The sequence below is a fragment of the Rhodococcus sp. MEB032 genome (assembly GCF_030208925.1).
Lineage (GTDB): Bacteria > Actinomycetota > Actinomycetes > Mycobacteriales > Mycobacteriaceae > Rhodococcus_F > Rhodococcus_F qingshengii.
In genome coordinates this window covers 1-57,671 of the sequence record NZ_JARVSY010000011.1, presented here as the reverse complement: position 1 = coordinate 57,671, position 57,671 = coordinate 1, and the positions used below count along the sequence as shown (strand labels likewise).

The window sequence follows — 57,671 nt, the reverse complement described above, 5'->3', positions numbered from 1 at the left end:
GCCGTCGAGCCGAAAATGGTGACCGCGAAACATCGAGGGCTTCCGTCGGCGGGCTGAATTGTTGTCGGCGTGGGGCAGGGATCAGGGTCTGTTGCCGAGTAACGACACGGCATCGATGCAGCGTCCACCGAGAGGCGTCCGACTGTTCCGTCCGGCAACTCTTCGGTCGTTCGGTGCCTCCGCACGCCTGGGGCGATCCGGCGCGGGCGGCTGCAGCACAGTGCGATGCGCCGTTTACCGCGAGGTGGTTCGGTCGGGTTCAACTCCCGAGACTTCGAGCCCTTCTGGTGGGGGGTAGGGGAGGGCTCATCTGGTTGCCACCTTTAAACTCGATAGCCCGCGGAAGGACAGCCCGGTACGCCAGCGAGGCTGTTCGACGAGCTGGAGACCGGGAAAACGAGCCACCAGGATCGGGAACAGTAGGGATCCTTCGAGCCGGGCCAGCGGCGCGCCGAGACAGAAGTGAATGCCGGCGCCGAACGACAACGGTGGGACTCCGGTTCGGGTGATGTCGAGCTTATCCGGGTCACAAAATCGGTCCGGATCTCTGTTGGCCGCCCCGAGCAAGGTCAATACGATCTGACCGGGATGTAGATCGACTCCTGCCAGCCGTGTCGGCTCGAGCACCGTGCGCCCGTTGGTCTGGACGGGGGAGTCGTAACGCAACAATTCTTCGACGGTATTGCTCGCCAAGTCGGGCCTGGCACCCAGTTCGCGCATTTGGTCGGGGTGAGCGAGCAGCGCGGCGACACCGTTGCCGATGAGGTTTGTGGTGGTTTCGAACCCTGCGGCGAACAACAGAATCGCGGTGCCGACGCATTCGTCGTCATCCAGGATGTCGTCGCCGTGCGCGACGGCGAGTCGGCTGAGTAGGTCATCGGCGGGGCGGGCGCGTTTGACCGCCAACAGGTCAGCGAAATACATGGCAAGTTGGTTCTCGGCTTCACAGGCGGCGGTCAGAGCCTCAACATTGGCTCCGGGTTCCAGTGAGGCGAGCAGGGCACGCACCAATGGCGCGGCAACTGCCCGATCGGCCGCGGGAACTCCCAGAAGTTCGCCTATCACATTCACAGGCAGCGGGAGCGCCAGATCGGTGATGATGTCGACGAAGACCTGTACCTCCATGACGTTAAGTAGGTGATGGATCTGTGTGATGATGCGGCTGCGCAACTCGTCAATGTGTCGAGGGGTGAACACGTCGGCCACCAGTCGACGCAGCCGGTGATGGTCAGGGGGGTTACGGAACAGCATGGTGCGCCGGAATCGATGCATGGCCCGACGTTGCAGCTCGTCAGGGATCTCGGACAAGCCGAAGCCCAGCGACTCGTCGGCCTTGCCGAGTCTGCGGTCGCGGAGCGCCGCCGCGCAATCGTCGTAGCGACTCAATACCAGCACCCCCGATCGCGTAACCAAGACGGGGCGCGTCTCTCGCAGCCGTCGGAACGCTTCGTAAGGTCCGGCTGCGCCGTGATCGGTGAGTAAGGCGTCCAGGAGCAGTTCCCTCTCGGTCGGTACATTCATGCTTGCCTCTTAGTATTCGCCTGTGACTGCAGGAAATGTTCGACGTCGACCAGGATGAACAGGGCGGTCGCCGTGGTGACCGATCGACCCTCTATATCCTCGATCCTGGCCGCGAGATTCAATTTCCGGCCATCGCGAGACCGTGTATCGGCGTGCAGGGTGTAAGGCGTGGCAAGCAGAACCGGCGCGAGGTAGTCGAGTTCGAGACGGCGCGTCACGCCGAGTTCTCCGACCGTGTAGAGCAGGAAACCGAAAAGATCGTCGATTACGGTCGCCACCGCGCCGCCGTGTGCTATCCTGGGCGCCCCTACGTGACGTTGGTCGAAGAGGTGGTGAGCAACGACGCCGTCTCGGCAACGCCGTACCGACAGGTAATGCCCGTGCGGGTTCGTCGGCCCGCACCCAAGACAGTTGGGGTGGTGGGGTGGCAACTCAGGCGAGCTAGATTCTTCCAGCGGCCGGAATGAGCGCACCCAGTCCTCCATGTCTGGGTCGACCGACCCCCCGACCGCATCCGAAGCTTTGCCCATGGTCCGACCTTCCTGTCGATGAAACCGCGCTTAATGCCGGTCTCGAGTGTGACCGTTATGCAAATACACCTGAGCGCACTCCGGAGAGTGCGGTGGCAGCCCTTCGCTCAACTCCACGTTGGTCAGGCGAGGTGTCCCGCCCAACGGGAGATCACGACCCCATCTCCTTCACCAGTGCCGTAGTCTGCGATGGACGCCGGTGTCGTGAAAAACTTCCCGCCCCGCGTTCCATCTGCCTCGTCCTATTCAGAACTCCGGTTGGAAAAAAATTTCCTAGATTTCGATGACAGCTAGCTCTCCTTCGGCGTGCAGGGAGCGTAGGCGCTTCTTGTCGAACTTGCCGACTGAGGTCTTGGGCACCTCGGAGATGAAGCACCAACGCTCGGGCAGCCACCACTTGGCGACCTTGCCGTCGAGGAAGTCGCGCAGATTAGCAGGTGTGGGCTCGTGGCCCTCACGTGGAACGATCACCGCGAGGGGGCGTTCTTGCCACTTCTCGTCCGGCACTCCGATCACAGATGCCTCGAGCACGTCTGGATGACCGGCAAGCAGCAGTTCGAGCTCGACCGAGGAGATCCACTCCCCGCCGGACTTGATCACGTCCTTGGCGCGGTCGGTCAGCGTCACGAAATTGCGTGCATCGATCCGCCCGACGTCGCCGGTGCGTAACCACCCTTCCTGAAACTTCTCACTGTCATGCTCCTCGCCGACGTACGAGCCGGTAATCCAGGGCCCGCGTGCTTGCAACTCACCGACCGCTTCGCCGTCGTGCGGGAGCTTATTGCCCTCGTCGTCGACAATCCTCAGCTCCACCCCTGCAACCGGGCGGCCTTGGGTGGCGCGCAGGCGCCAGCGCTCCTGCACATCGAGCGATACCGGTGGGCGTGCGATGGCGGCCAGCGGCGAGGTTTCGGTCATTCCCCATGCCTGGACGACCTGCACGCCGTACCTCTCCTCGAAGGCCTCCATCAGGTGAAGGGGTACTGCGGAACCACCGCAGGCGACCAGACCGAGAGAGGAGATGTCATAGCTGGAGTTTGCCTCCAAGAAGTTTAAGACGTCATTCCAGATCGTCGGAACTGCGCCCGCGACGGTCGGCCTCTGCGCGTCGATGAGCCGCACCAGCGGCTCAGCCTGCAGGAACCTGTCAGGCATGAGTAGGTCGGCGCCCGACATAAGGGCGGCATAGACTAGTCCCCAAGCGTTGGCGTGGAACATCGGCACGATGGCAAGGATCCGATCATCGCAGCTGACTCGCAGTCCGTCGGCGGCGCAGGCCGCCATCGAATGCAAGTACGTCGACCGGTGGCTGTAGGCGACCCCTTTGGGGTTGCCGGTGGTACCCGAGGTATAACACATAGCGGCTGCGGACTGCTCATCGAGATCAGGCCAGTCGAACGTATCGGACTGAGAGGCGAGGAACTCCTCGTACCCCACGACCCTGACCCCGTCACGGTGCAGCGGGGTAAGGTCCACTTCGCCGGTCACGACGACGGTGTGCACGCTGGTGAGCTGCAGCAGTACAGGGGCCAGCAAGGGCAGCAGGCTTCCATCGAGAATTACGACCTGATCCTCGGCGTGGTTGCCGATGTAGACAAGTTGATCAGGGGTGAGACGTAGGTTCAGGGTGTGCAGCACTGCGCCCATCGAGGGCACCGCACAGTAGGCCTCAACATGCTCCTGGTTGTTCCACATAAAGGTCGCAACACGCTCATCGCCTGTGATCCCGCAACCGCGCAATGCGTTGGCCAACTGTGCGGCTCTCCGTCCGACTTCGGCGAAAGTGCCGACCTTAACGCTCCCGTCGGACTGCAAGGTCCGTACGGTTGCCGAGCTATGCACACTCGAACCGTGGCGCAGAATCGCCGCAGTTGTCAAGGGAAAGTTCATCATCGTGCTCTGCATACCATTCCTTCATTCGATAGTGCCTGCGAACGAACAGCGATCCGCAGATCAATTCACCGGGCGTCCTGGTTAACAGCGGGCTGTCAGAGACCTGCAGCCGTAAGTGAGGTTGAAGCCAATTCCAGGGACTCGACCAGGTTCGACTCGAGTTCTGGTAGTCGGCTAGCCGCCGTGACCACCGCCGCTAAGCGAGCGCGCGCATCAATGTCGCGTTGGGTCCCGGCACGTGCAGTTTCGGTCCATGCCTGCGCACAACGGCTGGCGGCGACGGCGAGGTCGGCGGTGGCTAGATCACCGGTCAGGCGTGCGACATCCGCGCAGCCATCGGCGAGCAACCGGCGGAATAGGCCGCCGCCGGTGCCCGCCTTCTCGATGAAAGCGCCCAGACTGAACAGGAAGATCTCAAGATCTCTTGTCGGAAGGTCTGCCCAGGCTCGAAGGTCGGCCGCCAACTGCTCGACTGCAGCTAGCCCCTCGGCCCCGGCCTCCATGGTCGTGAGATCAACGATCCCCGGCTGTGACGGGTGGCGCATGTTGGCCGCGGATTGGCGAAATGCCTCTGCCGCCACTGTTGCCATGTCTGGCAGCGCGCTCGGCCAGGTGATGCGGTATGTACAGTGGCGCGTCGGTTGAGGGAAGGACGTCGAGGAACGCGCCCGAGCCAGCGAATCGAGCGGGACTTCCTGCACCTCGGCGCGATCATTGTCTACGACGAAGGCAATCCCCTTAGCTTCGTCGTAACCGATCACCACGATGTCGTGGCGACTCATCTGCAACTGGACCTGCAGGTACGGTAGCTCGGCTATGTCGCCCCACACCAGGCTGGGTCTGCCTGCGTCGATCTCGTCGAGAACCCAAGACCATCCCTCACTGGGATCGTCGGTGGTGAGAACGTGGACCTGTCCGCCTAGCCGGCGGGGTAGATCGATTTCGAAGTCGGCCCCTCGTCCCACCAAATACAATGGTGGAACCAGGTCATTCGATCGGAGGTACGCTAGCCCCAGCGAGCCGCCGAGTGCGAACACCAGACCTTCATCGGGTGGCCCTTCCCACCCCAGTCCATGCCAGTGCAGAAGATCCCGCATTGCGCCAGAACCACAGTGCCCCCCGATCTGATGGGGGTAGTCCTTGATCAGGATCTTGCGGGGCATGTATCTTCCTTTTTTGGGTGGTGGGTTCGAAGACCAGGTCAGTTGTTCCGAATTCTGTCCAGGTAGGCCTGACGTGCCCCCATGTCCACGTCGTCGAGGAATACAGAGTCTGTGTCCAGGGCCGATCCGAGCCTGGTGGCGAGCCGTTCGGGGACGAACTTCATCGCTGCGACCATGCTCCCTGCGAGGCGAGTGACGCGCACGAAGGGCCGCGGTTTCTCGATCAGTTCGGCTGTCACTCGAGCGATTTCCTCGGGCTCTGCATTGCGCAGTCCCTTGGCTCCTGCTGTCCCAGCAACGAGTTCGGTGTTGGTGAACGTGGGCCGCACTGTGGACAGCCGCACGCCTGACTTGCGGTATTCCAGTCGCGCCGCCTCCGTGAATCCGATGACCGCGAATTTGGTGCCGCAGTAGGTCGCCAGACCGGGGACGGCGAGCTCGCCGGCCAGTGATGCGGTGTTGATGATGTGTCCAGTACGACGAGGGAGCATCCGTTGAAGGGCGAGTTTGGTCCCAAAGATGACTCCCAGGACGTTGATCTCGACCTGCCGCCGGGTCACCGCGTCGTCTTCCTCGTGGGTGTGCCCGGTGGGCATGATGCCCGCGTTGTTGATCAGCACGTCGAGGGGGCCGAGGTCTCCCTCGACTAGGTCGAGAAAGTCTTTGAACGAGTCAGGGTCGGTGACATCGAGGCGGGTGACAACCTTAACCCCCAGTTCGGCGGCGGTCTCCTTAGCACGTGCCTCGTCGATGTCGCCGATGGCCACGCGGTGACCTCGTCGGATCAGCTCCTTCGCGGTCTGGTAGCCGATGCCGCGGGCTCCCCCGGTGATCGCCACTGTTTTCGCGGCGGTATGGGGATTGTGTGTCGTCACTTGCTGTGCTCCTTGTTCAGGCCGAGGCGTTGTCGTAGACCGCGACCGGCTGCTGCACGCAATACTTTTTCGGCGATGGCCGTACGTCGGGAGGTGTACGGGTACCACGTGAGTTCTCGTGTCAGGACAGGGATCCGCGGCTCGGTCACGGACTGGACCCGGCAGTATTTGTGAAGTCCGTAGGCGCCGCCTAGTCGCGCACCGATACCTGAGGCCTTCCATCCACTGTGCGGCAGTGTGGTGGCGAAGAGGTTGCTGAAGACGTCGTTGATGTTGACTGCACCCGCGTCCAGACGTTGTGCGATACGCCGCGCACGAGCATGGTCGCGGGTCCACACTGTGGCAGACAAGCCGAACGCCGAGTCGTTAGCCAGGTGGATGGCCTCGTCCTCGTCCGCGACACGCATCACAGGGATCGTGGGGCCGAAGGTCTCCTCGGTCATGCAGGCCATTGTGTGGTCGACGCCGACCACAACGGTTGGAGCGTAGTAGTTCCCGACCGCGCTTAGGGTTCCGCCGGCCAGTACCTGCGCACCTGCCGCCACTGCCTGGCTGACGTGGCGATCGGCTATCTCGACCTGTCTCGCCGTGACCATCGCACCTACGTCGTCACCTGCCGCGGCACCTTGGGTAAGTGACCGTACTCGTTGAGCCAGCCGGGCCACGAACTCGTCGTAGATCTCAGAGACCACATACACCCGCTCGACTGAGATGCAGACCTGCCCCGCGTTGAACAGACCGCCCCACGCGATCCCCTCCACAGCACGAGCAAGGTCGGCGTCCTCCAGCACGATCGCCGGATCTTTACCGCCTAACTCCAAGCTCACAGGCTTCAATTGCTCGGCACAGCGGATCGCGATTGTCCTCCCGGTGGCTGTCGAGCCCGTGAACTGAACGAAGTCAGCGGCGTCCACGACCGCAGCACCTGCTTCGCTAGCACCCACAACATGCGCCAAAACCGGTGGGGCGCCGATCTCGTGCCAGCCCTCGACGACTCGTGCACAGGTCAGTGGCGTCTCTTCCGAGGACTTCGCCAGGACTGCGCATCCGGCAGCCAGCGCAGGAGCTGCATCCATGAGGAAGAGGGTGATCGGGAAGTTCCACGGTGTGATGAGCCCGACAACCGGGTACGGGTGGTAGGTCTTGGACAACCGTTTCGGCAGACTTAGCAGACCTGCGGATCGGACTTGCTCGTCAGCGAGAAACTTCTCGGCATGGTTTGCGTAGTAGGTGATGAACTCGCACGATGCTGTCGTCTCAACCAGGGCGTCGGGGCGCACCTTGCCTGTTTCGGCTTGCAGCAGATCGGTGAGTTCGTCGGTGTGAGCCAGGATCCAGTCTCGCCAGCGATGCAACCATCGGGAGCGTTGCCGCGGGCTTGCCTGAGCCCACCCGAGCTGAGCGCGGCGGAGATCGGCCGCGATGCTGTTCACGGTCTCGCGGGTATCGATGGGGACGGTTGCGACCAGCCGGCCGTCGGCGGGGTTGCGTACGTCCAGGGCATCCGCTGTGGTCGCCGTGCTCATCGGGCCTCCGGGAGTGAGTGGAGCCCGCGGGCGATCCCGTCGGGCTGGGTGCATCTGTCGGGTGTGTCGGTGAAAGCGTCAGCGAGCACGGGGGTGCGCTCAAAGATTCGCTGTCCATAGGTATGCCGAAGCTCGGTCAAGATCGTGTTCAAAGGCAGGTCGTCGAAGACGCCGCGCTCGCGGACATACTCCATGTGCAGGGCTCCGTCGGCGGCGAAGGCGTGCAGGAGGGCGTCGTGCTCGCCGTCGAAATCCACCGGCGGCACCCCGAAACGGGCACACAACTCGGTGTTGAACGCCGGGGTCGCCTTCATCCACCGGCCGTTGACGTAGAGATGGCTGTAGCCGTGATAGACGAACAGGTCTGTGCCGCCCATGAGCGCTCGCAACGCTTCGGTCTGCAAATGATTTCGGACGTCGGCAAACCCCAGTAGCGCCGGAATCCCTGCCGCACGGCACACCGCGGTCAAGAGCACCGCCTTCGGGACGCAATAGGCGCGCCCGGTCTCGAGGACGAAGCTTGCTCGATAATGGGCGGGATCGTCCGACACCGTGTAGGGGTCGTACCGGATCTGGTCGCGGACGGCGGCGAAGAGGCGCTTCGCCTTGTCCCGGTCGGTGCCCGCATCCCCAACCGCGGCGGCGGTGAACGCCCGGACGGACTCGTGCTCGATGTCGAGGAAGTCGGTCGCCCACGAGTGCGCCAGCGGTGCCTTATTCATCTGCGCTCCAGAGTTATCGGCAACCCGTCGACCGGAATGGGGAGCGAGGTGTTGTCCCACCTCGCTTCATACTGATCGGGGACCGTCCAGGTGTAGGTGCGTAGCATGTGGTGCAGAATCGCCTTGACTTCGAGGGTGCCGAAGTGCAGACCGATGCACTTGTGTACCCCTCCTCCGAAGGGGATCCACCCGAGGCGGTGATTCTGGTCCTCACGCCGCGGTTCGCTGAAGCGGTCAGGGTCAAAGGTGTCGGGGTCGGTCCAGCACGACTCGTCGAAGTGGTTCACCGACGGAGCCACGGCCACCAGGGTGTCCGCCGGGATGTGGTGGCCGGCGATATCCACGTCTTCGACCGTCTTGCGCATCACGATGGGCACGGGCGCCACCAGACGGAGTGTCTCCTTGATCACCAGGTCGAGAGTCTCCAGTGAGTCCAGGTCGTCGATGTCCGGGCGGCGTCCACCGAGTCGGTCGGACTCGGCCCGCGCCCGTTCCTGCCAGGCCGGGTGCTTGGCGAGGAAGTAGGCGGCAGCGGTGGTGGTGATGGTCGATGTGTCGTGGGCCGCCATCATCAAGAAGATCATGTGGCTAACGACGTCCTCATCGGTGAACGCCTCACCGTCGGCCGTGCGCGCATGGCACAGCCCCGCAAAGAGGTCGCCTCCTTGGCCACTTCGAGCCGCCGGCAGGTGCCGGGTGAAGTAGTCCTCCAAGAGCGCGCGCCCACGGACTCCCGCTCGCCAACGAGTCCCCGGTAACGGGAAACGGATGATCGAGCTGGCCGCACGCACGGTGGCCACGAAGGCGTCGTTGATGGCATCGGTATCCTCGCTACCCCCCCGACCTGCCATGAAGACCTTCGTGGCGACGTCGAGAGTTAGTGCCTTCAGCAGCGGGTAGATGCGCGTGGTGGATTGTCCCGCTGTCCACCCTGGGATGCTGGCCTCCAGCGTCGGGCCGAGCTGGTCGACGTAGCCGGCGAGTCGGTCGCGGGTGAACGCCTCCTGCATGATCCGCCGATGCATCCTGTGTTCGTCGAAGCTCATCAACATCAGGCCCCGATGAAAAAAGGCATCGATGAGATAGGTCCACCCGTCCTGGGAGAACGACTTCGCCTTGGTGGTCAGCACCTCCTGTATGGCATCCGGTCCGGCAACCGCCACTATTTTCGTGCCGAAGGCGCCCATCCACGACACAGGTCCTAGCCGCTGGTACCTGGCCCGGGAGAAGTTAGATCCGAACCGGATGTAGTCCAGGGTGTGACCGAGCAGAGGCATGCCAGCGGTCCCTAAGACCGGTTTGAGGCCTGACCCCGCCGGGGGCGGGGCGAGCTCTCGGACAGGCCACCGGTCACTGGCCCCGAGCAGGGCCGCGTCGACCCGACTCGGCAGTGGCACCATGAGGACCGACGAGAGTCGCTCACGACCCTTCGCCAGCGGGAGATGGATAATGTTCGTCACTTGTGTTCCTTTCCGAAACGCAGCCCGCACTCACCATTTCGTACCCATCGCCCGAAGACCCGTCATCTCAGGCGGAGCTGGCAAGCGCCAGTTCAGTTCGGTCGATGGGGAGTTGCTGCGTGATTACCCGCTTGCTGAACATGAAGTCACGGGGGCGGTTGATGCAGTCGGCGCCAATAAGCTCTCCCTCACGGAGGTAGAAGCAGGTGAAGTCGCGGTCTCGGGTCGGGTCTCCGCTGAGGATGACTTCGTCGTAACCGGTGTTCAGACCGGCGATCTGGAGCTTGAGATCATATTGATCCGACCAGAACCATGGAAGCGCCGCTATCTTCTTGGACTTCCCACACACCGTCGCGGCAGCGACCTTGGCTTGCTCGTGCGCGCTCGGCACAGACTCCAGGCGTAGAGGGCGGCTGTAGCGAGCCATGCTGTGGCTTGCGCAATCCCCGGCGGCCACGATGTCGGGGTCGCTGGTCCGGGCCTGGTCGTCGATCACGACGCCGTTATCAATGACCAGACCTGCGGCGGCGGCAAGATCGGTGTTCGGCTCAACGCCGATGCCGACAATGACGAGGTCAGCGGGAATTGACTCGCCACCGGACAGAACTACTTCACGGACCCTGTCCTCGCCGGACAGAACCTCGACCAGCACACCCGTCCGGATTTTCACGCCCTCCTGCCGGTGAATACGGTCGAAGAACGCTGATACTTCGGGGGCAGTGACCCGCTCAAGGACGCGCCCAGTCGCCTCGAGCACGGTGACCTCCAGCCCCAGTGCACGCAACGAGGCAGCCGTCTCCAGTCCGATGTAACCGCCGCCGATGATCACTGCCCGACGTCCTGCGTGGGCGGCCACTCGGATCATCTCGACGTCTGCGACTGTGCGTAAGTAGTAGACTCCGGCCAAGTTGGCTCCCGGGGTGGGGAGTCGCCGAGGGCGGGCGCCAGTGCACAGCGCAAGCTGGTCGTAAGCTAGTGCGCCGCCGGTACTCAGTGAGAGATGACCACCCGAGCGGTCGATCGCCTCCACCGTCGCATTCAGGACTTGGATTCCCTGCTTGCTATAGAAATCGGCATTGCGGATCGCAAGCTCGTCGAGTGTGCTCTTCCCGGCCAGGTACGCCTTCGACAAAGGAGGGCGTTGGTAGGGCAACGTCGACTCATCGCCGATGAGAACGATCTCGCCGGTCCACCCTTCCTGTCGAAGACTGGCCGCGAGTTGGGCTCCGGCATGGCTGGCCCCGACGACGAGGGCCCGATGTAAGGTCATACGTCGGATTTCGGGGTGAGACGGACCATCATCTTGCTGATGCCCCTGACAAAGTTGGACTGCACATACTCGGGCTCGCCGACGACCTCGATCTTTTCGAAGCGAGAAAGCAACTCTTCCCAGAGAATCCGCAGCTGTAATTCCGCCAGTCGGTTGCCCATGCAGCGGTGGACACCGAAGCCGAAGGAGATGTGGTTGCGAGCGTTGGCCCGGTCGATGATGAAGTCGTCGGGCCGATCGAACATCCGCTCATCACGGTTGCCTGAGGCGTACCACATCACTACCTTGTCGCCCTTGCGGATGAACTGCCCGTTCAGCACGGTGTCGGCCTTGGCGATCCGGCGCATGTAGGCCAACGGTGTTTGCCACCGAATGATCTCCGAGACCATATTGGGGATCAGGTCAGGGTTCGCCTTCAGCTTCTCGAACTGGTCAGGGAACCGGTTCAACGCGAGAACACCGCCGCTCATCGAGTTCCGCGTCGTGTCGTTGCCTCCGACGATCAGCAACACAAGGTTGCCCAGGAACTCCATCGGTCGGTCGATCAGATCCTTGGTGTCTTCGTTGCTCTGCAACAGGGTGATCAAGTCGAATCCGGGTTCCTCCCCGGCAGCTGTCCGGGCAGCCTTGTCGCGCCAGAGAGTGCTGAGACCTCGCGCCATGTCGCGCATGCCGCGGAACACCTCGTCATTGTCCGAGGGGCCGCCGTTGGCTTGCTCCATCGAGGATGCGAGATCAGACCAGTAAGCGAGCTTGCGGCGCTGCTCGTAGGGAAAGTCCAGGAGGGTCGCAAGCATCCGAGCGGTCAACTCGACCGAGACGTTCTGGACCCAGTCGAACGGCTGATCCACGGGCAGGTTGTCCAGCACCTCCTGGACGCGCGATCGAATCAGACCCTCCATCTCACGCAGGTTCTTCGGTGCGACCACGCCTTGGACAGCGGCCCGCTGCGCGTCGTGTCGTGGCGGATCCATCGCTATGAACATCTCGATATCAAGAAAACGAGGTGGAACCCCGATGACGATCAACGGCTCGGCGGAGAAGACCTCGTGGTTCTTGTCGACGGCCATGATGTCGGCATGCCTTGTGACGGACCAGAACGGCCCGAACGGACTGTTAGGCTGGTAGTGGACCGGAGCCTCGTTGCGTACGCGCTCGAAGTACGACTGCCAGCGCCCCTGGCGATAGAGGAAAGGGTTGCTGAGGTCGATGTCGGCGAGTTCGACGTCCTCCACAGGAGGGATGGGGCTCTCGATGAAAAGCCTCTCTCCGTTCGCTCCGGTCACCCATCGCCGCGTCTTGTCGTACAGTTGTGCGCCCTGGATCTGCCGCTCCATCGGGATAGTCGACTGAACCTTAGCGGCGATTGCCTCAGAAAACTTCATTGCGTCTTATCGTCTCTCTCGTCGTCACATCTGAAACTCAGGCATTAGGACGGTCAGGCCGTCCCACGCCTCGGAGACCGGAATCTGGCAGGACAGTCGAGAGGTCGGTTGACGCTCAGGGTTCATCGCGAGCATCTCCTCCTCGTCGGAGCCGGAGAGGCCCACCTCCTCGGACCACTGCGGATCGACGATCACATGGCAGGTGCCGCACGCGGCCTCGCCTCCGCAGTCGCCGTCGATGCCGGGCACTGCATTGTTGGTCGCGACCTGCATCAGCGACTGTCCTTCTTGGAAAGGGACCTCGTGCTTCTTGCCGTCGTGTGAGACAAAGGTGACAACTGCCATAACCAACTCCTGATACGTTGTCCTCGCCTTGGGAACTTGATCAAAGTGTCGTCGGGGATGACCGCTACGGCTATGTTCTGCGGAGTCAAAAACTTGTGAATTCGGCTCAAAGGGATCTGGTGAACCAATGATCCTCGATGACGAGGGTGTGCCCCCGCTCCTGTTCGTGCAATTGCTCGAGCGCCAAGCATTCGACCCAGACGCCGTCGCGCGGCTTCGCAACATCATGTCTCGCGAAGGAACCGACGAGGCGACGCTGATTCAGCGCGACGTTCAGGCCCCCATACGGTGGTTTCGGGAGGTCTACCCCGAACTCGACGTCGACCAGGCAACACTGCTCGGCTTTGCGTTCGCTGAACAGGCCCAGTTGACGTCCTTCGGCCCGTTGAGTTCTCCGCTGGTCAGCGCAGGCTCGGTAGCCGAGATCGTGGAGTTGCTCACCTATCTGCCGTTGATCTCGACAGCTCTCAGTCCACAGTTCCATCCAAGTGACCACGGCCTCACCATCGGGTTCACCGCACACACAAGCGATCCGGCCCTGGACTGCCTGGTCGTCGCCTACTGCGGGTCGGCGCTACTGCGACTGCTTGACATGCTCGCCGGCGACATGCCTACCGTCACACTCCACTTGAGTTGGCCGGTGCCGCCCCTCCTGTCCAATCATGAGGACTTAATAGCCGGGCGCCTGTTTTTCGGCGCTCCGATGTCCTTCCTTCATGTTCCCGCGGACACGCTTAACGAGGTTTGCCGGTTCTCCGATCCCCTCACATACCGACTCGCCATCGGCGATCTGCAGCGAACTCTCGACCAGCGGGGCAGGACCACGTCGTTTTCGGAGAAGACGAGACGGCTGCTGGAGAAGGAGCCCGCACAGGGGAGTATCCACTGGGTCGCACGCGAGTTGTCGATATCCGTCAGCACACTCAAGCGGCGCCTCTCCGAAGAGGGGACCACTTTCCGCGAGTTGCGCCAGTCATTCCTGCGCGAGCGTGCGATGCTGCGGCTACTCGACCGATCAATGTCGGTGACTGAGGTCGCCACGGAGCTCGGATACAGTGACCTCACCAACTTCTCACACGCCTTCAAGCGATGGACCGGCCGTTCTCCGAACGAGTTCCGGCATCCATGACGCTGAGCCGCCCGGTCTCCGGCGGGTTGAGGGGGCTGGCGGATGCGGTAAATCAGTGTGGGGCCGTTCCCAGTGCATGAGATCAGTGGTACTCCAGGGGCCGACCAAGATTTCGGTCCGACAGGATCTTCCTGAGTCTCGGGGTCACCGCAACGGCGTGATCAGTGGTGGAATCCGCGTCGACGTGGGCACTTTGCAGCCAAAGCGAGGGGTTATGCCTGCTGTGTGGGCATGGGCATGTGCTCGGGCATGATCATCTTTCTCGGAAGTGACAGCTCCGCATGGGAACCTAGATTTTCCGGATTGAAGGCAGGTGCTGCGGCAGTTGTGGCCGCGGGCCGGAGCGCCAGCCGACCACCTTTGTTCGAGAACGCCTGCTTGGGCACGTCAAGACACCCCCGAAGTTGGGCGCGGCCGCGTCGAGTAACCGGTTGCGTGAGCGTGCTAGCCGCGGATCGGCCTGCTCGTCGACTGCGGTGAGTGAGTCGGTCGTGGCGTGGTCCGGGGCGGTCATGGGAGCGCGCTCCTCCGATTCGTCTCGTTCAGCCCTGGGCGTATGTGTCGACTCTATCCCGAGCCCCCACCACTATGATACGAATGGTCTCGTACCGAGACTGTTGGTCTTTGAGTTGGGAGGCGCCGGTGGACACACCTGGGACGGGCGCTGTTGAGATCGACGGGTGGACCAGGGCCGAGTGGTGGATGCTGACGGTGTCGTGCCTGGCGGTGGCGCTGGTGGTCGCGGCCATGGCGGCGTTGTACTCGGCGTTGCCGCAGATCGCGGTCGAGACCGGGGCGACGCAAGCCCAGTTGACCTGGATCGTCGACGGTTACACGCTGGTGCTGGCGTGTCTTGTGCTGCCTGCCGGAGCAATCGGTGACCGTTACGGGCGTCGCGGTGTGCTGGTCACGGGGCTGGCGGTGTTCTCGGTCGCGTCGGCGCTGCCGCTGCTGCTGGCCGACCCGGTGTGGCTGATCGCAGCGCGCGCGCTGGCCGGGGTGGGCGCGGCGCTGGTGATGCCTTCGACGCTGTCGATCCTGACCGCGGGGTTCGCCGCTGCCCATCGTGGCCGGGCGGTGGGGGTGTGGGCCGGAGTTGCGGGGTCAGGGGCAGTGCTGGGCATCCTCGGCGCCGGGGTACTGCTCGAGCGGTGGTCATGGCCTTCGGTGTTCGTCGGGTTGACCGTGGCGGGGGTGGTGCTGGCGGGGTTGGCGTGCACTATCGCCGAGTCCCGAGAGAGCGAGCATCCCCCGGTGGACTGGGTGGGTGCGGCGGTGGTGGCCGTCGCGATCGCGGCGATCGTGTTCGCCGCGATCGAGGTTCCCGCGCGGGGCTGGGCCGACCAGCTCGTCGCCGCTATCGCCGGGGTCGGTCTCCTGGCAGCGGTGGTGTTTGTGATCGTAGAGCTGCGGTCTTCTGCGCCACTACTGGACGTGCGGTTGTTCGCCCGCCGCGGTTTCGGGGCCGGCTCGCTGTCGGTGACCATCCAGTTCCTGGTTACCTTCGGAGTGTTCCTGCTGTTGGTGCAGTACCTGCAGCTGATCCTCGGCTATGGGCCGCTGGCCTCGGCACTGGCGTTGGCGCCGATGGTGGTGCCGCTGGTCGTGATCTCGGTAATCGCACCGTGGTTGTCGAGCCTCGTCGGGTTGAAAGTGATGACCGTCTCAGGACTGCTTGCCATCGCTGCCGGACTGGTGCTGGTAAGCCGGTTGACCGTGGCCGCGGACTATCCCGGCCTGCTGTGGCCGCTGCTGATCATGAGCGCGGGTCTGGGATTGTGCACCGCCCCGGCGACCTACGCCATCGTCGCCGACACCCCTGCGGCCAAACAGGGGGTCGCCGCCGCGGTCAACGACGCTGCCCGCGAGATCGGCGCCGCGATCGGGATCGCCGTGGCTGGCAGCGTGCTCGCCGCAGGCTATACCCACCACATCCAGCCCGCTCTGCCCCAGCTTCCCGAGCCCGCCCGCGGCCCGGTCGCCGATTCCCTGGCCGCTGCTCTGCAGGTCGCTGACCAGGCCGGACCGGCGGCCCAACCGCTGGCCGAGTTCGCCAAGGCAGCGTTCGTGCACGGCAGCAGCCAGGCCGCGCTCACGCTGGCCGCCCTCACCGCCGCCGGGGCGATCGTGCTGGCAGTCCTCTCTCCCGGCCCCACCACCCGCCGCTCCCGCGCGTCACGCACTCACACGAACACCCCTCCCCGCTCGAACACCCCCTTCTCGTGAAAGAGGCCCCATCATGACGGCCTATCGCACGATCCTCGTCGACACCGACGGATCCGACTACTCCTACCGCGTGGTCGACCACGCCGCCGAGCTGGCTCACGTCACCCACGCCCGACTCCTGATCATCTGCGCCCGTCACGACATCGACGAACGCGCACTCGGTACTGACGTCGACCGGCTGCGAGCTACCACACCCACCGACGCCATCCTGCGCACCGCGCACCAACATGCGATCGCCCACGGCGCCGTCGACATCGAAACTCGCATCCTGCCCGAGCCCACCGTCCGCGCACTGTTTCACCTAGCCGGCCCGACCGCCGACGACCTCATCGTCACCGCGAACCCCCACCGGTCACCACTGGCCCGGCTGCTATTCACCTCGCCGGCCGAGCTTGCCCACAAAGCCCACTGCGACATCCTCATTGCTAATGGTGAGGACACCTACGGAAGGCGTCCATGACCGAGCACACACCCAACACCAACACACCCGAGACCGCCGGCCCCGAACCTTTCGAGGCCGAGGACTGGATCCGTACCTTCGCTGTGGCGCCGCCTGAACACGTCGACCTGCCGCCTCACCACCCCCACTGCCTTGGTTGCGGACCGGCTAACCCTCACGGCCACCAGTTGCGCGTCCGACGCGACGCACACGGCGTCTACGCCCACCACAGCTTCGATTCCCGCCATGTCGGCGCCCCAGCGATTGCCCACGGGGGCGCGGTCGCCACCGTCCTCGACGACTTGTTCGGGTTTCTGCTCTACACCGTGGGAGAGCTCGCCGTCACCCGCCACCTCGCTATCGACTACCTCGCCCCGGTCCTGCTCGACACCCCCTACACCCTCCGCTCTCACATCCACTCCCGCGCAGGCCGCAAACTACACCTGCGAGCCACCATCGAAAACAACCACGCCCACGTGGTCACTACCGCCACCGCACTGTTCCTCATCGTCGACATCGACCACTTCCTGACCCCCCGACACAACGCCTCGGCGGCGACCGCGCCCACTACACACGAAGACCAACAAGGCCCTCAGATGGACAGTCCCTGACGTGTCCCTCTAGCCGATCCGCGATCGGCAGAGCGCTGTGCCGTCCGTGGCGGCAGTCGGAGACGTGATCGAACCGGGTAAATATCTCCGGCTGTACACCCCCAACCGGAGGCCGGTGCGCGCCATCAGGTCGCAGAACGCGGCGTTGCGGCCGTGTTCGGTCACGACGACGGGACGGTGCTCATGGTTTCAGGGTGAGAGATTGCGTGAGGATCGCATCCCGGTTCCGCGCACCCGTCGCCGGTGTGGGGCGACCTCGGCGGTCGGTTTCGGCTCGTGGCAGCGCAGCGTGACTAGGTGCTGATCGTTGCGCGTAGTCGATAGTCGTCTCCTGTTGAACTATGGGCAGGTGGGGCGCAGTATTTACCGATGAAAACCGAAGAGGAAGAACGACTGATCGCTCATGCGGTGACGCGGTTGTCGGTGAAGTATCCGTCGATATCGGCTGATGTCGTTGCGGACGCTGTTGCGTCTGCTCATGCTCATTTCGACGGTCACAAGGTGCGTGATTTTGTTCCTCTGCTCGTCGAGCGCATGGCGGGTGAGAAACTTTCCTCGCTGGTCGCTTCATAATGGCTGTGTCCGCGGCAGAAGAGTCCGATGTTGCGCAGGCGAGAGTGTTTCTGGCTCTGTTGAATTCGGAGATCGACGAGTTGTCGGAGCGCATCGAATCCGCGCTGCGGCTGGTGCGGGGTGCGCGTCCGGTCGCACCGGTGTTGGCGTCGGCTGCGCGCACCGATGCGGCGGCTCTGCGCAAGGACCTTCATCGGGTGCACGCTCTGGTTGAGCAACTGGTACGCCGCTTTCCTGCCGTCAACAGTCCTACCGATGTGCCTGCCGCACGTTCTCTCCGCAGCTGATCGGTTTCCCTCGCAGCATTGATCGCGCTGAGTACGCGGTCCGGAGTCTCCCTCTATCCACAGGCAGCAATGTACGGGGACGGTGAGCTGCGGGGATGGATCGACAACCAGCATCGAGTGCTGCCCCTGCTGTGGTCGTCTGGGCGGCCTATATCGGCGGGGTGTGCCCTAGCGCACATACTCCGGAGAGTGCATTGGATGAGGTTCGGCGCCGTGGCTTGGGGTTCGTGGTCCTGGGTAACAGTCCGGGATCGAGCGTCAGGAGCAGGTGACGGTCAGGGAATAGATCATTTCCAGATTTGTGGGCTCGCCGTTGGCTTGTTCAATTCGCTGCCTGGTGGGGGCGCGAATTGCGCCTACCTGGACGCGTCGTTTCCGGGTTTTCTTGTCGGCACTGCGTAAAGGTCGGTCGTACGTTGTATTGCTCTTCTGCATCTGTCGGCGGTGAGGAGGTATTTTTCGGCGGCGGTGTAGTCGGTGACGGCGGTGCCGTCCGGGCCAAGGGTGTGGGTGATGAGGTCGAGGTAGCGACGCCGGTAGAGGTAGGCATCGGGCTCTGCGAGTAGAAATTCTACGGCGGCCATGACGTCCGGGGGCGGGGCCGTTCGGGTGCGCCGGGCGCGTGCGTTCAGTTGGTGTGCCGGCGGCACCTCGTGACTGTTCGCGGCAGAGTAGAGCCGCGCGATGCGGCGAGGACTGCTCATCGGGGCTCCGCCGCTGCAGGCAGAATGGTCATCGCGTATCCGAGCCGTATGTCGTGGTGGTGCGAGTGGTGGTAGCGGGGCTTTTCCTGCCGGATGTGGTGGGAAGACCTCGGTGTGTAGGCGCGGCGACGCCGGAGGCAGTCATCGAGGCATCACGAACGAGAAAAGGTCCAGCATGTTCATCGGTCTCCTTGTCGTTAGCCGGGCACATGAGATATGTATACCTTTCTGTCCCGCCGGGTCACAGATATCGAAAGTTACAGATTGGAAAACTCGCGCCACGAGCGAACGTGCCGATGTTCTAACGGATCGGGTTCCGGGGCAGCGACCGAATGCCGTCGCCGGCGCTTCGCGTTCGATCGCCAAAGTTGAATGTGCCGGATGTGTTGCGGTCAATAGATTGCCGCCCATACGTTCGCCGATAACCTATATTATGTCATTTTGTGGATGAAAGTCGCTGCACCGCAACGAAATACACCCACATTGAACGTGCATCGTCAGTATCGAATGGCAATATTCGCTACCAGAGCGAGAGCGGACGTCCTGCAGCCTCGGCCGCAGCGATGCGCTCTTCGATGACGTCGACTCCTACGTTTTGTTCGATCCCGGTACGGATCGCGGTGGCAATGGCGCGAGTGCGACCCGCGGGTCCTCGAACGTCGGCGAGTGGGCTGGCGATGTTGCGTCGCCGGAGCTCGTATTCGCTGCGGTTGCTGCGATTGGTTCCCAACTGCATGTGTGCCGGGTTGGTGCAGCCGGCGAAGTCGCATTGGTGGCACAGCACCGCGTCGTCGGTGTTGGACCAGCCCAACCTCGAGATGACACCGTCTTCGAGTTGGTAGGCGAACAAATGCGCCGGCACGGTCCCGCGGCGGGACGGCCCAGGCAGACTCGCCGCCCGGAAGGAACCATGCCCGGTCGAAGACACACCGCCGATCCACGGCCAGCACTGCTCCCGGCGGCGTCGGAATCGCTTGGACTCGAAACGAGAAACGACGGCAGGATTGTCGAGCCAAGAACGCCACAGACGCTCCGGAATGCGTACAGGCTGGGGCTGCCCGATCAACGTCATCTGGAACGCCCGCAGCGCGGGAGCGCTGTCGGGCATGCCGGGCAGCGAGGATGGAGCATCGTTGACGAACGTCATCGGCCCTGCTCCTGACACTCGATCCGGACTGTTACCCGAGTTGACTGTAGAGACACGTGCCGACAACCAGTTGAAGATCCGGGGTATGACCTGTGGTGGGCTTCGGTAACAGTCCACTCGTACCTGCCATTGCGGCTGCCCTTGCGATCATCCCAATGGCCCTGGTTGCCGAGAACGCCAACCTTTGCGCAGGAATGAAACTCACCCTCGAACCCACCGTCGTCAACGGCGCAGCCTTCGCGCACTGGGTTGACGCGATCAGTGACATCGTCGAAAACTCCATCACCGACGGAGAACTCACCGACACCCCCACCGCGCACCGACTCGCATGGAACCTGTGCGCTGGCACCGTCGGAGCAGCCAACGCATCAGCAACCCTGCGAGAAGACATCGACCTCGCAACCTGTCTCGAAGGCGTGGTAACAGCGCAGTTGCGCAATGCCTTCACGCCCGCCTGATCTAAAATACGGGTGTCGACCTCAATATCAACTGGTCGAAATTGCTTGAGGGACAACTAGACCGACAACATCTGCACCATTGACTTAGCGGCCGGATCCCACTTTCGAGCTCAGTTCTCGACCCGAGGGGTCCGGCCGCTAGCTTCCCGCTCGATCCGCGCAAGCTGGATATTGGTATACAACGACGAACGCTTCAAACCCGTGTTCTTACATAGTGTTTCGATCTTGAACTGGCCCGTCTCATAAATTTGCAGTAGGTACGCACGCTCCTCGGGCGAGAGCTTGTGCGGCCTACCTTTCATCTTCCCAGCAGCTGTCGCGGCGGCAACAGCATCACGAGTGCGGGAACGAATCAGATCCGACTCGAACTCCGCCATCAACGCAAGAATGCCAATGAACATCTTCCCCATCGGATCAGCCGGGTCGTACACCTGACCATCAATCGACAGCGACACACCCTTCTCCGCGATCCGCTCCACCGTCTCATGCAAATCCTTCGCCGAGCGAGACAGCCGATCGAGCTTCGTCACACAAAACACGTCGCCGGCCCGAGCCGCGTTGATCGCATTATCCAAACCCGGCCGGCGAGCCTGCCGGCCACTGACACCATGATCGACATAGACCATGTCACGATCCACCCCGGCCTTCGCCAGAAGATCAACCTGAACCGCCGTGTCTTGCCGGACCGTACTGCACCGCGCATACCCGATTTTCACGCCACCCCCACTGCCGAACACGAATTGTCCACTAGAGCCTATGCCATAACGGACAAATCCAACGGACACCAAAATTGGACGTTTCGGTACGAAATTTCGCCACGTCAGTGTCAGTTTCAGAAGACGACTGCATTTTTCAGAAGACGACTGCGCGTTCGGCGGAAGCATCATCACTGAGTCATTCCCTGACTGCTGAACCTCGAGTCGGGGAATTGATCGGGTGTTCCTATCGAAGCCACCGGGTCCATCAATCGTTCGTTGTCGAGACAGTGTCAGGTGAGACATCGTGGAGTCCTAAGGGAATTCCCAGTGCAGCCAGCCCTCGTCGATGCTCGGAACCCAACCGCGACACGGGCGTCCATCCTCGAGTGAAGCAACAACCTCCTCCAGAAGCGAGTCGATGGATGCCCAACTTTCGCCCTGATCGTTGTCTTCTCCCATAAATCCGCGTACGCATCCACTGGAGTGGCCAGCTCGGGTGTCGACGAACAAAAGATCGCCTCGAATGTTGAAGGCGATCGGGATATACGCGGACAAGTAAGTTCCAGAGACCTCCCCCGCAGGCTCGTCGAGCAAACTGAGGCCGCCGACTGCTGCCGTCGTATCTGCCCACATTTCCGTCATCGATGCCCATCGAGATGCGACGAGATCCAACGGTAGCGGTTGGTATTCCGGAAATATCAGGGCGGAGTGCCTTCCGTCCGGGTTCCCGTTCTGGAGACCGAACCATGTCCGTAGTTCGGTCGGCCACTTTCTGCCAGTCAATGCTTCGACCTCGTCCACGAAACTTTGGCCCGCTGGTGGGTCGATCGCCGCGGCCGTTATCGGGGCTTCCCGCAAGCACCAATCGTGAAGCCTCAGCCAGTTCTCTTCCACGCTCATGAACGCACGCTACCCAACGAGCCTTTTCGAGGGTGTCAGTTTCAGAAGACGACTGCACTCTCGGCGAGAGCATCACCACCGCTCATGGATGTCTCTTCACAAGGGACCTTCGATGAGCTCGAGCAGCTCCGCGAGGAGTCGGTCGGCTCGGTCCTCGACCTCGTCGAGGGCCGATGTGACACTGCCGAGAGTGTCGTGAGCGTGTTTGCGGGCCGCGATACCGTGTTCGTAGTAGTCGTCGCCGAGCGGCTCGACCGGAGCCGATTCTGTTGTGAAGCTGTTGTTTTCGGGACTTTTCCGCACGGGTGGACGGATGTGCCGCGGTGCTTGCCCGGATAGGTGCGCGGCGGTGATGTCGGCTACCGCACGAGCGGTGAGCGGCGTGGCGGTCAGTGGGGTGTGGCCCCATCGGTCGATCGGGGTCAGTAGCGGCCGCTGATCGGCCGGGTCGATGCGTCCGTCGTGGCCGGCGAGTTCGTTGCCGTCGCCGGTGTCCATGAGGCCCGCGAGCATGTGGGTGCTGAAATACCGGTCCGAGAATCCGAGAACTTCCATCCACCGCCGATACACCCGCGCTGGGGAGGCCTCGGCTGCTACAAGCCCCGGCGGGGTCACCGCCCGTACACCGTTGATCGTGTCGACGTGTAGGGCATCGGTGACAGGATCGGCGGTGACGTCGCAGATACGCAGCGCCGCGATCTGCGTGTACGTCAGTCCGGTAGGAGCGAGGGTGAGGATCATGGCGTCGCGGCGGGCAAACAACGCTGCCGGCCAACCCGTTTCGGGAAGCCGTGAGATCACCTCACCGGTACGGGCGGCGAGATTGTCGAGGCGTGCCCTGCGCGTCGCGTCGAGGGCGGCGCGGATATTGTCGCTGCGCCCCGGCGCCGGGAAGCCATAGCGGTGATGGGCTGTGTCGATGACGGAGATACGCCGGCGCTGCGTGACCGTACCTGTGGGGTGGGCGGAGAGGAATCTGGCCAGCAGTTCCGGTGATGCCGGCAACGATGATTGGTCGTGGGCGGCGCACCAGTCCGTGAACAACATCCAGGTATGCCGATCCCGCGCCGGTAGCTGCAGCTCCGGGGGTTGGGGTGCGAGATGGGTAGCACTGGTGATGTTGTCGACGGTGCTCGACTCGGTGGTGATGTCGTCGCCTGCATCGACGTGGGTGGTCATAGGCCGAGATCGTTGACGGCGTTACCGATCAAGGGCGCGTTTTCTCTTGCGTACACCTCGACCATGGCGGGGGTGGTGTGCCCGGTCTGGCGCATGATGGCGTGGGCGTCGGCGCCGTTGCGAAAGGCTTGGGTGACGAAACCGGCCCGCAAGGAATGCCCACCCAACTGTGTGACCACGGCGGGGTCGTAGCCGGCTGCGGTGGCGCGGCGGCGGATCGCGGCATGGACCGCTGCCCCGGACAACGGGGTGTCGGAGAGGTTCCCGTTTTTGCGGATCGACCGGAACAACGGTGCCTGTGCACTCGTCTTGGGGATGGCGCCGCGGCAGACGTGCGCATCGAATGGGCCGGATGTCGTGAGTATTCGGATGACCCCGACACGTCCGCCGGTGTCGAACGCTGCCACGACCTGCGCCCACCGTGCCCATGCGCAGGGCGGGCAGTGTTCGTGGCGGGTGGTGAATGGCAGAGCCCGGACCGTGCCGGTGCCGTCCTGATCGGTTTTCGAGCGCCGCAGTCGAACATGCACCCCGTCGAGGCGGTCGAGTTTGACGTCCCCGCACTGTAATTCGACGAGTTCACTGCGGCGGAACGCCCCGGTGTAGCCGATCAGGATCAGGGCGCTGTCGCGGCGTTCGAGGACCTCGTCCGCCCATCCGGCGACAGAATCTCGGGCGGCGGCGGTGATGGTGGTGATGTCGGCGGTCAGCAACGGTGCCCGCGGATTGCGCGGCCGATCTCCGGCGGCGGCGTAGTCGCGGCGGATCCCGGCGAGGGTGCCGCGCACGATCTCGTGCGAGGTCGGGGACTCGTGGCCGGCGCGTCGGTGGCGGTCGGCGATCGCGGCGACCCACTTGGCGAATGTGGGTGGGGCGTAAGCGCGGGTTCCTGTGGTGGTGAGGGTGTCGGCGGCTGCGACGAGATACGCAGCGACGGTCACCGGATGCGCAGGCAATGAACTGTGGCTGTGGGCGGTGCACCAGTGCTCGAATCGTCGCCACGCCGACTCGTACGCCCGCCGGGTGCCGTCGGAGCGAGCCGATTCCATCGATCGCCCGATCCGGGCGGCGACATCGTCGGGCAGCTCCGGGAACACCGCCGCAGTGCCCGCCGCAGCGGGGGAAGACGTGCGGTGGCGGCCGGTGAGCTGCTCATTCCTCATGGCCGGAACAGTAGCGACACCCTCCGACACATCCGTTTAGACGAAAAGCGTGTTGAACTGCGCTTTCAGTAGAGACGGTGCGGGAACGATATTTCTCGTCGGTCACCGCACACCGACCGTGGGTGACGCGCAGCGATGCCTGCAGACCCCTGTTTCGACGCGGCGATCGATCGTGTCACCGATCTCGGTTGCCGATGTCGATGCCCAGCTCGTTGAACGTGTCGTCGATCTTGCGAATCTGCTGGTCGGTGCGGGCTCCGAGCAGGATGAATGCGTGTAGGGATCGGGCGGTGTCGGCGTTTTCTCGGGCTGCGGCAACAACGGCGTCGATCAGCGCGGGCAACTTTTCCCACGCACTGGATGCGGTGTCCGTGTGCGCCGGCGGCGCTGGTACCGAAGGTGGGAAGGGTATTCCGGCGAAGACTGCATCAGCCGGGTAGGGGCTGAGTAGATCGCCGTGTGTTCCAGCCGCGGTGATCGTGCCGTCCTCTATGAGGGTGATCGCGGCAGCGGCTCCGGCGAGGATCCGACTCTGATCGGCCCGATTCAGATATTCGAACGGGCGAGTGAGTGCACGTGGTGGCCGGTCATCGGCGCATTCCCAGATCAGCCGAAGATCGCGGGCATATGTGCCGGCTTTGCTGAGCGGGATGCAGATCTCGTCGATCAGTGTGCGCAGCATCCGGAACCACAGACCCGCGTGCACACGAGCTCGGGGCAACAGCACGCTGCCTTCTGCCAGGGCAGCGGTGGTGCGGTGATCGAGGGCGGTGACCGTACTGTGCACCGGGGTGGGGCGCAGGTCCTTACCGAGGGCACAGACACTCCTGTCCCAGAATACGATCTGACCAGGTACGACATGACAGGGTTCGAGGCGGCAGCGATGCTCGGGGCAGCTCGCCACTAGCGACAGCTGCCATATCAACTTCACACCGATGACAGTGTCCGCGTCGCCGGCACCGATGCAGACCGGGCATACGCGGTCGTTGGGGGTGTCGGTGACCCACGGCAGCCATCCCGGTTCTGTTGGAGCGCGGCGGGGGCGATCACCCTTCGAAAGTTGCGGTGGGATCAGGACCGAGAGTTGGTGGACGTAAGTGTCGAAGTCGCATTCCTCTGGGTCGGTGCTGTCGAGCAGCCACGGAACCCAGCCCGACAGGCTCATCTGTTGTAGCTGATCGAGCGCAACGGTGCTGCGGGCAGCGAGCATTCGGGCCGCGGCATCGGGGATGTCTCGATCGAGATCCGACCCCGCGCCATCGGGGTGGAGTTCGCTCACGAGCTGGACGATGTTGCTGATCCCGTAGAGGTTTCCGATTCGGCGAAGCCAGGAGGTCAGTGCTTCACCGGTTTGAGGCTGCGGGTGCAGGGGCCATCGCTGCACCTCCTCGACCCCCTTGCTCATGCCAGGTCGCGTTCGAACTGTCGGCGCCGCCCACTGGGGCCGGTGTAGTCGGTGATCGTCAAAACGTGGTGGGTGATCGCTTCTTCGCCGGTCTCGATCGCGGCGACCGCGGCAGCGGTGAGGAGCATCGACAGCTCCCCGATGGTGCCTTCGCTGCGGGCAAGCAGATATCCGGTCATCTCCTCCGACGTCAGGTGTGAGGGCTTGCGCAACGGAAAGCTGGCCGTGAAGCTCGCGAGCAGCGAACGGGTATCGGAATCGTTGCCCCACACCGGAAGAATCGTCGGATGGAATCTGTTCTCGAGTTGCGCGTCGGCCCTGATCGCCAGATAGGCCTCGCGGGTCCCGACACCCACTAGCGGCATTCGTAGTTCGTTGCCGAGGTAGCGCAGCAGGTTCAAGAATTCGCGGCGAACACCGTCGCGGCCGGCCAGGAGGTTGTGCAGTTCGTCGATCACCAGCATCTGCACACCGGTGGCGCGCAGCAACGTCAGTGCCAGTTGCTCAAGCTCGTGGACTCTTCGGTGCGGACGGAGCGGAGCCCCCAACGCCGCCAACAATGCCACGTAGAAGCGGCTGACCGACGGCTCCGAAGGCATCTGCACACACAACACCGGGATCTGCTCGCGGTCGGGGACGCTGACCGGCGGGTGAGCGCGGCGAAACTTCTCGATGATCATCGACTTGCCGTTGTTCGTCGGACCGACGAGCAGCACGTTCGGCATTCGCCCTCGATCGGGCCACGCGAGCAGCACCTCAAGCTGTTCGATCACCGCCAGGGCATGGGGATAGCCGATCCAGCGGTCGGCCCGAACATGCCGAATACGCTGCGCCGCAGGGAGCATCGCCAGCGGTTGTGCCGCGTGATGCAGATGTGTCAGATCATCGTCTGCAGGCTCGGTCATGAAGTCACCACTGTTCGATGTCGTCGAACGCCGCGACGACATCACTGGGAGCGGTGGGATCGTCCGGCGGCGGAGTGCTCATCGCCCCGGATGATGTGGTTGCCGGGACGGGTAGGTGTTGGCGGCGGGCGCGGTTACGCCGCGCGGTGCGGGTCGCCTTCTTCGCCCCGTTCGTGATCTCACGCATCTGCTCGATCATCGAGAACAACGCACTCTCGTCGATCTGTGTGCGGCCCCGCTCACGCAACCGGGCGGCTGCAGCGCGGTGCTCCCACAACGTGACCGCCGGATGCGAGAGCGTCCGGTACGGCACTTCGACATACCCTGCACCATTGTCGGGTTCGAGGACCCAGATTCGGCTTATGTCGCGGGGATCACGCCGAATGACGAATGTACCCAACTGCTCCCGGCGACTGATCCACGGTTTGAGCGTGTTCGAGAAGTACTGGACATGATCGATGGTGAATCCCGTGCGGGTCAATCTCCGGCGAATTACCGGAAGGAAATCGACGACGAACGCAGTCTCGTCCACCACCACAGGCGGAGGGTTCCGCAGTGTGGTGATGCTGTCGGACCACTTCGCTGCCGGGCTCTGACCGAGGCTCGAATGCAGGCTCCCGTGGTACGAGGATGTCGAAATAACCAGCCATCGTTCTAGCTCGGTCAGGGTCAGCACCGCTGCTGCCTGCGAATCGTAGCTGCCCCGAGCAGCGGGATCGGAGAACGTGGTGCCGGGTAGTTCATGCACCCTGAGCATGGCGGTTCCGATGATGCGTTCGACGATGCCGCCGTAATGCGGGCGACCCGGTGGTCGGTATCCGAGATCGATGCCATGCTGCTCGCAGCCCCGACGCAACGCTTCACCTTTGAACTCCGCTGCGTTGTCGAGATAGAGCCGCCGCGGCTTTCCTGCCATCGGCCACTGCACCTGCCCGGCCAACCCCATCGCCTCCAGCCAGCCATTCTTGTCGCAGGCCACCCGGCCCAGACACAACCCGACCGATACCGCGGACGGCGGTTCGAGCGTCACCACGAAACCGAGGACACATCGGCTGAATACGTCGATCGCCATGGTCAGATACGGGCGGCCGATCGGTTCGCGGTCGTGCTCGTCGACGATCATCAGATCCACCACGGTGTGATCGATCTGCACCTGCTCGAGTACCGCTTCCACCGGAGGAGGGACACCGCCGGCGCTTTGGCGCGGCCGCGCAGCATCCTGGCCCCCACGCAACCTGGCTACAGTTCCGGGATGCATCGCTGCGATCCGCGTTGCCACCGTATTGCGCGCCGGCACCCGCAATCCTGATCGATGACAGGCCAACGCAATTCGGCGGTATATCGCCGCGACACTGAGTTTCTGCCGCTTCAAGAACTCCTTCGCGAGATAATCGGCGATCACCTCCTCCACCTCGGCGCTCACTCGGCCCCGGCCGCGGCCACCCGAAGGCGGTGCGATCAGCAGATCGGTGACAGCCCTGATCCGCAGCGAATCCGATCGATCAGGCTGTATACCTGCCGGCGCGAGAGCTGCAACCGCTCGGCAGCCTCGTCGGCCGCCGCGAAACCGACTGTGTCCACCCCTGCCAACGGCGCCAAGACCGCGAACCTCGACCGGGCCAGCTCCCACTGCTCATCCGACGCTGTCAGTACGCCGCTCTCGACGATGCTGATTCTCTCCGCATCCACGACACGCCTCCGCAGCATGGCCTCGAGCGCAGCTGCCGAGTGCACTGCACTTCTGAACACAGAATGTCAGAAGACAACTGCACGCAAGGCCGAAATCGCAGGACACCGTGCAGTCGACTTCTGAAAATGACATGAATCGCACGTAGGAGCGTGTTCGAGATCGTCCGGTATGACGATGGTCAAAACGCACACCGAAACCCGCAGGAAGGAACTCAGGGAGTTTTCGGGAAGGCGGTCCGTGGGAAGGAGTTCTAGAATCCGACGCAAATACTCCATCGGCTGGAGACGTCCGCCCGAGGCACGGGGCGACGCACCACCATCGGAGGAAACGTGCGAATGCTACGACAAAGTCTGCTAATCGAGTATTCCGCATTCCGGTCAGCGACGAAGACCGCCCGGCACTCCGGATTTCCCGTCTGCGGCGAAGCCTGCGTGTTCGCGAGGGCGAAAACGCTCACACCTTGAGTGAAGAAGAAGCCAGTTAGCCGCGCGGCGGATGTCTGCGCCATCGATTCCTGCCCGGGTCGGACTAAAAGACGGCCCAACAGAGAAACTGCAGCAGATGTCATGCCGATCATGTCATTCGAACGGAGGATATTGCTCAACGAATATTTGTGAAATCATTTCTGGCAGATAAGGATGTTTATCGGCTACTTCAAATTTGTTGGAACATGGCAATCGGAAGCGAACTAATTAATGTCAATTTTTCGTTACGAAATAGTTGAGAATCAGAGCGGTTTGGTCACATGGTCGGCCTTGCGGGCTCGATTGTATCTGGACTCAGGCCTGATCAATCGAGAAGATCTGGATGAGTGCGGGCTGTACACGGATGAATACGACCAGCATTCACAGCATCACGTCGTGTATGCCGGATCCGACAGCACCGGGCCGGTTGGAACCTGCCGCATCATCGATGGTCGCACAACGAACCTGCAGGTGGCGAACCACTTCGACCTCCCGGTGGAGAGCAACGCGTTCGAGATTTCAGGTTTTGCTATCGCAAAAGAATATCGGAAGACCTTCATCACTCTGGGATTTTACAAAATCATGTACACCGTTGCGGTGAATCAACAGTACGACTTCGCATACATGGAAGTCGAGCTCCCTTTTCTTGAGGCACTGCGAGAAATCGGCTTTCCAGTAGAAGTATTGAGCCCTCCGCGGCACCTCTACAACACAGAGAATGTCGCTGTTCGCATTCGTGTTTCTGATGTGATTGCTTCTTTGAAGTCGGCGGACGACCGTCGAAACAACCTGACACGATTCGGCGACTTTTTCGAGGAGCCGTTCCACGGGATCGTAGACACCGCAGACATATTCAGCGAAGCCAGAGTTCCGGTTGCACCCCGATGATCGAGGCACCGCGCCCCTTGTGGCTGGCCCGCAATTCCGGTCTCATCTCGGCCGAGCAACAGGACTCACTGGATGCAGCCACCGTCCTGGTCGCAGGCGTCGGCGGAGTCGGTGGCAGAGTCGCTGAAGTACTTGCACGGATGGGCGTCGGCCGACTGAAACTGACTGACCCGGACCACTTTTCCTCGACCAATCTTAACCGCCAGGCCGCATGCACGAGCGAGACACTGGGCAGGAACAAAGCAGAAGTCGTTGCCGAACTGTGCCGGATTGCGGCACCAGGAGTCAGCGTTTTCACGAACCCCGGCGGGGTAACGGCCGAGAACTTGGCAGAGCTGCTCGACGGCGTGGATGTCGTGATCGACGGGACCGACTACCTGCATCCGGAACTTGGACTCCTCATAGCGCAGCAGGCCCGGCAGCAGGGCATCCCTGTAGTACTTGGTGTCGAAGTTGGGTACGGAATCTGGGCAACGGCATACCTACCTACTACGAGCACATTCGAGGAAATGTTCGGTTACAAGCGGGACTGCGCCGCACTAGACGTGGAAGCGGCGCCTTTGTGGCGGTGGATCGTCTCGGTTCCCCGGTATGTGCGCTTGTCCGAGTTGCGGCGCCTTGCGCGCGGGGAAATCCAAGCGCCGGCACTCGCTCCCGCCGTCGAGTTGAGCGCTGCAGTGTTATCGACCATGGTCTGCCAACTTCTGTGGGGGCAGCGTCCCCACGCCACTGCCCCGCGACTGTTCAGGATCGATCTGATGACCGGCTGTTGCCGGGTCACCCGGCATTCACGAGTGCGGTTTGCCGTGTCCTTGGCGGCGGCTTTGCTGACACGCTGACCAGGCGCGTCACAACTGTCTTTTGTGTTCCCAGATGGTTGGTTATACAACTCGATCGCGTCGCGGCGGAATTCGGTGTAATTTTTCTTTGCCATCGGGATCGATCTTCTCGCCCCCGGCCTGAGACCGGGATCAAGCGTGTCCAATCCACGGGTCAAGGCCCTTCGGCATCCTCTATCGACCTTGGTGCTGGCCGTCCGGCGTCGGAACTTCATGGCTAGGACCCTGTGCGGATCCGGCCATAAGGGCGATAACGAGAAGGGCGCCGCCGATGACCGCCAGCGGCGCATAAAACAGCCATACTGACCAATTGCGGAACTGGCTCGGCCACCACCAGCGCCGGGGGCCCGAATTCGTCGCGAGACCACTCATTGACAAAGGCACCGCGGAGTTGTCGTCGGCCACGGAGTCATACACGCGCCTGGCTCTGCGTTCGTTGTCCAGATAACGGGAGTCCAAAGCGCCAAAGGCCGCGAGAACTAGGATTCCGACCGCGAGGAACGGCCAACTCTCACGCACAAGAGCGACACCAAATGCGGCGCCCGCCAGTGTCACGGACCACGCTTTTGCTGCTGCCGAAGACCCTGCCATCCGTCCGATCGCCCCCGAGATAAGGTCCAGATGCTTACGCCGGTCCTCTCGGTCTTGGTCACTGGTCAAGTCGTAGCCGGGCGGTTTGGAGGCCGCCACAGCAGGCTCCAACTCGGACCGCATCACGTCGAGTTGTGCCGGCGTCCATGTCGGGTTCGGCGCCGGCCAAAAGTCTCCAACAACGTCCCCATGCCATCTCGGCAAGATGTGAACGTGCAGATGATCCACCGTTTGGCTAGCGGCTAACCCATTCGACTGAATGACATTGAGCCCATCCGGCTGCATAGCATCGCGCACAGCACCAGCAATCCGAATCGTCTCGGAGGCCAGATTTCGAGCCGCGCCATGAGTCAACGACCATACATCGGACACGTGATCATCCGGCACGACAAGGACATGCCCCCGTGTGGCGGGCTCGTCCGGTAGAAAAACACTGATGCCGCGACCCTTCGTCACCATCCGCGCAGGAGCGTCCCCAACAACGATGTCGCAGAAGACGCAACCGGGTTCGCGGGCCACCTCTGTCAGGCTCGCTTTTTGGCGTTGGCGATCCAGGAGTCGATGTTGTCGGCGATGTTCTTGTACACGTCAGTGCTCGTACCCCCGACAGGATCATGCAGATCAACGCCGGAGTCCAGGCAAGCGCCACCCTTCAGTTTCACGTTGGAGAACGGGTTAGCGCCGCGGCTGGACGTCTTCCCGTCCAGACCCTTCAAACCGTGGATACGAATTCCAACGAGCGGTCGGTAGTCGTCCCACGCCTTACGGATCTCATAGTCCACCCACTTACGCGAAGCAGTCTCGGAACCAACTAGAACAACCACTGCACTCTTACGCAGCATCTGCGTGTGAATCCAATTCTCGATCGCGGCGTCAGTCTTGTACTTCACCGACTCCCAATCCTGGGCAACCACGAGCGAGTCACCTTCGATGGCACCCATCTTCAGTACCTGCTGCACACGGTCGGCGTCACCGGTGTAGTGAAAGCTCGCAAAAATTGAACGGGCCACTTTCGTGTCCTCCCATGTCATTGAGCGGGTCTCGGCAAGCATAGAAGCGACTACCGACAATCCTGCGGTCTTGCCTAAGTTCCAATCACAGCGCATCCAAATCGGCGGCCATCACTTGAGCACTTTTCGATTACTGGCGCGAGACTACAGCCACTTCAGCGACTTCCTGGGACCCGTCGGTAAAGATCGTTCTCAAGTAGTCAGTTCCGTCGACCTTTGCAGCTTTATCGAGTACCGAGCGGGCACCGTTAGTCAATAGAAAAGACGCATGAGGGCGGTTCGGACCGGACATCGGCGGCGTCGCTGGGAAAATACCACTCAGCCAGATTGACTGTTTCGTTGTCGACGTGTCGGTTCAGGGTGACACGATGAATCGATTGTTTGTTGATGAAAGGTGCGGTGCGTGGCAGATAGTTCCGCTGACGGTGTTCCAGCTCATCTGGAGGACCTCCAGTCAGGTGTGATGTTGATCGGCGTTGCCTCGGAGCCAGTGACGCTCGTGGCTGTGGATCGGTACGGCACAGAGGCAGTGACCGTGACCTTCAAAGACGCCTCAGGCGGCCTCGGACAGCAAGTGCTGTACAGGCTCGACGAGGAACGCCTACGGATCGCGACCCCCCAGTCCCGGTGGGGTTTCGACGCTGACCCTGCCGACTTCCGGCTTGCCACCGAGGCCCTGCGGATCCGGATGGCAGGGCTGCACGATCCGATGGTCGCCGTCGCCTCGAGCGCCGTGGACCCTCTGCCGCATCAGATCCGAGCGGTCTACGGAGAGCTGCTGCCGCGAACACCGCTCCGGTTCGTCCTTGCCGACGATCCCGGTGCAGGAAAGACCGTGATGGCCGGGCTGTATGCGAAAGAGCTGATGCTCCGCGGGGACCTGTCCCGGATGCTGATCGTCGCCCCCGGCTCACTAGTCGAGCAATGGCAAGACGAGCTTGCGACGAAGTTCGGAATCGCGGCCGAGTTGCTGTCGCGGGAGTTGATCGCTTCCTGCGTGGACACCAATCCGTTCGACCGGCACCCGATCCTGATTGCCCGGATGGATCAACTCGCCCGCAACGACGACCTACTTGTGTTGCTCGACTCGAGCGAGTGGGATCTCATCGTCGTCGACGAGGCGCACCGGATGTCGGCCAGTTGGTGGGGCGGACAGCTCGACACGACCCGCCGTTACCTACTCGGCCAAAAGCTCGGTGAGATCACCCGGCACCTCCTGCTGATGACCGCTACCCCGCACTCGGGCAACGAAGCCAGCTTTCAGGCGTTCATGGCCTTGGTGGACCCGGACAGGTTCGAGGGCGAATACCGGGCAGGGGCCCACACCACCGACACTTCCGGGTTGATGCGGCGGGTGGTCAAAGAGGAACTGCTTACCTTCGAAGGCAAACCGTTGTTCCCCGAGCGGATCGCCGAGACAGTTCCCTACACCCTCTCCGACGGGGAACAGCACCTCTACGAAGAAGTGACCCGGTATGTGCGGGAGGAAATGAACAAGGCCGGCCAACTTGGTAACGACAACCCCCGGGCCCGCACTGTCGGATTCGCCCTCACCGTGCTCCAGCGTCGCCTGGCGTCCTCGACTCATGCGATCGTGCGATCACTGCAGCGACGCCGCGACCGACTCGAGAGCAAACGTCGTGACATGCTCACCCCGCAACCGCGGCTGCTCGACGACACCACACTCGGGGCCAGGCTCGCCGACCCCGACGAACTCGACTCCCACGAACTCGAGGACCTCGAGGAACAGGTCGTCGATGCGGCGACTGCTGCCCGCACTGTCGCCGAACTCGACGTCGAAATCGCCCAACTTCAGAAACTCGTCGCACTCGCAGAGCAGGTTCGCGACTCCGGTGAAGACCGGAAATGGGCGGAACTGCGATCTCTGCTCTTGGACGCAGACCTGTTGCGCGACCCACAAAGCGCACCGCGGAAGCTGATCGTGTTCACCGAACACAAGGACACCCTCTTTTACCTGACCGAGCAGATCCGCAACATCCTCGGCCGGCCCGACGCGGTGGTGACCATCCATGGCGGTACCCGCCGTGAGGAGCGCCGCGGTATCCGTGAGCAGTTCACCCACAACCCCACCACCCAGGTTCTTGTCGCCACCGACGCTGCCGGTGAAGGCTTGAACTTGCAGGCTGCGCACCTGATGATCAACTACGACCTGCCGTGGAACCCGAACCGTATCGAGCAACGTTTCGGCCGCATCCACCGCATCGGGCAAAAGCACACCTGTCGACTGTGGAACCTCGTCGCCGCAGGCACCCGCGAGGGCCAAGTATTCACCCGACTCCTCGAGAAAATGGAAACCCAGCGCCGCGCCTACGGTGGACGACTCTTCGATGTCCTCGGTGACGCGTTCGCCGACCAGCCGCTGCGCGGGTTGTTGATGGATGCCGTCCGCTACGGCGACGATCCCGCCCAGCTCGACAAACTCAACCAGATCATCGACGCCGAGGTCGCCCGCGGATTGTCCGATCTCCTCGACGAGCGTGCCCTCGCCCGCGAGAGCCTCGATCCGCACGAGCTCGAACGGTTACGCCGCGAGATGGATGAGGCCCGCGCCCGCAAACTCCAGCCGCACTATATTGCCGCGTTCTTCAAAGATGCCTTTGCCCGTACCGGCGGCCGCCTCACCCGCCGCGAGGCCGGCCGATTCGAGATCACCAACGTCCCTGCCTCACTACGTTCCAGGCAGCGACCCGGCGCTGCCCTGCCGATAGCTTCGCGCTATCACCGAGTCACGTTCGACACCGCCAATATTGATGCGGATGGCGGGACGAGAGCCGAGTTCCTAGCCCCCGGGCATCCTTTGCTCGACACAGTCCTTGATGCCACCATCGAGACTCACCGCCATGCCCTTGAATCGGGCACAGTTCTGTTCGATCCGACAGATCCTGGTGAGCAGCCGCGTCTGATCGTCGCAGTGACTGGGGAAATCACCGACGGCACAGGCCAGGTGGTCTCCAAACGCTTCGAATTCATCGCACTGACCCCAGACGGTCAAGCAACCAGCTGTGGGCCGGCGCCATACCTGGATCTGCACCCGCTGCCCGATACCGCCCGCACCGCCGCGGACAGTGCGCTTGCGCAGTCGTGGCTCGCCGGCGGGGTTGATCGGCTCGCCGAATCGTGGGCGATCGCCCACGCCCAACCCCAGCACTTGGACGAAGTCCGATCTCGAGTACTCCCACTGGTGGAAAAGACCCGCACCGCGGTGCACAAGCGCCTCACTCAACAGGTCAACTACCTCGACAGTGAAGCTGCACGTATCCGCGACAGTAGCTCCTCCGCCCAACGCGGACGTCCAGCGAAGAACAAACAGAACCCCGAGCGCCTCGAAGCCCGAGCCCGCGACCTCGAGGCACGCCTGGAGGCCCGAACCACCGAGCTAGACCGTCACGCCCGACTTGCGGCGAAACCACCCCGCGTCGAAGGAGCTGCCCTGATCATCCCGGCAGGGATGCTGCCGGGCCCGGTAGCCACATACGCCCGGGACACCGCGCGTGTCGAACGCCGTGCAGTCGACGCGATCCTCGCCGCGGAACGCGCACTCGGCAGGGTCCCCGAGGAGATGCCGCACAACAACAAGGGCTACGACATCCGCTCCCTCGATGCGGACGGCCGCTACGTGTTCATCGAGGTCAAAGGGCGCGTCGAAGGTGCGGAAGATTTCACCGTCACGTTCAACGAAGTCCTCTACGGCAAGAACGTCCCCGATCAGCACCGCCTCGCCCTCGTTGCCGTTAGTGACCAAGGGGCAGATCATGACCAACTCAGGTACGTACACGAGCCATTCCGCCGCATCGACATGGGCGACCTTGCCGCCACCGAGGTTCGCCTCGACTGGGCCAAGACGTGGGCGAAGGGAACCACGCCCTCGTAGCGGATCACCACGGCCCGCCTGAACAGGACCGACCCAGAAGACACGCGGGTAGCCCGATAATGTTCACACCACAATATGCTGCACCAGCAGCAAAAACCTTTAGACAAGGATCCGCCTCGTGGCCGCCGAAAACTCCACCCCCACCCCTCGTCGCAAGCTGATCGAGGTGGCTTTGCCGCTGGAGATGATCAATAAAGCGTCAGCGCGGGAAAAATCCATCCGGCACGGGCACCCCTCAACACTGCACCTGTGGTGGGCGCGCCGTCCCCTGGCGACTGCCCGCGCGGTGCTGTTCGCGCAGTTGGTAGACGACCCGTCATCGCACCCGGACCGTTTCCTCACAGAAGAGGCCGTTGTTACCGAACGGAAGCGTCTGCATGAGATGATCGAACGCCTCGTAGTATGGGAGAACTCGGGCGATGAACGCTTACTCGCTGAAGCCCACCAGGAGATTCTGAACTCCACCGGCGGCAATCCACCGCCAATCCTCGACCCGTTCGCTGGCGGTGGAACCATCCCGCTGGAGGCCCAGCGACTGGGGCTCGAAGCCCACGCCTCGGATCTAAACCCGGTCGCCGTGTTGATCAACAAAGCGCTGATCGAAATCCCGCCAAAGTTCGCAGGCCGGCCACCAGTATTTCCGGGCGTCGCGGACTCGCAGATCAACAACTGGCCACGCGCGACCGGACTGGCTGAAGACATCCGTCAATACGGGCGCTGGATGCGTGACGAAACCGAGAAACGTGTCGGTCACCTGTACCCGAAGGCGAAGCTGCCGGATGGCTCGGAGTCGACGGTCATTGCGTGGATCTGGGCTCGGACGGTGACTTGTCCCAACCCTGCTTGCGGGATTGCCATGCCACTTGTGCGGTCGTGGTGGCTGGGAAAGAAGAAGGGCAAGGAAGCGTACGTCGTCCCGTGTGTGGCGGACGGTAAGGTGCAGTTCGAACTTAGCCATGACATGAAATCGGGCCCAAGCGAGAGTGACGACGGCACTGTTGGTCGGTCGGGAGCGGTATGCGTCGGTTGTGCGTCGGCTGTGGGATTAAATTACATCCGCGCTGAGGGTCGAGCAGGACGAATAGGCGCTCAGTTGATGGCGACTGTAGCTGAGGGCAAGCGATCACGTATCTATTTGGAACCAACGCCTGAGCACGAATCGGCTGCGAAGGTAGTTCGACCGACAGATGCCCCGGAAGGTGACCTTTTCGACTGGCCAGGGCGCATCAACGTAGTTCGCTACGGTATGACCGAGTTCGCCGACCTGTTCACTCCGCGCCAACTCGCGGCCCTCACCACCTTTAGTGACCTGGTCTCCGAGGCCCGCGAACGCGTGCTCATGGACATACTCGCCGTGGGCACTGGCCTGGATGGGGACAAGGATGTGCGCTTGGAGGCCGGCGGTACAGGCGCCGCCGCGTATGCCGATGCCGTTGCAACTTACCTCGGTATGGTGGTCAGCAGATGCACAGATTATTGGTCGGCGATCTGTAGCTGGCACAACACAGGCGAAAAGATGCGTAATACTTTTGGGCGCCAGGCAATCCCGATGGTCTGGGACATGGCCGAGGCGTACCCGTTCTCTGCTTCTTCGGGTGGCTACAGTGGCCAGCTCGAATGGGTCGCAAAGGTCATTGACCAACTGGTTGTCAGTGGCCACGGGCAAGCGAACCAGGTGGGTGCTAATAGCCGTCAGCTGGACTTCTTAATCTCTACGGACCCGCCCTACTACGACAACATCGGCTACTCGGACCTCTCGGACTTCTTCTACGTCTGGCTCCGCCGTTCTCTACGACCGATCCATCCGGAATTGATGGGTTCGATGCTGGTCCCTAAGGCGGAGGAACTCGTTGCGAATCCGTACCGTCATGACGGAAAAGCAGGAGCACACAAATTTTTCGAAGACGGCTTTCGCGAGGTCTTCCGGCGTGCCCGTGAGTCCGCACTCGAAGACTTCCCTATCACCGTGTACTACGCCTTCAAACAGCAGGACACTGATAGTGCCGGGGAGGCATCGACCGGTTGGGAGACACTGCTGGAGGGGATGATTCGTTCAGGCTGGGCAATCACGGCTACTTGGCCGGTACGTAGCGAATTGACTAACCGGATGATTGGCTCTGGTAGCAACGCCCTCGCCTCCTCCATTGTTCTTGCCTTGCGTCCTCGTCCGGCTGACGCTCCCACCACAGACCGGCGCGGCTTCATCAACGCACTCAAGGATGAACTGCCCCACAAACTTAAAGAACTCCAGCAAGGCGCTATCGCTCCCGTCGATCTCCCGCAGGCCGCGATCGGACCCGGCATGGCAGTGTTCTCCCGTTATTCCGGAGTGCTTACTGATGACGGCCACAAGATGACAGTGCGCGCTGCACTGTCTCGAATCAACGAGATCCTTGACGAGGTGCTCGCTGAGCAGGAAGGTGATTTCGACGTCGACACCCGTTTTGCGATCGCATGGTTCCGCCAGCACGGCTTCGACGCCGGCACCTTTGGGGATGCAGATAATCTCGCGCGGGCCCGCAACGCGTCGCTGGATCACCTCGAACGTGCCGGTATCCTCACAAAACCCGCCGGCAAGGTCACATTGCTTTCTCCCGAAGCGCTGGACACGATGTATGCCGCGAAGACATATGACGCTGCCACCGATCAACACATCAGTGCGTGGGAAGTGGTGATGCACCTGACCCGACTGCTCACAGCGAAGGGTGTGCCCGCAGCAGGGCAACTGCTCGCGGATGTTCCGGCGTTCATCGACCGCGACCTCTGCAAAGAGTTGGCGTTTCTACTGTTCGCGATCGCCGAGGACCGTAAACAGACCAAGCTCGCAGTCGATTTCAATGCGCTTGGCACCGCTTGGAACGATATCGTCGCCGAATCTCGCAACGCGGCAACCCAACTCACGTTCGACGCATAGGGGACTGAGCTATGGCACTGAGCAACCGCGACCGTATCGGCCGCGCTTTCGAACTTTTCGGCACCGCGCTCGACGAGTTCCACACCTACGTCCTCGCGAAGGAAATCCCCGCAGGCCAGGACTGGACCTCGTTGCTGGCCCTTAAGGATTCTGTGAAGAGCGGCAGCGGCAGGACGTACAGTCGCACCGATCCGCAGAACGGCCTACGGATGGTCACCGAGCAGATTCCAAACCAGCTCCGTAAGGGTTGGTACCCGTACTCTGACCATCTCTCCCGCACTGAGCAGAGCTGGGCGACGGAGTTGCGTGACGTGCGAAACACGTGGGCGCACAACGGTTCCTTCACTGCCGATGACGCCTACCGCGCCCTCGATACTGCCGAACGGTTCCTGCGTGCGATCGGCGCGCCCGACTCTGCCGATGAGGTTCGCCGCTCCAGGATCGACTTGATGCGGTTGAGTTCGGACAAGGAAGATCGCCGGGTTGTCAAGGCATCGCCGACCGCGGAGGTCGGCTCCGCCGGGCTCGAATCGTGGCGCCTGGTACTGCGTCCGCACGAGGACGTGGCCAGCGGCAACTTCCACGCGGCCGAGTTCGCCGCCGACCTGGCGATGGTGGCACGTGGTGAGGGCGATAGTGAATACACCGACCCGGTCGAATTCTTCCAGCGCACGTTCCTCACCGAGGGCCTGCGTGACCTCACCCTCCGCGCAGTAAAACGCTTGTCCGGTGATCTCAATGCCGCACCAATCATTAACCTGCAGACCAACTTCGGTGGCGGCAAGACCCACTCGATGCTCGCCGTGTGGCATCTCGCATCGGGTCGCCCGCTGGCCGACTACCCGCAGGAACTCCAGGACCTGCTCGCCGGCCACGAACTCCCCAGAGCTCGCCGGGTCGCGCTCGTTGGCACCCAGATCCAGTCCGGCGCAGTCAAAGAGATGGCAGACGGCACTAAGGTCAACACGTTGTGGGGACTGATGGCTTGGCAGCTCGGCGGCCGCGAAGCCTACGAGATCATCCGACAGTCCGACGAGGCGCGCACCAACCCCGGTGACGCGCTGCGCCAACTCTTCCAGCAGTACGGTCCCGCGGTGATCCTCATCGACGAGTGGGTTGCCTACGCACGCCAGCTCTACGGCCGCGACGATCTGCCTGACGGTACCTTCGACACCCAATTCACTTTCGCGCAGGCGTTGACCGAAGCGGCGAAAGCCGTCCCCGGCACTCTCGTGCTTATCTCCATCCCGGCATCCGCCGAAATGAAGGACGGCGAATACGTCGGAGACGAGGAGGAAGTCGGCGGCGAGAACGGCCGCGAGGCTCTGAAAATGCTGCGCAAGGCCGTCGGCCGAATCGCCGACCAGTGGCGCGCCGCCAACGCCGAAGAGAGCTTCGAAATCGTTCGTCGACGGTTGTTCGAAACCCCCGACAGTCAGGCCCTCGCGAAGATCAACGCAACCTCCCAAACGCTCGTCGACTTCTACCGCGATCACCGTTCCGAGTTCCCTCGTGAGGTGATCGAGAACGACTATCTGGACCGGATCCGCCGCTGCTACCCCATCCACCCCGAACTCTTCGACCGGCTCTACGAAGACTGGTCCACGCTGGAGCGGTTCCAGCGCACCCGCGGTGTGCTGCGGCTGATGAACACGATCGTCGGGCAGTTGTGGCGGGAAAACGACACTGCACCGCTGATCATGCCCGGATCGGTGCCGCTGCGCGCCGACAAGGTGGTCACCGAACTCGCCCAGTACCTCGACGACAAGTGGAAGGCACTGATCGACACCGACGTCGACGGCCCCAATTCCGCACCGGCCCAGGTCGACAAGTCCAACACGCTGCTCGGGACTCGGCTGACTACCCAACGGCTGGCCCGCACAGTGTTCATGGGTGCCACCCCGACCCTGAGATCGGCGCATAAAGGCCTGGACAAGCAGCGGGTATTTCTCGGCACCGCCATGCCCGGCGATGTGCCCGGCAACTTCCACTCGGCGCTCAACCACCTCGCAAACACCGCAACGTACTTCTACAACTCCGAGTCGCTGTACTGGTACGACACACAGGCCAATACCACCCGCACCGCCCGCGACCACGCGGAACGGTTGCATAAGGAGGAGGTCTGGAACGAGGTCATCAAGCGGCTGCAGACGCACCGCAAGACCGCCGCTGACGGCTTTACAGCTGTGCACGTGGCACCGGAAAGTTCGGCCGACGTGCCCGACCAACAGGAAGTTCGACTGGTCATCGTGCCGCCGTCACACACCCACACCAAAACCGACTCCGACGCAGTTGCTTGGGCCCGCGAGGTCACAGAACACCGCGGCAGTGCAGCCCGCAGCCACCGGAATATGGTCACCTATCTTGCAGCTGACGCGACGCGGTGGAAGGAACTTGACACAGCGGTCCGCGACTTCCTGGCGTGGTCATACGTGCGAGACAACGCCGACAAGAGCCTCGGTCTGACGTTCGCGCAGCGTGAGCAGGCTGTCGATCGGGTTTCCATGCACGACCGGACTGTGCGAGACCGACTGCTCGAGACCTATCAGTGGGTGCTGGTGCCCACCCAGCCGGACGCGACCCGTCCGTTGACGATCGAGGCGAAGAAGGATTCCAGCGGTGAGCAGCTCGCTGTCCGGGCTGCCGCGCGTCTGCGCAACGAGGGGTGGTTGACGATTCAGCGTGGTCCGGCGCTAATTCGACACGATCTCGACGGTCGGCTACGCGCGGCCTGGGACCGGGATGGACATGTCACTTTCGGGCAGTTGTTCGGTTTCTATACGACGTACCCGTATCTCGCTCGGTTGCGAGACCGTACAGTATTGGAGAGCGGTGCACTCTCGGTATTCGACGAATTGATTTGGCAGCAAACTGGTTTCGCGTTCGCCGACAGTTGGGACGGCATCGACTACGTCGGTCTGGTGCTGCCCTCGGATAAGGTGACACCGCCGCAAATGACGGATTCACTGCTGCTGGTACAGCCTGCACGAGCAGAAGCGCAGCGTAAGCGAGAACTCGCAGCAATCACACCGCCCGACGACTCTAGTGAGGGCACCACAGGAACTGACACAGATTCCGAGACAAATACCGAAGCTGAAACTGGTGAAACAGCGAGCGGGACATCGGCGGCATCTCGCGCGGCAGGAAAGCGAGACGGCGAGAAACCGGCTGTAGTAGCACGAAAGAACCGATTCTTTGGCTCGACCGAACTGAACTCAGACTTCTACGTCCGCGACTTCAACAAGATCACCAACGAGATCATTCAACACCTCGCTGCCGCAGACGGGGTGCAACTCGAAGTGAGAATCGAGATCACTGCAACGACTCCGACGGGATTCGACGACAACAAGATCCGAACAGTCAGCGAGAACGCCACTGTTCTCAAATTCGATCAGGCAGGATTCGAGATCGAATAGCTCACGACCGACATTCGCCTGTCGCTCCGACAAATCCACGATCGCAATCGGTGATCGGGTGTCGAAAACCGATCTTGGTCTCAATAGGTCAACGCATCACCGACGATAACCGATCAACCCCAGAAGATCGGATCGCCACCGTTTTCGATGTGATCGAGCAAATCCTGAACGTGAGGGCTCGGATCCAAAAACTGGTAGCGGTGAAATTTGAGGTTCCGGTCCCGCCAATACAGAGTCCACAGCCCGGTTTTCTTCGTGTAATACAGGCGGGCGATCGGGAATCGCGTCCATTCCGGGCCGAAGTCCTCTCGCCACGGCGGCCGGCATTCGCAGATCGTGACATGGCGCGGCGCGATGTCGCATTCGACCCGAATCTCATGACGCAGACGATCGGGAACTCTACTGGCGCAGTACTTCACGATACGGGCGACATCGAGTTCGGGGAGTCCGGTGGCAGCCATGACCATCATCATGCCAACCGCCGTTATGGCCAGCTTTGCTATCCGACTGCGGAGGAACCGAGCACCTGGTCTTCTCGTTGGCGTGGACTGTCCCAGTCGAGCACCCGACGAGGCCGATCGTTGAGTCTCGCCGCGATCGAATTCAGGCCCTCCTGGCTGAAAGTGCGCAGGTCAGCGTTCTTGCGCAGGTACTGGCGCAGGAGCCCGTTCGTATTTTCGTTCGTCCCTCGTTGCCACGGATGATGCGGGGCGCAAAAGTAGACGGGCAGGTCGAGTGCTGCGGTGATGCGCTCGTGCGCGGCCATTTCCTGTCCCCGATCCCACGTCAACGACCGACGCAGATGCGCAGGCAACCGGCCCAGATAGGCAATCAAGGCGTCCGCAACCGTCTCGGCCCGATACCCGTCCGGCAGTGCGACCACATGCACGGCGCGTGATTGCCGATCCACCAGCGTCGCGACCGCCGACGGGCGGGTGCCGAACACGAGATCACCTTCCAGATGTCCGGGCTCGCTACGAGCATCCGCTGCTGGGCTGCGGTCATCGATGGGGACCCTGTTCCGTATCTGCCCGCGCCGTGGGAGCGTTTCTTCCCACGAGGCCGGCGGATCCGCCGATCAGTACGCAGTTCGTGAAATTTTGTGTCGTCGAATACTTGCCGCGACGGTATGTAGAGGCAACGGTAAATCGTCTCGTGCGAAACCCACATCTGCGGATCAGACGGGTACTCGCGCCGGAGCCAGGCGGAGATCTGCTGCGGTGACCACTGCTCACTCAGCTTCCCTGTGACAATCTCCCGCAGAAAATGCCTGGTAGAGAGGGTCGAGATTTGAGGGCGGCGCGCGCGGACATACGCTGCGGCATCCGCCGGGGTCGCCCGATAGTGTTCGCGGCCGCCGTTGCGGGCGATCTCCCGTGCGATCGTGGACGGGGATCTTCCGAGTTTGTCGGCGATCGTCCGAGCGCTGTCACCGGCGGCGATCCCACGGGAAATCTCTTCACGCTCCCCGGCCGTGAGATGAGATGCTCGCCGACAACGTGGGAGCGGCCGGATACCGCCGGATTTACGCAGGAACCGGCCGATCTGAGGGACACTCTCCCCGAGGACCCGCCCGGTCGCACTCAACGAATCACCGCGACGCCACATCTCCCAGATCGTGTTCTCTTGATCCACAGTGAACCCGAGCGCCCTGTTGCCCATCCATGCCTCCACGATCACGCATCATCTCACCAGCAGTGATGCGTTGACCTATTGAGACCAAGATCGGTATTCGACGCTTCTGTGAAGCACTTATATCCCCAGTTCGTACTGAAGGTGAGGTGTCGAGATCTCGTGTCGAAAATCTATGTCGAATAAACCGTTGGCTTTGCGTTTTCGACAGACGAGTTTCTTTCAGGCTGCCCACCAGGCGATGACGGTGGCGGAGAGGATGCAGCCGAGTATGAGGGCAGGTTCGACTGGCACGCCGAGTCGTTCGGGCAGCCGTGGTCGGTGGGTGCGAGGCGACGCCGGGGTCATGTAGTGGTGCTGACGGGTTGGATCATGGCTTCGAGCCTGGTGAGTCGTTCTTCGAGGACGCCGGTGATGGCGAGCAGTCCGAGCACGGTCGGTTCGGTGATGTCGCTGCCCTGTTGCGCGTGTTTGAGCAGCGTCGTGCGCAGGAGTGAACACATGGGGGCGTCGTCGCTGATGGGGAGTTGCTCGAGTTTGGCGGTCAGACGCTCGTCGGGGGAGGCCATGGGTAGCTCCTGCACGTGTGGATCGTGCAGGCCGAGTGAAAGGGGCGACTGCCTGCGCGGTGGTAACGGGTGGTGCGTGGTGCGCTGGAACCGAGGCGGAAGCAGCGCACCACCAGTGTGTGATGTTACTGCGTCATTGCTGGGCGGTCTGTGCGTGGGAGGTAAGTGACGGCGTACCCATGGGTGCGATGGACTAACTCGGTACCGGTTCACATGAAGGCGGCGAGGTACTCCTCGGTAGTTCAATGCTCAAGTAGCTGTAACTGTGCGAAGACTGGTAACTGGGGTGGGTGCCACGTAAATTTTTCGGGGGCGGCATCACCCGGTCCCCAACGGGTATGGCGAACGCTCCGCCGGTAGCCACCTCTGGTCTATCGGCGGGCGAGCCGCCCGCAGGTTTTGGCGCGAGGACTGCGTTTTCCGCGAGGACTGCGTTTTCGCTGCGCCGGTGGTCAGCGTGGGTTGGGGGTGCGCCACAGGCTCGGGGGGTCGCCGTCGTCGGCGTTGGCGAGGGCCCGGATTCCGTCGGCGTCCTGGGCGAGGATGTCCGCGAATTGCTGTCTGTGGGTGTCGTCGAGTCCGTCGGGCAGGTTCGCACCTTTGGTGATGGATGCTGCGGCGCCGTCGAGGTAGCGGGCGATGCGCAGGAGCAGCGGGCGTGGGGTCGGGACGACGAAGTCGTTCGCATCGGCGGTGATCATGCCGAGAGTCGAGAGCAAGGACAGGCCGGCGACAGCTTCTTTGTCGTCGAGGTTGATGTGCGCGACTTTCAAGGCTTCGGCCAGTGCCGCGGTGGTCAGGCCGACGGCTGCGACGGGCATGGAGATGCTGCGCTCGAATTCGATCAGGTCGGCGCCGGGGGCTTCGTCGGAGAGTGACACAGCGAGGGACTGCGCGAACGCGAGGAGACGTTCGTCGGTGAAATCGCGCTGTGCGGTCTGGCGGGTGACTCTCATCAAGGTCGCGTATTCGGAGACTTTGTCGTCGAGGATTGTGCGGGCTTCGGTGTCGGTGATCGTGAGCCCGAGATCGAGCAGAGCGGCCCGGAATTCGGTGGATCGGGTGTGGAGCCAGGTGGGTCTGGGACTCATCGCTGCTCCCGAGAGGTTGAGGCCGTGGTTGTCGAGTTGAGCTTAGATCCGCCGCACATCACGGGAAGGACATGGCGGTCGAAACACGCCGGGTGGTTGCAGGTCAGTGGAATCGTGTGCGCTACATTTCCCTCCGCGCCATGTCTGCTCGAGACCGTGATGGATAGGGATTCGCCGAGATGTCGCACGGCTCCAGGTGAGCCGCTCCCGATCGTGTGCCCGGCCCCCCAGAGTTGGGCGCACTCGACCCACCCAGCCGGTACTGACGACCAGCCGGGTGGGTCACCCAAAGGCGTGGGCGTGTTTTCCGCCTACCGAGTAGGTCCAGATAACAGCGTCCGAGCATGCAGTGAGTATCCGAATTCTGTTCTCCGCAGCGGGTTTCTCTTCGTTCGAGCGCTCAGACATTGCTGAGTGAAATGGAATATCGAGCGATACAGTGGGCGGGTTTGCCGCATGATGCAATGTCCGAGAATCCATTATCCCTCGAAAAACAGTTCCCGAATCTTCCCGCTGACCAAGACAGGTAAAAATGCCGACGAAGCGCACCACCACAGCCCTTATATCCGGACTCGCATTTTCTTTCGCGTTGGTGGCATGTGGGAGTGATCCGGTCGAAGTGCCGAAGGTGGCAGGTATTCGACTCGACGACGCCCACAATGTGCTCAAAGACGCGGGTTTCAAGGAATTCGAGGATATCGACGCGATATCGGACCGTCAGCCCCTGATGGACGCCAACTGGGTGGTGGTCGAACAGGTCCCGCCGGCGGGGGATCGGATGGACCAGAAGGACACCGTCACCTTGAAGATCGCGAAACCGGAAGACGAGGGAATCCGGGAAATTCTTCCTGAGGATTCACCCGTCCTGGCCGAAATACGTGAGCGCGACGCAGACACCGAACGCCGAAATGCCGAATCCGCGCGCAGAGCTGCGGACAAGGAACGCAAGGACGCGGAGGAACGGCTGGCCGACGCCAAAACTTACGTCGGCAAGGTCGATCCCGCGACACGACTGGCGAAAGCTGCCATCGACGAAGCCCTGGTTTTCGGAGAAGATGTCGGTGCCGGCCGCGCATCAGTTCTCGACATCGTCGGCTACAAGCAGGCGTTTGCGAGCACGATGGATTCCTACATCGCGATCCTCGAAGGCAGGGACCTTCCCGACCATCTCGAGAACGCGGTGAACGACATCCGCGAATCTGTCGACGGTTTCGGCTACTACCTCGAAACGCTCTACACGGCAGTCGGTTCCACAGCGGAAAGTTCCATTGCCCGCTCCCGGATCGTCTACGCCGATCACAAGTCGTCGTACAACGACGCGGTGGCGAAGATATACGAAGGATCGTCGGTGGCTCCTCCGCTGCTGTGAACCGCCGTTGAAGTTGGTGTATCCCCACATTTCATAGTGGTGAGATACTTCAGAGAGCGCTTGTTCTGGTATGCGGCGAGTTTCTGAATTCGCGCTCCTACGCCTGATCCCGGCAGATGCTGACGACTCCAAACCTGACGGAAACCCCTAAAGAAGGGTAGTTTTCGACAGATGTTGTTCGGTTACGCCAGGGTGTCGAGCGCAGATCAGAACCCCGCCCACCAGATCGACGCCCTGGTGCGTGCGGGGGCCGACGTAGCAAACATCCACACCGACCACGCGGGCGGTGCGAAAGCCTCACGCCCGCAACTCGACGCGGTGCTGACTCGACTACGTAGCGGTGACACGTTGGTGATCACCCGACTGGACCGGTTGGGGCGTTCGGTGGTGCACCTGATCACCCTCGGCGCTGAGTTACGCGAGCGGGGGATCGGATTGAAGGTTCTCGAGCAGGGCATCGACACCGCAACAGCGGAAGGGCGAGCAATGTTCGGGATGCTCTCCGTCCTCGCCGAACTCCAACGTGAGTTGATCGTGGCGAACACCCGGGACGGCTTGGCCGCTGCGCGGGCGCGTGGTCGAAAGGGCGGTCGTCCGCCGAAGCTCACCGACGATCAAATCGCACTCGCCCAGCAGCTTTACGACGCGGGGGAGAAGACGGTCGCGCAGATCGCGGCGATGTTGAACGTTCCCCGCACTACTGTCTACGGACACCTGAACAAGCGCGCACCGGCGGCGGCGGCGGCGAATGTGTCGACTGATTCGGTGAGCACGGTAGCTGCGGTCCCTGTTGCGGCGGCGCGAACGTCGCGGATCTGCCCGTCCTGTGGGTACGAGCCGAGCACCAGAGCCGAAGCTGCCCATCAACGCGGCGACCTGGCGGTGATCTGGTTGCATCCTCATGCCGACAATCCGGCCGATCCTGGTGCGGTGATCGCTCGATCGCATTGCCATCAGTGCGAGCCGGGGCCGCCGGCGTTCGATGTCGCATGCACGGTGTGCGGTGACGGACCAATCCTCGCCGGCGATTTCGCACAGACCGCACGCAGTGGCGCCTTGCCGGATCCGGTGCAGCAGTGGCTCACCGCGAGTGGATGGGCCGTACTGCCTGAGCTGCGATGCCCGGACCACACCTGAAAATTCGTCGGGACCGGTGAGTACTGTGCACTGATGCCGACAGTATGGACAGTGACGGACAACTCCGCTCGCGAGCTTCGCGATTCGCGACTTGCCGCTGACTTCATCACCCTCGAGATCGACGGAATCAATCCCGATCCAGTGATGCGATGGGCCGAGTTGCGTTCAGTGCTGCGACATCTTGAAGATCACGTCGGCCGCGTTTTCACCACCGCGGAGGCGGCATCGGAGGCACTGTTCGACGAGGGAGGCGGCTTTGGTATTTCATCGGTTCTCCGAGCAGGGGTCCTGGACCAACTCCATACCCAGCAGGTCGTCGGCGAGTACGTGTTACCGCCGAGAATGGCGCCGGGAGTCACCGAGAAACTCGGTGTCTACGTCTACGCCCTGATCGATCCACGAGATCGCTCCATCTTCTACGTCGGTAAAGGAGTCGGAGATCGCGTCTACAGTCACGTCTGGTCCGCAATGGGAGCCGCTGACCTCGTTGAAGACGGAATCGAACGCGAAGCCCCCGCGGTGAAATCGGCAAAGAACCAACGCATTCGAGATATCTATCAGTCGGGCAAAACAGTCGAACATGTCATCCTGAGGCACCGGATCGAGCCCGAAGCGACAGCCGACAAGAGCGCATACGCCATCGAGCAAACCTTGATCGATGCGCTCCGCCTGATAGAAGCGCCGACGGGTACGGCAGTGTTGGCAAACATTGCGGGCGGTCACACCACCACAGAGTGGGGCGTGATCCCGCTACCGGAACTGATCAGGCGTTACGCCGCGACTGCGGCACCGGAGATCGAACGGCCGTTCGTTGTTCTCGTCGTCAACGCGGCACTGAACCCAGATAACTCCAAGGAGCAGGTTTACGAAGAAGGTCGAGGCTGGTGGCACGCCGGCCCGGTTATTCGCAACACAGCGAATGTTCCGATTTTCTTCGTTGCCGCAGACATCGTCCGAGCGGTGTATCGGGCTTCGAGTTGGGAACAGAGCGGGCAGGGCGGAGCGTGGCGGTTCTCCGGCCCGGCGGATCCGGAACTGGAAACCCGCTACGTCGGAACCAGCGTGGCGGAGCTGAAGAAGGCTCGGCGGACTAGGCGATGGCGTCAACATGGTTGGCATCCCTACCCGGTGGAGTGAAAACGCCACCAGCGCATTCGTCGAGTTCTGCTTGCGGCACCGAGGCCCCTCGGATTGCCGATAACATAGATATGTCACCATGTTCGTTAAACATGTTGCCCTGCAATGGGATACGTTCATCGTGAAGTGCATCTTCACCTGCGTAGAGTGCAGTGTAATTACCAGAGTGAGAGTGCGGATCTGCCCTGATACGACGACTGCTTGTCTTCGACGTCGTACTCTCATCAGTCTCGCCGGGCGTGAAATACCTCGGCCGCCGCTTCGGCCCCTGGGGGCCGATCATGGTTGTCTGTCAGCTACGTCAGTTCGTGACCCACCACTGGTATAGCGCTGCACGATCGTTTTCTGGAGACCCGACATATCCGTCCGCGACTTCATCGGTCGCTGCTCTCACCACGATGGGTGCCAGTGACGGCTCACCTCTGTCGCTGCAGTCCACGCTGAGCACGTCCAAAACTTTGCCCATCGACTGCGCTGGATATCCGGTTCCCGAACGCTTTGCGAGCTCCCCGTACGTGATCTTCTTACCGCTTTTCGCGACGTCGATGAGGACGGAACGAGCGGCGTCAAGCGTCGTTGACAGCAATTCCGTGATGGTTACCTCGGCGTTGCCCTTCCACGGAATGGTGATGGTCGATTGAGATTTCCACATCGGAGCTTCTACGGTCATTCGTCCTCATTCTCGTTCTCCGGGCAGCGTCGATTTCGGATTCGCTGCTATGACTGGCGCCGGCGTGCAGCATGAGTCGGTCACGGGTGCGGTCGCGAAGGGGCGGAAAAGAACCCTTTACGGACCAGAATCGAATCGGCCAACGACGGTGTCGGTCTGAGGGTAAGCGATCGCTCTCAATTTTCGGGTTAACCTGCGTGGGGCAAACCCGCGCGAAAGGCGTCGACATGGACATGATCAGTCATCCAGAGATCAGGTACGTTGTGCCGCCGGTTGACATGAAGGGGGCGGCGACAGGCCAAGCGCCCCGAAAGCGGCATGACCTGGATTGCGGACATTTCAAATTCGATGACGGCACGGTTCTTGGCACACCACAGCTGGCTACCGAAGAGCAGATGCGAAATGTGCCTCCCTGCCGGGACTGTGTGAGTAGGACGTCCTCCGGCGAACGCGAATCGCAGGCACGAGGCTCCGCCGGCCCCACTGGGCCGTTGTGCCCGACCTGCTTTGTATCCACACCCCTCAACGGCACATGCGATACCTGCGACTGAGAACCTAGGGGGAGCCGATGGGCGCATTGAAGATTCGGTCCTGCCGTTTTCTCGTCAGCCCTCACATCTGGATCGCCCAAATGTAGACACGTTTTCCCTGATCCAGTGCGGGGTTCCACATACCTCGAAGGAATCCGTGACTGGTCACCGGAGACTCGCACGACATTGAATTCGATGAAGGCACAGGACGATATTCCGACGGAATCTCATCGAAATTATGGGCCACCGTGGGTCCGCATGACGTCAGATGGGCCTCGGTGCGAAGGTTTTCTGCGCGGGCGCGCGAACTCGACTCGATGACCAGGTATGCGCTCGAGTCGGGGAAGGAACTGTAGTTCTCGGCGTACAAGATCGTGTCGTCATCTGTCAGATGTAGGCCGAGGTTCGTTGCCAGCGACTCTGCGTCTTTCTCGGCTGATCGTGTGCTCACCCACCGATAGAGCGAAGGGCCACCCATTGCCAGAGCCAGCGCTCCGATGACGACAACGGCAATGCACGCCCACTGTCGCCTGGATATCGAATGAGATCCGTGTGACTGACCGCCGGCCGACATCCTCATTCGTGGATGTACTCCACGTTCGATTCCTTGTTCTTCTTCTCCAGATAGGCGCCGAGCATCCAGATGAGGTTATCGGCGCGTGAGTAGTTGCCGTCCGGCGTGATCGCAACTCCGACCAGTGAGTACCTCAGGAAGTACTTGAGTGATCGGTTCTTGCTTCCGATCAACGCACAGAGACGATCAACGTCCTCTTCTACCGTTTCTCTGGTTTCGGGCACCCACAGCCCGAGAAGTCTGGTGATGTGGCGGTCGGGTTTGAAACCGTTCCAATGCAGGTTGCGGAGGAATTCGCTGGCGAGCGGATACCCCATACCCGGTAGGTCCCGTTCGCGGTGCATCATCCGAACGAGCCCGCTGTCGAGATGCTTTTCGCCGGGCCACCGGCGTGGGGGTGAGATCAGGTAGCCGGCGAGGATCATCATCAGGTGCTGGTTGTCGAGCTGGAAGCCGGCATCCTCTGCGAGGGCGACGAAGGCGCGTGCGATTCCGAGGATCTGGTCGTAGTAATTGGGGTGATCGGTCAGCAGCTTCGCCCAGCGGATGATCGCTTTTGCATCACCGGTGCCCCCCTGCCCGCTCAAATGCTCACGGATGTCGGCGAGCGTTAACGTCCCGTCGAGGATGGCGGTGTGCGTTTTTTCGGGGTCGAAGTCGTAGAGAAGTCCTTCGAGGTGCTGGTCACGGACCTTGACGAAACTTGCCCAGTTTCGGGAGTTGCTGCCGAGGGCGTTGACTGCAGCTTTGAAGACCTGCTGGTTGCTGTATGTCTGGGCGAGAGGAGTGTCCATCGCTTCTTGGTCGAGATAGCGCACCGCGTAGTCGAGGAACTGCGACGAGGTGGCGGCGTCTGTCGGGAGGCTGTAATCCCTCTCGATCTTTGCCCTGACCTTGTAGTTCGAGAACAACCGTTCACCGACCAGGTCGTAGTCCAACTTCTTCACCATTAGCTCCTCATCGCACGGACCGGATTGCGCTAGAGTCGCTTTGGCTTGCCGACGTCCCGTCCACTGTGGATCGGTCGGTGCGGCGGATTGGTTACCACCCTGATCTTCAAAGCCTTCATCGAGGCGTCCGACTGCCCGATCTGATCCTATTTCCAATGTTTGTCAACAGCGGACGCAGCGACCGAAGCATCTGAGTGTTCTTCGGGCAGATCAGGCGCAGAGCGGTAACACTTTCCAATGGTGGACGTAACGAAAGTTCGTCTTGATTCGAACAATATTCAGAAGATTCTGGAGTTTTCGAGATCAGATGCGCCAATGGATCGAGGTCCGGCCAGCGGCGCTGCACAAAGGAGCACGTGATGGAAGAGTTAAGAACTGCGGAGGGATTTATCCAGTTCGACGATGACGCGGTTACGCTCGTCTTCAAAGGATGGCGCGTTCCGTTCAAAAAGAAAGCCGCGAGCCCGCGACGAATTCCGTACTCCACAATAGTTGAGGTAGAAGAATATAGTCATAAAAAATCTTCATCGTACATTAAAATTGTCATCTCAGGAAAAGCGAACTATAAATTAAAGCCGGAATCGGACATCGACTGTGTAATTTTTCGGGCGAATGATAGTAATTCGGTGATTAATACGTCGAACCTGATAAAGAGCAAAATGGCAGGAGCTTTAGCGCAGCCAGTACCCTCCTTGCTGCCTCCGCGGCCGATTGACTCTCCAGTAACGAATTCCACGGATGTATTCCTCGGGCCGCAGGAGGTACTTTTCATCGAGTGGAAAGGAAATAAGCGGCTCACCAACTCTCCGGTGAAATGCTTATGCAAAGCTTGTCTGCATCGGTGGACGGTCCCTGCATCTGCTGCAAATGCCTTGGCTCAACAACAAGGGTTGTCGGCGCGACTCCTGAGAAAAGGGAACAAGGACATGCACGAAGGCGCCCAGGGGTTGATATTTGCAAGTTCACTCCAGACTGCGAAGGGCCTCGAATACGACCGCTCCGAAAAGGCTTATTCTGATGCACTCACCCCCTTCTGGTGTCCCAATTGTTCAGAGTTGGCCAAAACGTATCTATTAACCAAATAGGTTCGGTTACTCGTGCTGAAGCGGAGCTGTCGATCAGTGCCGGGCGCGACCGTCGACGGTGACGCCGGCACTGCGGCCGACGCCGTCCCACATTGTTGACCGACGCCGTGAGTGGTGATCGCATCGTCAAGTGTCGTTCGGCTGGGTCAGATCGGCTGCAGCTCGAAGGTCGCAGCCCGGCAATCTTTTCTGCCGATAACATAGATTATGTCATGTTATGGGCGAAATGTGCAGTACAGCAACGAAATACATTCGCATTGAACGTGCATCGCGAGTGTCGCGGTGTCGCTACCAGAGTGAGAGCGGACGTCCTGCAGCCTCGGCCGCGGCGATGCGCTCGTCGATGACGTCGCTTCCTACGTTCTGTTCGATCCCGGTCCGGATCACGGCGGCGATGGCACGTGTGCGACCCGCGGGCCCGCGAACGTCGGCGAGTGGGCTGGCGATGTTGCGTCGCCGGAGCTCGTATTCGCCACGGTTGCTGCGATTGGTTCCCAACTGCATGTGTGCCGGGTTGGTGCAGCCGGCGAAGTCGCATTGATGGCACAGCACCGCATCGTCGGTGTTGGACCAGCCCAACCTCGCGATGACACCGTATTCGAGCTGGTACGCGAACAGATGCGCCGGCACGGTCCCGCGTCGTGACGGCCCGGGCAGGCTCGCCGCACGGAAAGATCCGTGCCCGGTCGAGGACACTCCGCCGATCCACGGCCAGCATTGCTCTCGCCGTCGGTAGCGTTTGGATTCGAAGCGGGACACGACGGCAGGATCGTCGAGCCAGGAACGCCACAGACGTTCGGGGATGCGTACAGGCTGTGGCTGCCCGATCAACGTCATCTGGAACGCCGGTAGCGCGGGAGTGTTGTCGGGCATGCCAGGCAAGGGCGATGGAGCATCGTTGACGAACGTCATCAGCTGCTCCTGGCACTCGATCCGGACTGTTACCCGAACCGACTGTAGGAGCGTGCACCGACAGAACCGTGCTCACGGTGGTCTCGGACGGACACGGGTAACAGCTCCAGCGAGAGACAGCGGCATCCAGCACACTCGGCTCCGCGCGTTCCCGAGCATGCGACGCTGGGCCCGAACGAAGTTGCTCTGTCAGAATCAGGCAGATGACCGACAAAAACGGCAAAAGCAAAGACGTGGCCGCAGTAGGTGCCCGAGTTCGAATCACGGTGTCAGACTCCGATGCTGACGGCGCCGTGACATGCACGGGTGTGGTGATCGAGGACTACGCGGACATGGTCATCGACTCCGGGGCGGTAGGGCGGGACTGGGCTCCGGTACATCGCTGGGCGATCGCACTGGATGACGGACGACTGATCTTCGCCAACGACGAAGACCTTGCCCCTGCAGACTAGAAGCACCCCGCGGCGCGTACTCGCTCTTCGAAAGCGGACTCGGCACAGAACTCCTGGATCGAGTAACAGCGCCAGAGCCGGACTGCGCCGTAGGAAGGTAATCATCCGCGACGCAGAGCGGGAGTCGCTTTTCGGCTATGCGGTGGGCTGCTGTTCCTCGATGGTGTCGTCTGTTCGGATACGGTTGCCGGTGAACCGATCTCGGTACTGGACGAGGTGCGGGGCGCCGAGTTGTTGCGGCCAGAGTTGGACGTGGAGTCGTATCTGCGGTTGAGCCTCCGGTGTCCGGTAGGCGTCCCAGTACTCGGTTCGTCCCCGAGCAAATACCCGCGCTCTGCACGGGCCAGGCCCGGGATGGGGAACGGGCTGCGAGATCTCGCCAGAGAACCCGTCGAAGCAGAGTGCGTCGCTCTCGACCGTGAACGAGCCTTCCGCGATGTCCTCCCACACCGAGAGGAGCGAATCCGCGAGTGGCGGGGCGGGCGTGTCAGTGGAGGTGACTGTTACGCGCACGAGTCCGCGTCCACCGGTGTGGACGACCAACCGGCCTGCTCCGCCGTTCACCAACTGGGGCTCGGTGGGAAACCACTCCGGCCCGAGCGGATCGTAGTCATCCGGTGATCGCAGGACGATCGTGTTGTAGAAGGAGTCAACCTCGATCGCGAACGGTTCCGGCATCTCTTGCTCCTCGCGCACCACGTCGGTATCGATCGAATATATAGCTGATGCGAATTCCGCTCGGTTAGAGCAGGCCCTGGCCGAAAGCAGGCCGCTGATCCACGGCCAGCACTCATGCCGGGGTCTGTCGGTAGCGGTGTGAAATCGATTCGAGAAACGACAGCAGCAGGATCGTCGACCCAGCACCGCCAACAAGCGCTCGAAGAAACACGCCGACAACGCCGCAGCCCAAACCCGAAACGCCCTGTTCAGGCACCGCCCCACAACGGCTGTTGACCGCAGGAAACAGGCAATAATCAGGTAGAATAGACAATGGTGCGCAGCTCCCCTGCGCACCATCACACTCGACCGAGTCGACGAAGGAGCACCGGTGACCACTGCACGCAACGCACAGTCGCACATGACCGAAGCCCAGATCGACCGAGCCATCGCCGCCGCCACCGCCGGACACCGCATGGCCGGCATGGAACCCAGCGAATACGGCATCGAAGTCGGCCGCCGGCAACTACGCGGAGAAATCACCGGCGACGAAGCAGTCGCACTAGTCCTCGCAGAAAACCGCCGCCGCCGAGCTGCCCGCAGTTGAAAGACCCGTACGTCGACCCCGAAACCGGGGTCCTGATCAACAAACTCGGGCACACAGACCCGCAAGCACTCCTCGAGGACGAAACCGAAGCGGCGTATCAGCGCATCCTGCAACTCGAATTACACCCCATCGCAGGCAATTTCGACTTCGAACACCTGAAAAAGATCCACCAATTCATCCTCCAAGACGTCTACGACTGGGCCGGCACCCTCCGCACCCGCGACACCGGCGCCGTCGGCATGAACCTCCCCCACTGCCGACCCGAACACATCGAAAACCAAGCAGCGTTCATCTTCCGCGGAATCGCCAAAGACAACTTCCCCCAAGGACTCCCGAAAGACCGCGCCGTCGACCGACTCGCCTACCACTGGGGCGAAACCACCGTCCTGCACCCGTTCCGAGACGGCAACTCCCGCACACAACGAGTCTTCTTCGACGAACTCCTCAAATCCTCCGGCTGGACCATCGACTGGCAAAAAGTCCACGCCTCCGCAGTACAAGCAGCCCGCTACGTCGCCATGGAAGCAACCCACACACCGCTCCGCGACGTCCTCGCCCCCGGCGTACACCGCAACAACACCGAACCACCCACGCTCGCCAGCACCCAAGGCAACGTCATCCACCTCGAGGTCGCCGAGCACCACAAAGCGATGATCGAGCACCTACGCAGCGGAAACCGCGAACCATACAACCCCAACGAACTCAGCGACATCGCCAACCGAGCCCGCATGAGCTTCCCCGCACCACCCACACACCGCAGCCGTACCGCGGCCCCCGAAGACCCCAAACCGACACGGCCGGCCACACCGAAACGCGAACACGACCTCGGCCGAGACTGAAAACTTCCGGACAAAAGCAGACTGACCACAATAAATGTTGCCGTGCACTGCCCCTACTGCAACTTTTCGGCGCGGTCGTTCACCAAACGAGCAAGAACCCGAACCGTTTCCGGGTCAGTCATATCGCCACCACGCGCGCAACCGATCCCCGCACCGGACGCCGCCTCCGCAGCCCGCAACTCCGCATACGCCGCAACAAGCTCAGGACTCGGATTCGCCATCAGATCCTGGAGCTCGCGCCGCCGCCGTCGAGCCATGGCGCGGTCGGGTCGTTCGGAACGAGTTGGTTGGAGCCGACACTCGTAACGGTCGTTCCGTCGTGGAATGTCAGCGTCAGCTGGATGCTTCCGTTGCTGTGCGGGCGGGTCATTCGCCCGACGTTGAGCGGGCCGAGCAGAGTCGCCGAATCTTGCGTTGGCCGAGTGGAGTTGCGTATTCGCCCTTCGATGCGAAACGCCAACCCTGTGTCGTAGACCGTGAAACCGTTGATCCAGATGGCCATGTCATCACCGGCGAAGAGTGTGGCCGATTGTGCGATGGTGACGGGGATCTGCTGGCCGGGTCGCATCCGCTCTGGTGGGTAGCGGCGAAACGTCCTCGCCGGTGGAGAGGGAATGGCGCCGGAGGAGGCCGCCGGGTCGGACGCGACGTCCCGCGTGAACGCGAAATTGATCCGCCGATCTGCTGGTGGAGGTGAATTTCCTGACCGGTTCATACCTGTGATCTCCTCGTGCCGAAATCCGTCGCATCAGTTTCACACGGCCGCACCGGCTTCGTCGGTATGTACGAGGATCGGCCCCTTCATCGGTCGGGATGCCATCCGCGGTCGTCCAGGGTGCCAACTGGCTCAGTCGTGCCGTCGACGTTGTCGAATGCGACCAGGAGTTCGCTCTTGCTTCGGCGCCTCAAAAGCATGTGGGCGATACGGAGTGCTTCGTCTTCGGTTCTGGCAGTGCGTGGGTGGGCGTCGGACTCGAAGGCCAGCGGGTCCGCAGCATGTTCCGTGACGGTGTAGAAGCCGGATTTTCCACTCGTCGCCATCGTCTGAGAGTCGCACAATTTGTGACTATCCGCAGGCGCGAGGACCGAGGCGAATTCGTGGATCCAGGATCTTCGATCCTGCATCGCCTGCGGCTCTGCCCGAGGGAACGGCCTGCGGCCGTGCTGGACAAAGCCTATTGAGATTCTCCTTCTGGCCTTCCGATTCTCGTCGGCGGTGACCTGCGCGCAACCCCTGGCGGC

The 57,671-nt window shown here is 62.0% G+C and carries 53 protein-coding genes and 1 pseudogene; 19 read left to right on the top strand and 35 right to left on the bottom strand.

Annotated elements, in window-relative coordinates; translation table 11 throughout:
• Positions 1-306: 306 nt before the first annotated feature.
• The 11 genes from QRN54_RS14410 to QRN54_RS14360 all read right to left on the bottom strand — a co-directional run bounded on the left by QRN54_RS14410 (position 307) and on the right by QRN54_RS14360 (position 12,690).
• Complete coding sequence (locus QRN54_RS14410; protein ID WP_064074908.1) at positions 307-1,521, bottom strand: cytochrome P450; 1,215 nt, start codon at positions 1,519-1,521, stop codon at positions 307-309.
• Complete coding sequence (locus tag QRN54_RS14405; protein ID WP_003942418.1) at positions 1,518-2,051, bottom strand: PaaI family thioesterase; 534 nt, start codon at positions 2,049-2,051, stop codon at positions 1,518-1,520. Before QRN54_RS14405 ends, QRN54_RS14410 begins: the two co-directional genes overlap by 4 nt.
• Before the next feature lie 273 nt (positions 2,052-2,324).
• Complete coding sequence (locus QRN54_RS14400; RefSeq protein ID WP_019750066.1) at positions 2,325-3,956, bottom strand: fatty acid--CoA ligase; 1,632 nt, start codon at positions 3,954-3,956, stop codon at positions 2,325-2,327.
• Positions 3,957-4,039: 83 nt separating this feature from the next.
• On the bottom strand, positions 4,040-5,107 hold the full coding sequence (locus tag QRN54_RS14395) for a BtrH N-terminal domain-containing protein (RefSeq protein WP_003942427.1): 1,068 nt from the start codon (positions 5,105-5,107) through the stop codon (positions 4,040-4,042).
• Between the two features lie 38 nt (positions 5,108-5,145).
• Positions 5,146-5,982 (bottom strand): SDR family oxidoreductase, encoded by an 837-nt coding sequence (locus tag QRN54_RS14390; protein ID WP_064074907.1) that lies wholly within the window; start codon positions 5,980-5,982, stop codon positions 5,146-5,148.
• Positions 5,979-7,508, bottom strand: a complete 1,530-nt coding sequence (locus QRN54_RS14385; protein WP_003942430.1) for an aldehyde dehydrogenase family protein — start codon at positions 7,506-7,508, stop codon at positions 5,979-5,981. The genes QRN54_RS14390 and QRN54_RS14385 overlap by 4 nt, the downstream gene beginning before the upstream one ends.
• Positions 7,505-8,230: a transglutaminase-like domain-containing protein gene (locus QRN54_RS14380; protein ID WP_064074906.1), complete on the bottom strand. Its 726-nt coding sequence runs from the start codon at positions 8,228-8,230 to the stop codon at positions 7,505-7,507. The genes QRN54_RS14385 and QRN54_RS14380 overlap by 4 nt, the downstream gene beginning before the upstream one ends.
• Positions 8,227-9,690, bottom strand: a complete 1,464-nt coding sequence (locus tag QRN54_RS14375) for a cytochrome P450 (protein WP_019750067.1) — start codon at positions 9,688-9,690, stop codon at positions 8,227-8,229. The genes QRN54_RS14380 and QRN54_RS14375 overlap by 4 nt, the downstream gene beginning before the upstream one ends.
• A gap of 67 nt (positions 9,691-9,757) precedes the next feature.
• Positions 9,758-10,960 carry an NAD(P)/FAD-dependent oxidoreductase gene (locus tag QRN54_RS14370; protein ID WP_003942429.1) on the bottom strand — a complete coding sequence of 401 codons (1,203 nt, stop codon included), beginning with the start codon at positions 10,958-10,960 and terminating at the stop codon, positions 9,758-9,760.
• Positions 10,957-12,345 (bottom strand): cytochrome P450, encoded by a 1,389-nt coding sequence (locus QRN54_RS14365; RefSeq protein WP_003942426.1) that lies wholly within the window; start codon positions 12,343-12,345, stop codon positions 10,957-10,959. Before QRN54_RS14365 ends, QRN54_RS14370 begins: the two co-directional genes overlap by 4 nt.
• A 24-nt stretch (positions 12,346-12,369) precedes the next feature.
• Positions 12,370-12,690, bottom strand: a complete 321-nt coding sequence (locus tag QRN54_RS14360; protein WP_003942421.1) for a 2Fe-2S iron-sulfur cluster-binding protein — start codon at positions 12,688-12,690, stop codon at positions 12,370-12,372.
• Positions 12,691-12,817: 127 nt separating this feature from the next.
• Here QRN54_RS14360 and QRN54_RS14355 point away from each other — a divergent pair, with 127 nt between their 5' ends.
• The 6 genes from QRN54_RS14355 to QRN54_RS14330 all read left to right on the top strand — a co-directional run bounded on the left by QRN54_RS14355 (position 12,818) and on the right by QRN54_RS14330 (position 17,955).
• Complete coding sequence (locus tag QRN54_RS14355; RefSeq protein WP_003942428.1) at positions 12,818-13,819, top strand: AraC family transcriptional regulator; 1,002 nt, start codon at positions 12,818-12,820, stop codon at positions 13,817-13,819.
• Between the two features lie 702 nt (positions 13,820-14,521).
• Entirely contained in the window at positions 14,522-16,045 is a 1,524-nt protein-coding gene (locus QRN54_RS14350) for an MFS transporter (RefSeq protein WP_019750069.1), read from the top strand.
• A gap of 13 nt (positions 16,046-16,058) precedes the next feature.
• Positions 16,059-16,505, top strand: coding sequence for a universal stress protein (locus QRN54_RS14345; protein ID WP_019750070.1), 447 nt, complete (start codon positions 16,059-16,061; stop codon positions 16,503-16,505).
• Positions 16,502-17,095 (top strand): PaaI family thioesterase, encoded by a 594-nt coding sequence (locus QRN54_RS14340; protein WP_019750071.1) that lies wholly within the window; start codon positions 16,502-16,504, stop codon positions 17,093-17,095. Before QRN54_RS14345 ends, QRN54_RS14340 begins: the two co-directional genes overlap by 4 nt.
• Before the next feature lie 369 nt (positions 17,096-17,464).
• Positions 17,465-17,668 (top strand): three-helix bundle dimerization domain-containing protein, encoded by a 204-nt coding sequence (locus QRN54_RS14335; RefSeq protein ID WP_019750074.1) that lies wholly within the window; start codon positions 17,465-17,467, stop codon positions 17,666-17,668.
• Positions 17,668-17,955, top strand: coding sequence for a hypothetical protein (locus QRN54_RS14330; RefSeq protein WP_019750075.1), 288 nt, complete (start codon positions 17,668-17,670; stop codon positions 17,953-17,955). The genes QRN54_RS14335 and QRN54_RS14330 overlap by 1 nt, the downstream gene beginning before the upstream one ends.
• 356 nt (positions 17,956-18,311) lie before the next feature.
• Here QRN54_RS14330 and QRN54_RS14325 read toward each other — a convergent pair whose 3' ends face one another.
• Positions 18,312-18,659, bottom strand: a complete 348-nt coding sequence (locus QRN54_RS14325; RefSeq protein WP_223304650.1) for a hypothetical protein — start codon at positions 18,657-18,659, stop codon at positions 18,312-18,314.
• Positions 18,660-19,179: 520 nt separating this feature from the next.
• Complete coding sequence (locus QRN54_RS14320; RefSeq protein ID WP_234552569.1) at positions 19,180-19,806, bottom strand: hypothetical protein; 627 nt, start codon at positions 19,804-19,806, stop codon at positions 19,180-19,182.
• A gap of 194 nt (positions 19,807-20,000) precedes the next feature.
• On the opposite strand from QRN54_RS14320, the gene QRN54_RS14315 reads away from it, so the two are divergent.
• Entirely contained in the window at positions 20,001-20,264 is a 264-nt protein-coding gene (locus tag QRN54_RS14315; RefSeq protein WP_230544130.1) for a hypothetical protein, read from the top strand.
• A 110-nt stretch (positions 20,265-20,374) separates the two neighbouring features.
• Here QRN54_RS14315 and QRN54_RS14310 read toward each other — a convergent pair whose 3' ends face one another.
• The 8 genes from QRN54_RS14310 to QRN54_RS33740 form a co-directional block, all read right to left on the bottom strand.
• Positions 20,375-21,151 carry a recombinase family protein gene (locus tag QRN54_RS14310; protein ID WP_285182322.1) on the bottom strand — a complete coding sequence of 259 codons (777 nt, stop codon included), beginning with the start codon at positions 21,149-21,151 and terminating at the stop codon, positions 20,375-20,377.
• 123 nt (positions 21,152-21,274) lie between these two features.
• Entirely contained in the window at positions 21,275-21,862 is a 588-nt protein-coding gene (locus QRN54_RS14305) for an SMI1/KNR4 family protein (protein WP_166503098.1), read from the bottom strand.
• Between the two features lie 96 nt (positions 21,863-21,958).
• Positions 21,959-23,041: a recombinase gene (locus tag QRN54_RS14300; protein WP_285182318.1), complete on the bottom strand. Its 1,083-nt coding sequence runs from the start codon at positions 23,039-23,041 to the stop codon at positions 21,959-21,961.
• On the bottom strand, positions 23,038-24,204 hold the full coding sequence (locus QRN54_RS14295) for a site-specific integrase (protein ID WP_285182317.1): 1,167 nt from the start codon (positions 24,202-24,204) through the stop codon (positions 23,038-23,040). Before QRN54_RS14295 ends, QRN54_RS14300 begins: the two co-directional genes overlap by 4 nt.
• A gap of 175 nt (positions 24,205-24,379) precedes the next feature.
• The gene (locus QRN54_RS14290; protein WP_095972675.1) at positions 24,380-25,609 is read right to left on the bottom strand and encodes a TniQ family protein; all 1,230 of its coding nucleotides are present in this window, start codon (positions 25,607-25,609) and stop codon (positions 24,380-24,382) included.
• Entirely contained in the window at positions 25,606-26,514 is a 909-nt protein-coding gene (locus tag QRN54_RS14285) for a TniB family NTP-binding protein (protein WP_095972676.1), read from the bottom strand. Before QRN54_RS14285 ends, QRN54_RS14290 begins: the two co-directional genes overlap by 4 nt.
• 4 nt (positions 26,515-26,518) lie before the next feature.
• Positions 26,519-27,916 (bottom strand): TnsB C-terminal domain-containing protein, encoded by a 1,398-nt coding sequence (locus QRN54_RS14280; RefSeq protein ID WP_285182312.1) that lies wholly within the window; start codon positions 27,914-27,916, stop codon positions 26,519-26,521.
• A 56-nt stretch (positions 27,917-27,972) separates the two neighbouring features.
• The gene (locus QRN54_RS33740) at positions 27,973-28,203 is read right to left on the bottom strand and encodes a hypothetical protein (protein ID WP_285182311.1); all 231 of its coding nucleotides are present in this window, start codon (positions 28,201-28,203) and stop codon (positions 27,973-27,975) included.
• Positions 28,204-28,899: 696 nt separating this feature from the next.
• Here QRN54_RS33740 and QRN54_RS14270 point away from each other — a divergent pair.
• A complete protein-coding gene (locus tag QRN54_RS14270; protein WP_285182310.1) occupies positions 28,900-29,556 on the top strand; it encodes an N-acyl amino acid synthase FeeM domain-containing protein in 657 nt (218 codons plus the stop codon).
• Positions 29,553-30,395, top strand: a complete 843-nt coding sequence (locus tag QRN54_RS14265; protein ID WP_285182308.1) for a ThiF family adenylyltransferase — start codon at positions 29,553-29,555, stop codon at positions 30,393-30,395. The genes QRN54_RS14270 and QRN54_RS14265 overlap by 4 nt, the downstream gene beginning before the upstream one ends.
• Positions 30,396-30,569: 174 nt before the next feature.
• Here the strand turns inward: QRN54_RS14265 and QRN54_RS14260 are convergent, their stop codons facing one another.
• On the bottom strand, positions 30,570-31,505 hold the full coding sequence (locus tag QRN54_RS14260) for an HIT family protein (RefSeq protein ID WP_285182306.1): 936 nt from the start codon (positions 31,503-31,505) through the stop codon (positions 30,570-30,572).
• 5 nt (positions 31,506-31,510) lie between these two features.
• Positions 31,511-31,996 carry a TIR domain-containing protein gene (locus QRN54_RS14255; protein WP_285182304.1) on the bottom strand — a complete coding sequence of 162 codons (486 nt, stop codon included), beginning with the start codon at positions 31,994-31,996 and terminating at the stop codon, positions 31,511-31,513.
• Between the two features lie 403 nt (positions 31,997-32,399).
• Here QRN54_RS14255 and QRN54_RS14250 point away from each other — a divergent pair, with 403 nt between their 5' ends.
• From QRN54_RS14250 to QRN54_RS14240, 3 genes are all read left to right on the top strand, one after another.
• Positions 32,400-35,888 carry a helicase-related protein gene (locus tag QRN54_RS14250; protein WP_502944051.1) on the top strand — a complete coding sequence of 1,163 codons (3,489 nt, stop codon included), beginning with the start codon at positions 32,400-32,402 and terminating at the stop codon, positions 35,886-35,888.
• A 184-nt stretch (positions 35,889-36,072) separates the two neighbouring features.
• Complete coding sequence (locus tag QRN54_RS14245) at positions 36,073-38,802, top strand: DUF1156 domain-containing protein (protein WP_285182320.1); 2,730 nt, start codon at positions 36,073-36,075, stop codon at positions 38,800-38,802.
• Between the two features lie 11 nt (positions 38,803-38,813).
• Complete coding sequence (locus tag QRN54_RS14240; protein WP_285182301.1) at positions 38,814-42,218, top strand: Swt1 family HEPN domain-containing protein; 3,405 nt, start codon at positions 38,814-38,816, stop codon at positions 42,216-42,218.
• A gap of 113 nt (positions 42,219-42,331) precedes the next feature.
• On the opposite strand, the gene QRN54_RS14235 is transcribed toward QRN54_RS14240, so the two are convergent.
• The 5 genes and pseudogenes from QRN54_RS14235 to QRN54_RS14220 all read right to left on the bottom strand — a co-directional run bounded on the left by QRN54_RS14235 (position 42,332) and on the right by QRN54_RS14220 (position 45,510).
• A complete protein-coding gene (locus QRN54_RS14235) occupies positions 42,332-42,679 on the bottom strand; it encodes a DUF3024 domain-containing protein (protein ID WP_070160455.1) in 348 nt (115 codons plus the stop codon).
• 38 nt (positions 42,680-42,717) lie between these two features.
• Complete coding sequence (locus QRN54_RS14230; RefSeq protein ID WP_502944052.1) at positions 42,718-43,227, bottom strand: IS30 family transposase; 510 nt, start codon at positions 43,225-43,227, stop codon at positions 42,718-42,720.
• Between the two features lie 410 nt (positions 43,228-43,637).
• Positions 43,638-43,826: pseudogene (locus tag QRN54_RS33600) on the bottom strand (IS30 family transposase); the annotation flags it as partial.
• A gap of 368 nt (positions 43,827-44,194) precedes the next feature.
• On the bottom strand, positions 44,195-44,419 hold the full coding sequence (locus QRN54_RS14225; RefSeq protein WP_197940550.1) for a hypothetical protein: 225 nt from the start codon (positions 44,417-44,419) through the stop codon (positions 44,195-44,197).
• Between the two features lie 452 nt (positions 44,420-44,871).
• On the bottom strand, positions 44,872-45,510 hold the full coding sequence (locus QRN54_RS14220; protein WP_285182293.1) for a hypothetical protein: 639 nt from the start codon (positions 45,508-45,510) through the stop codon (positions 44,872-44,874).
• Between the two features lie 532 nt (positions 45,511-46,042).
• Between QRN54_RS14220 and QRN54_RS14215 the strand changes: the two genes are divergently transcribed.
• The 3 genes from QRN54_RS14215 to QRN54_RS14205 all read left to right on the top strand — a co-directional run bounded on the left by QRN54_RS14215 (position 46,043) and on the right by QRN54_RS14205 (position 49,153).
• Positions 46,043-46,879 (top strand): PASTA domain-containing protein, encoded by an 837-nt coding sequence (locus QRN54_RS14215; RefSeq protein WP_285182291.1) that lies wholly within the window; start codon positions 46,043-46,045, stop codon positions 46,877-46,879.
• A gap of 171 nt (positions 46,880-47,050) precedes the next feature.
• Positions 47,051-48,016 carry a recombinase family protein gene (locus tag QRN54_RS14210; RefSeq protein WP_285182283.1) on the top strand — a complete coding sequence of 322 codons (966 nt, stop codon included), beginning with the start codon at positions 47,051-47,053 and terminating at the stop codon, positions 48,014-48,016.
• A gap of 33 nt (positions 48,017-48,049) precedes the next feature.
• Entirely contained in the window at positions 48,050-49,153 is a 1,104-nt protein-coding gene (locus tag QRN54_RS14205; RefSeq protein ID WP_285182280.1) for a GIY-YIG nuclease family protein, read from the top strand.
• A 301-nt stretch (positions 49,154-49,454) separates the two neighbouring features.
• On the opposite strand, the gene QRN54_RS14200 is transcribed toward QRN54_RS14205, so the two are convergent.
• Both QRN54_RS14200 and QRN54_RS14195 read right to left on the bottom strand, forming a co-directional pair.
• On the bottom strand, positions 49,455-49,823 hold the full coding sequence (locus tag QRN54_RS14200; RefSeq protein WP_285182278.1) for a hypothetical protein: 369 nt from the start codon (positions 49,821-49,823) through the stop codon (positions 49,455-49,457).
• A 1,106-nt stretch (positions 49,824-50,929) separates the two neighbouring features.
• A complete protein-coding gene (locus QRN54_RS14195) occupies positions 50,930-51,874 on the bottom strand; it encodes a hypothetical protein (protein WP_285182276.1) in 945 nt (314 codons plus the stop codon).
• Between the two features lie 362 nt (positions 51,875-52,236).
• On the opposite strand from QRN54_RS14195, the gene QRN54_RS14190 reads away from it, so the two are divergent.
• Positions 52,237-52,962, top strand: a complete 726-nt coding sequence (locus tag QRN54_RS14190; protein ID WP_285182319.1) for a DUF4429 domain-containing protein — start codon at positions 52,237-52,239, stop codon at positions 52,960-52,962.
• A 288-nt stretch (positions 52,963-53,250) separates the two neighbouring features.
• On the opposite strand, the gene QRN54_RS14185 is transcribed toward QRN54_RS14190, so the two are convergent.
• On the bottom strand, positions 53,251-53,874 hold the full coding sequence (locus tag QRN54_RS14185) for a hypothetical protein (RefSeq protein ID WP_285182274.1): 624 nt from the start codon (positions 53,872-53,874) through the stop codon (positions 53,251-53,253).
• 203 nt (positions 53,875-54,077) lie between these two features.
• On the opposite strand from QRN54_RS14185, the gene QRN54_RS14180 reads away from it, so the two are divergent.
• Positions 54,078-54,326 (top strand): hypothetical protein, encoded by a 249-nt coding sequence (locus tag QRN54_RS14180; RefSeq protein WP_285182272.1) that lies wholly within the window; start codon positions 54,078-54,080, stop codon positions 54,324-54,326.
• 135 nt (positions 54,327-54,461) lie between these two features.
• On the opposite strand, the gene QRN54_RS14175 is transcribed toward QRN54_RS14180, so the two are convergent.
• Positions 54,462-55,004 carry a hypothetical protein gene (locus QRN54_RS14175; protein ID WP_285182270.1) on the bottom strand — a complete coding sequence of 181 codons (543 nt, stop codon included), beginning with the start codon at positions 55,002-55,004 and terminating at the stop codon, positions 54,462-54,464.
• Between the two features lie 370 nt (positions 55,005-55,374).
• Here QRN54_RS14175 and QRN54_RS14170 point away from each other — a divergent pair, with 370 nt between their 5' ends.
• Both QRN54_RS14170 and QRN54_RS14165 read left to right on the top strand, forming a co-directional pair.
• Positions 55,375-55,590, top strand: coding sequence for an antitoxin VbhA family protein (locus tag QRN54_RS14170; RefSeq protein WP_007734780.1), 216 nt, complete (start codon positions 55,375-55,377; stop codon positions 55,588-55,590).
• Positions 55,587-56,429, top strand: coding sequence for a Fic/DOC family protein (locus QRN54_RS14165; RefSeq protein ID WP_285182260.1), 843 nt, complete (start codon positions 55,587-55,589; stop codon positions 56,427-56,429). Before QRN54_RS14170 ends, QRN54_RS14165 begins: the two co-directional genes overlap by 4 nt.
• 53 nt (positions 56,430-56,482) lie before the next feature.
• Here QRN54_RS14165 and QRN54_RS14160 read toward each other — a convergent pair whose 3' ends face one another.
• The 3 genes from QRN54_RS14160 to QRN54_RS14150 all read right to left on the bottom strand — a co-directional run bounded on the left by QRN54_RS14160 (position 56,483) and on the right by QRN54_RS14150 (position 57,470).
• Positions 56,483-56,650, bottom strand: coding sequence for a hypothetical protein (locus tag QRN54_RS14160; protein ID WP_285182258.1), 168 nt, complete (start codon positions 56,648-56,650; stop codon positions 56,483-56,485).
• On the bottom strand, positions 56,650-57,144 hold the full coding sequence (locus tag QRN54_RS14155) for a hypothetical protein (RefSeq protein WP_285182257.1): 495 nt from the start codon (positions 57,142-57,144) through the stop codon (positions 56,650-56,652). Before QRN54_RS14155 ends, QRN54_RS14160 begins: the two co-directional genes overlap by 1 nt.
• 86 nt (positions 57,145-57,230) lie before the next feature.
• Positions 57,231-57,470, bottom strand: coding sequence for a hypothetical protein (locus QRN54_RS14150; protein WP_285182254.1), 240 nt, complete (start codon positions 57,468-57,470; stop codon positions 57,231-57,233).
• Positions 57,471-57,671 lie beyond the last annotated feature (201 nt).

Bases quoted from the DNA above. Each gene is read 5' to 3' on its own strand.
- QRN54_RS14410 (WP_064074908.1), bottom strand. From the start codon at position 1,521: ATGAATGTACCGACCGAGAGGGAACTGCTCCTGGACGCCTTACTCACC.
- QRN54_RS14405 (WP_003942418.1), bottom strand. From the start codon at position 2,051: ATGGGCAAAGCTTCGGATGCGGTCGGGGGGTCGGTCGACCCAGACATG.
- QRN54_RS14400 (WP_019750066.1), bottom strand. From the start codon at position 3,956: ATGCAGAGCACGATGATGAACTTTCCCTTGACAACTGCGGCGATTCTG.
- QRN54_RS14395 (WP_003942427.1), bottom strand. From the start codon at position 5,107: ATGCCCCGCAAGATCCTGATCAAGGACTACCCCCATCAGATCGGGGGG.
- QRN54_RS14385 (WP_003942430.1), bottom strand. From the start codon at position 7,508: ATGAGCACGGCGACCACAGCGGATGCCCTGGACGTACGCAACCCCGCC.
- QRN54_RS14380 (WP_064074906.1), bottom strand. From the start codon at position 8,230: ATGAATAAGGCACCGCTGGCGCACTCGTGGGCGACCGACTTCCTCGAC.
- QRN54_RS14370 (WP_003942429.1), bottom strand. From the start codon at position 10,960: ATGACCTTACATCGGGCCCTCGTCGTCGGGGCCAGCCATGCCGGAGCC.
- QRN54_RS14365 (WP_003942426.1), bottom strand. From the start codon at position 12,345: ATGAAGTTTTCTGAGGCAATCGCCGCTAAGGTTCAGTCGACTATCCCG.
- QRN54_RS14360 (WP_003942421.1), bottom strand. From the start codon at position 12,690: ATGGCAGTTGTCACCTTTGTCTCACACGACGGCAAGAAGCACGAGGTC.
- QRN54_RS14355 (WP_003942428.1), top strand. From the start codon at position 12,818: ATGATCCTCGATGACGAGGGTGTGCCCCCGCTCCTGTTCGTGCAATTG.
- QRN54_RS14350 (WP_019750069.1), top strand. From the start codon at position 14,522: ATGCTGACGGTGTCGTGCCTGGCGGTGGCGCTGGTGGTCGCGGCCATG.
- QRN54_RS14345 (WP_019750070.1), top strand. From the start codon at position 16,059: ATGACGGCCTATCGCACGATCCTCGTCGACACCGACGGATCCGACTAC.
- QRN54_RS14340 (WP_019750071.1), top strand. From the start codon at position 16,502: ATGACCGAGCACACACCCAACACCAACACACCCGAGACCGCCGGCCCC.
- QRN54_RS14335 (WP_019750074.1), top strand. From the start codon at position 17,465: ATGAAAACCGAAGAGGAAGAACGACTGATCGCTCATGCGGTGACGCGG.
- QRN54_RS14330 (WP_019750075.1), top strand. From the start codon at position 17,668: ATGGCTGTGTCCGCGGCAGAAGAGTCCGATGTTGCGCAGGCGAGAGTG.
- QRN54_RS14325 (WP_223304650.1), bottom strand. From the start codon at position 18,659: ATGAGCAGTCCTCGCCGCATCGCGCGGCTCTACTCTGCCGCGAACAGT.
- QRN54_RS14320 (WP_234552569.1), bottom strand. From the start codon at position 19,806: ATGACGTTCGTCAACGATGCTCCATCCTCGCTGCCCGGCATGCCCGAC.
- QRN54_RS14315 (WP_230544130.1), top strand. From the start codon at position 20,001: ATGAAACTCACCCTCGAACCCACCGTCGTCAACGGCGCAGCCTTCGCG.
- QRN54_RS14310 (WP_285182322.1), bottom strand. From the start codon at position 21,151: ATGATGCTTCCGCCGAACGCGCAGTCGTCTTCTGAAAAATGCAGTCGT.
- QRN54_RS14305 (WP_166503098.1), bottom strand. From the start codon at position 21,862: ATGAGCGTGGAAGAGAACTGGCTGAGGCTTCACGATTGGTGCTTGCGG.
- QRN54_RS14300 (WP_285182318.1), bottom strand. From the start codon at position 23,041: ATGACCACCCACGTCGATGCAGGCGACGACATCACCACCGAGTCGAGC.
- QRN54_RS14295 (WP_285182317.1), bottom strand. From the start codon at position 24,204: ATGAGGAATGAGCAGCTCACCGGCCGCCACCGCACGTCTTCCCCCGCT.
- QRN54_RS14290 (WP_095972675.1), bottom strand. From the start codon at position 25,609: ATGAGCAAGGGGGTCGAGGAGGTGCAGCGATGGCCCCTGCACCCGCAG.
- QRN54_RS14285 (WP_095972676.1), bottom strand. From the start codon at position 26,514: ATGACCGAGCCTGCAGACGATGATCTGACACATCTGCATCACGCGGCA.
- QRN54_RS14270 (WP_285182310.1), top strand. From the start codon at position 28,900: ATGTCAATTTTTCGTTACGAAATAGTTGAGAATCAGAGCGGTTTGGTC.
- QRN54_RS14265 (WP_285182308.1), top strand. From the start codon at position 29,553: ATGATCGAGGCACCGCGCCCCTTGTGGCTGGCCCGCAATTCCGGTCTC.
- QRN54_RS14245 (WP_285182320.1), top strand. From the start codon at position 36,073: ATGATCAATAAAGCGTCAGCGCGGGAAAAATCCATCCGGCACGGGCAC.
- QRN54_RS14240 (WP_285182301.1), top strand. From the start codon at position 38,814: ATGGCACTGAGCAACCGCGACCGTATCGGCCGCGCTTTCGAACTTTTC.
- QRN54_RS14235 (WP_070160455.1), bottom strand. From the start codon at position 42,679: ATGGCTGCCACCGGACTCCCCGAACTCGATGTCGCCCGTATCGTGAAG.
- QRN54_RS14225 (WP_197940550.1), bottom strand. From the start codon at position 44,419: ATGGCCTCCCCCGACGAGCGTCTGACCGCCAAACTCGAGCAACTCCCC.
- QRN54_RS14220 (WP_285182293.1), bottom strand. From the start codon at position 45,510: ATGAGTCCCAGACCCACCTGGCTCCACACCCGATCCACCGAATTCCGG.
- QRN54_RS14215 (WP_285182291.1), top strand. From the start codon at position 46,043: ATGCCGACGAAGCGCACCACCACAGCCCTTATATCCGGACTCGCATTT.
- QRN54_RS14210 (WP_285182283.1), top strand. From the start codon at position 47,051: ATGTTGTTCGGTTACGCCAGGGTGTCGAGCGCAGATCAGAACCCCGCC.
- QRN54_RS14205 (WP_285182280.1), top strand. From the start codon at position 48,050: ATGCCGACAGTATGGACAGTGACGGACAACTCCGCTCGCGAGCTTCGC.
- QRN54_RS14200 (WP_285182278.1), bottom strand. From the start codon at position 49,823: ATGACCGTAGAAGCTCCGATGTGGAAATCTCAATCGACCATCACCATT.
- QRN54_RS14190 (WP_285182319.1), top strand. From the start codon at position 52,237: ATGGAAGAGTTAAGAACTGCGGAGGGATTTATCCAGTTCGACGATGAC.
- QRN54_RS14185 (WP_285182274.1), bottom strand. From the start codon at position 53,874: ATGACGTTCGTCAACGATGCTCCATCGCCCTTGCCTGGCATGCCCGAC.
- QRN54_RS14180 (WP_285182272.1), top strand. From the start codon at position 54,078: ATGACCGACAAAAACGGCAAAAGCAAAGACGTGGCCGCAGTAGGTGCC.
- QRN54_RS14175 (WP_285182270.1), bottom strand. From the start codon at position 55,004: ATGCCGGAACCGTTCGCGATCGAGGTTGACTCCTTCTACAACACGATC.
- QRN54_RS14160 (WP_285182258.1), bottom strand. From the start codon at position 56,650: ATGGCGAATCCGAGTCCTGAGCTTGTTGCGGCGTATGCGGAGTTGCGG.
- QRN54_RS14155 (WP_285182257.1), bottom strand. From the start codon at position 57,144: ATGAACCGGTCAGGAAATTCACCTCCACCAGCAGATCGGCGGATCAAT.
- QRN54_RS14150 (WP_285182254.1), bottom strand. From the start codon at position 57,470: ATGGCGACGAGTGGAAAATCCGGCTTCTACACCGTCACGGAACATGCT.